Below are 54,741 nucleotides of genomic sequence, written 5' to 3' on the forward strand. Positions count from 1 at the left end.
TGCTGAGTTCTTCTAAGCTGCTATTGCTTGATGAACCTCTATCAGGATTAGATGCGCGTGCTCAGCTAGAAGTAGAACGAATTTTTACAAAGCTAAAAGAACGAGGGATGACCATTGTATTTACGTGTCATGAAGAAAGGCTCATACATGCTGTAGCAGATCGTGTTATCACCATTGGGTCACAGCGCATTTTAAAAAATGAGCGCGTTCAACTCATTGAGCATTTAACGGTTATTGAGGCAAATGTGATTCTTAATAAGCCACTTCGTTTATTAAAAGAAAAGTGCACGAAAATTGAACAGCACGGAAACTACTGGATTTTTTATATAGATAAAAAATATGTAAACGAGTTTCTTGCAGAATTACTTGCTGTTCAAGGTGAAGTTGTAAAGCTATATCATATGGAAAGGGAAGAAATTTAAGATGGGTGCATTGATTCGCTATCATTTTATTACATATATTAAATCGTATCGATATATTCCGCCGCTTGCACTTTATATTATTTCGCTGTGTATGAACTATACATATAGACCGAACCCGGTGCTTGATAGCTTTTTTAATACGGCGCTTTTCCTCTTTTTTCTAACCACTTGGTTTACAATGTCGCTGTTTCACGCGGAAGATTCCAGTCAAGAAGTTATTACAAAACTTCACGTAGGGAAAAAGAATAAGTACTTTACGAGCAAACTTATTAGCTGTGTTCTGCTGTTTACATTTTTATCAGCGGTTTCAATTGCCTATCCCGTGCTGCTTGATATGTTTGAAGTGGATATATCCACTAAGCAAATGGTGTTTGGGTTTATTATTCACTGGACGTTTAGTTTGCTTGGTATGAGCATAGGTCTTGTTTTTACAAGAGATGTTGTAAGAGAAGGCAGCTTATCGTGGTTTGGACCTCTATTTATTTTAATCATTACGCTTGCAGCGGCAGGCGTTTCATTTCCGTATCAAGGAGGGGGACTGCTGCTGTATGTATTGCCACCCGTATCTGCAATCATTCAATTTATTAACGATGGATTAAACAAGTTTTTAGTGTTTGGCTGGGCTTTGCTTTATGCCATAGCATTAATTAGCCTGTACTTGTGGAGAGCGAATAGAAGAGATGTATAAAGCATAAACACTTGCCGCGGCAAGTGTTTATTTATTATGAAGCACGTTATAAAGACGATCCGGGTAATTAGTAAACATGCCGGTTACGCCCCACTCGATAAGTGTTCTCATTTGTTTTTCATCATTTACTGTATACGGATGGACGTCTAAATCATACGAGCGAGCTTTTTGTACATATGGTTTTGTCAGCGTGTTTGCGTTAGGACCGATGCCGTTCGCGTACGTTTTAATTTGTCTGAACTGTTGATCTGTTAACATATTGGTTTGCTTGGAACGAATCAGTTGAATTAGTTTCATAGTAGGTCGGTATCGATGGACGGTTTTTAAGCTTTCAGGACTAAATGATTGTACAATAACATGATCAGTATGAATGTTGTACTTAGCCATCAGCGTTAACAATTCTTTTTCCATACCTGGATATTCATGAGGAGATTTTGTTTCAATATAATAGTTTGTTCGATTGCCAAACGTACGGAATATTTCTTCTAAGGTTGGAATAACGGCTTTTTTAGGACCTTTTCCTGCGTTCAAATGCTGAAGCTGCTTCACTGTATACTGTTTTACATATCCTGTTCCATTTGTCGTGCGGTCAATTTTGTAGTCATGAATGGCTACAAGCTGCTGATCTTTAGACATGTGAAGATCAAGTTCAATGTAATCCGCTTTTTGCTTGACGGCCGTGAGATAAGATTGCGTCGTATGCTCTGGCTCATATCCTGATGCGCCTCGATGAGCAATAATGGCTACTTTTTCTGCTTGAGTAGAAGCTGCCTGCGTATGTATAAACATAAAAATACCGCATAAACAAAAAGTGAGTGAGCTTACAAACCACCATTTTCGTCTCATATCAAAACTCCTTTTTATTGAGGGGTCGTGCATTAGTTTACCAGCGAGATGTTGTGTTCATATTAAGGCTGTGTAAATATTTAAATAAAACAAACCAGTGTGTAATTAAAAGTAATAAAGGCCGATGTTCAGTGAGAAACATCGGCTGTTTTTTCCGGGCGGAGGCTTGTATAAATAACGAGTCTGCGCTCATGAGTTTTCTGTTTATGATCAAATGTTCCCGTACAGGTGATTAAATTAAGCTGGTGTTGAAAAGTTGGACCGAAAATCTCTCTGATAGGAGCAGACTCTCGGGGGTAAGAAGCTTTATTGGTAACAACAAAGGCCAGCTGCTGACCTTGCTGATCGGTTACAAAAATTTCATCTCCTTTTGTGAGCTTGTCGAGATGATAGAAGATAGCGGGTCCTTTTTGGTCATCAACATGTCCTGCAATGACCGCATTTCCTTCCTCTCCGGGTCTTGCTCCAAGCTTAAACCATGCTACATCATGACCATTATCAGGAACGCTCATTTCACCTTGATTAGTAAGGCCCATTCCTTTTATAAAAGCCTTGATATGAAGCTTCGGAATAATAAGCTGAGATGGAAGAGGTGTAGAAGCGGTCCCTGAAGATTTCAAGGATTGAGCCGATTTTGTTTCAGCCATCTTCACAACAAAATCCGTCGAGCTGTTTGCAAATGCTGATTGGGCAAACCAGCTGCTCATGAATAGTATAAAAGAAAAGGTGAAAACCCCTCCTATCCATTTCATTCGCTTTCGTATCCTCTGTGACGACGAACAACAAATATAGCGACCGCTCCAATTCCCAATAAAGTAAGAACCGGCACAATTGAATTATAATTATCCTCTGAAGCACCGCCCATACCGGTTTTTGGCATTTCGGAAGGCATAGCGGTATTATCTTTTAATAACAGTGTTTCAAGGCTGTCGGCTTTGTTAATAGCGAGCACCGTGTAGACCGTGTTGGCTTCTAAATTAAGATTTGGAATTTCCAGTATTTTTTTATTGTCTTGACTAGTTGCAATGGTTAAATCATAAGTTCCGGCATCTACTTCAGAATAATTTGTCATTTGTTTAAAAGAAGTGTCTTTAAACAAAGTAGGGCCGTGATTAATACCTACATTAACAGCGGGAGCATCTGGAGAAAAGTGAGCAATTCGGATTTTACTCTTTCCTTTAGCTACGTTCATATCATCTTGAGCTACTTTTAATTCTAAGTGTGCAACTTGGTTAATAGCAGAAAGGGTATAGGCTTTGTTTGCTTCGACGGTTACATTAGTGGAAATGACAGGTTTTTCTTTTCCTTTTGTACCTATAGCATATACCTCTACTTTATGAGACCCCGCAGGTACCTTAAGGTAATCTGTCACATCTTTAAACGATGCGCCGACTACGATGCTTTGATTGTCCACATATATATCTACTTCAGGTGCATCAGGTGATGCATGCACAACTCGTATCATTGCCTCCTGCACAGCTGCAGAAGTGAAATTATCTGAAAAAGCTAGCAATAAAACTGCGAGTAAAGAAGCAGCAATAATCTTTACACGGTTCATAACGTTTTACTCTCCTTTTAATCTAAGTTTGTCCTGTTAATCTAATCCCGTATGAAAAGTGGTCGGGGTGCATTCACTTTTGAACGTACTCGGGCATTTATTCACTTGTTATCATCTACAATTTTATCCAATATATGCATAATTTATTTCATTAGATGAAATTTTTGTAAAAGAGCAGATGAATAGTTTGAATTTTATGATAATATTAAAATATAGCGTTTAGTTAGTAACTGATGTCTCTATCACAAAAAGGAGGGGAAGTTATGTGCTGCAAACGAATCATGAAATAAAAAAGGTTGTTCATCGTTCGCTATCAGCTAAAATGATTGTAAAGCGTATGCTATTTATTTTAGTGGGGGCCCTTTTAATGGCCGTCGGGCTAGAATTTTTTCTTGTCCCTAATGAGGTTATTGACGGTGGAATTGTAGGTATATCTATTATTTTATCCCACTTAACGGATGTTCAAATCGGCTTTTATATCTTCGTATTAAATCTTCCATTCTTTTTTATTGGATACAAGCAAATTGGAAAAACATTTGCGCTATCTACGCTATTAGGTGTTATCATTCTATCCATTGCTACCTCTATTTTTCACGACTTGCCGGTCTTAACAGGCGACCCTCTTTTAGCAACTGTGTTTGGCGGAATTGTTCTCGGTGTGGGAGTAGGAATTGTTATTCGATACGGAGGTTCTTTAGACGGCACCGAGATATTAGCTATTTTATTTAATAAGCGTACGCCGTTCTCCGTAGGTGAGACGATTATGTTTTTTAATTTATTTATTTTGGGAAGTGCCGGTTTTGTATTTGGCTGGGATCGCGCTATGTATTCTTTAATGGCTTACTTCATTGCTTTTAAAACGATTGACATTGTGATTCAAGGTTTAGATGAGTCCAAGTCAGCTTGGATTATTAGCGAACAATATGAACAAATTGGTGAAGCAATCCTTGCTCGTTTAGGGAGAGGCGTCACGTATTTAAACGGGGAAGGTGCGTATACGGGAGATGATAAAAAAGTGATTTTTTGTGTTATTACCAGGCTTGAAGAAGCAAAGTTAAAAGCGATTATCGATGAGATAGATCCATCTGCTTTTTTTGCTGTAGCAGCTATTGCTGAAGTCAGGGGAGGAAGGTTTAAGAAACGAGATATTCATTAATGAAGGTTGTCTGCTAATGAGACTGCCCCTTATTATAGCTTACAGCCGAATTTTTAGCTTTTTCTGCTTGATTGTTTGTAATGGTTTACGTTACTTTTGCTGCTTCATGCATATTGAGCCCCTCTTTTTTCTTGTATGTCTTTGAAACAAACATGTAAAATGTCTAAAAGATATAAAAAGAGTACATAGTAAAAAAACAGAAAGAGGGAGTGACATGAAAAAAACGTTAAAAATACTAGGAGTCAGTCTTGCCGTTCTTGTTGCAGTAACCGCGGCTTTTTTTGTTATATGGTCGGGTTTTGATTATGAACCTTCAAAACAGCTTCACTCACTGGTAGATGAGAAAAAAGTAGTGAAAAAAGACGATTATTACGTATTTAAGCCTCAAACGAACAAAGAGATAAAGGCCGGCTATATTATTTATCAAGGTGCTAAAGTAGAGCCGTTAGCATATGGCTATTATGCTCAGCAAATTGCAAATGAAGGATATCTTGTTGCTGTTGTAGATTCTCCGTTTAATATGAGCTTCTTTAGTCAAAATAAAGCGACGGATATTGTGAAGAGCTACCCGAAGATTGCCGCATGGTTTATCGGAGGGCATTCCCTTGGAGGAGTGAGTGCAGCGTCTTATGCGTATGATCATCAAAACTCAATAAAAGGCTTAGTTCTTTTAGCATCGTATCCGATGAATAAAAATGATTTTTCAACCTCCACTTACCCTATTTTGTCTTTAACCGGTGAGAAAGATGGTTTGTCGACGCCTGAAAAAATTAAAGAAACCAAGCATTTACTTTCAAAAAATACGGAGCTGGTCCAAGTAAAAGGAGCTAATCACGCACAGTTTGGAATGTACGGGAAACAAAAAGGCGACAACAAAGCCAGTATTTCTCCTAAAGAGCAGCAGGATGAGCTAGTAAAAAGAACGGTCAAGTGGTTAAACAGTCAAATGAAAAAGTCCGTCAGTAACTAACTGACGGACTTTTTTTCTTTTTTTGGAAATAATACTTGAAAAAATAACCAGTTAGTTATATAGTTAGTTACATGAGTAATGAACCACTTAAGTGAGGTAGTCAAAATGAAACAATCATTAGATCATCAGCGACCAATTTTTCAACAAATCAAAGAAACCATCGAAGAGAATATTTTGAATGATGCTTTTCCAGAAGAAGAAAGAGTACCGTCTACGAATGAATTTGCCAAAATGTATCGCATTAACCCTGCAACGGCAGCTAAAGGAATTAATCAGCTAGTTGACCACGGAATATTGTATAAAAAGAGAGGGATCGGGATGTTTGTATGTGCGGGTGCCAAAGAAGTGTTGCTTACACAAAGAAAAGAAGAATTTTATAACCGTTTTATCGTTCCGCTGAAAAAAGAAGCACAGCATTTAGGAATTACGGTAACCGAGTTAAAAGAGCTGTTAGACAAGGGGGAAATAGAATGAATATAGAAGCGCAGCTGTTAAATAAATGCTACGGATCTAAGCAAGTGTTAAAGGATATTTCACTTACGCTAGCACAAAATAAAATATACGGACTGCTAGGTAGAAACGGAGCGGGTAAAACGACTCTGATGCAAATTGTAGCCGGACATATTCCAGTTACAACAGGAGAGGTAAAAGTGGGAAATCAATCTCCGTTTGAAAACCGCTCTGTTCTACAAAACATCTGCTTAATTAACGAAAGCGGAAATTTCAAAAAAACATTAAAAGTCAAAGACGTGCTAAAAATTGCCTCCTTTTTTTATCCTTATTGGAGCCAGGAAGCTGCTGAGAGGCTTATGGAAGAGTTCGATTTAGATTGTAATAGGAAAGTGAAAGCATTGTCTAAAGGTATGGAATCAGCGTTAGGAATTATTGTTGGGTTATCTTCTCGCACAAGCATCACAATTTTTGATGAACCTTATATTGGACTTGATGCTGCGATGCGAGCGCGCTTTTATGAGCTTTTATTGGATGAATATGAAGAATATCCACGCACGTTCATTATTTCAACGCACTTAATTGATGAAGTAAGTAATTTGTTTGAAGAAGTACTTATTATGCAAAAAGGAAAGCTAATTCTTCAGGATACAGCAGAAAATTTGCAACAGCGCTGTGTAAGTGTGAAAGGACCTAAAAGTCAAATTGAAGAATATGAAAAAGGAAAGCAAGTCATCCATGAACAAGTATTCGGGGGAGAGAAAAAAATAGTGCTGTTTAATGAAGATATTTATGCTGAAGAACTTGTCGACAGTTCGTTTCATGTAGAAGCCGTTCACATACAGGATATTATGATTTATCTTACAGCCAATCGTGGAGGTGTAGCGTAATGAAAGGACAGTTTGCAGCCATTAGTTATTCGCTCTACGTTGAACTAAAGTATTTAATGATTCGCTTTTGGACGATTCTGCTAGCTTTTGTTGCAGTAGATATTTTAGTGTTCAGTCAGGTGAATGAGCATCTTCTGTTAGTAACAAGTATGCCGCAGTATATCTTTTCAGGTATTGTAAGTTTTATTATCATTCGAAAAAGTTTTTCCTTTTGCTTAAAGTTAGGAGCTACCCGTAAAGCATATCTTTCAACGATGACCTGTGTTTTTGCTCTATTTGCAATTGTAATGTCTTTTATCAATGTTGTCATCATGAGCATTTCAATGAAGGTGATTAATAGTTTGAATTTAATGAATGTTCAGCTTTATTATGCAAGTGATTTTATCTTCCATGATCCTACTCTCGCTGTTCACTTTTTAACGGACGCTGTCTTTATCTTTTTTATTACAGCAGCCGCGTGTTTGCTTGGCAGCATCGTTTACAAATTCGGGCAAACAGGAGGGATGATCACCGGAGCTGTTTTAATTTTACTATTTACCATTCCAGTGACAAAAGAACCGGTTATTCATTTTATAAAAAGCTTTTCGAGCGGCTCGTTGGTACTTACATTCGGAACAATGGTTATCGTAAGCTTCCTACTCTTTCTTATCAACTGGCTGTTTTTAAAAAAAGCGTCTCCTGTTCATCAAGCCTAATAAAAAAAAGCAATCATTCCTTTACTGAATGATTGCTTTTTTACTGTACTTTTTTTGAACAAGCTGCATCAATATCTAGAATCCAGTCGTGAAACTTTTGCTGAAGCAGTTGAAGAGAAGACTGATTGTTCGATACAATGTCCAGTCCGCGCTCATCGTATAGGTGGAAGATGGTTTCTTTATTCAAATTCACAATGTAACACTCTTCTTCAATAGCAGGATGAATATGAAGATCACGGTTGGCAATTGATTGTAAAAGAAGTTTTTCTTTCACATCATTTGTTTTACAAGCAATAATATACTCAGCGTTATTTAATAATGCTACGGATTGAACTTCCTGCTTCTTCAGGCGAGAGCGAATGAATTTTTTAATAGCTGTTTCTTTTTTCTTTTTTAAGAGTAAATCATCCTGTGCAGCATTCGCTTTGAAAACAAGCAGCAGCTCATCATTTTTTTCATGGAGTGTCTCAAAAATTTCATAAGCGCGTGCGTACACATTTTTCATGTATTCTCGTTCCCATACGCCTTTTTGATTGGTAAGCGTAAAGCGGATACCAGCGGGCGCGTTATAAAAAAGAGGTCTTTTCATTTGAACATTTGGAAACATTGTTGTTAAGTATGATTGAAGCCGCATTGTGGTCATACGCAACACCTCATTTAGTTTAGTCCTGACTTAATATGTTGAATTTAGTCTATCACGTGATTAGCTAAATTTGTAAAGAAGTAATGTTATTTAATCAAAAGGTAACCAAACTGTTATATTTTGTTGATTTTGCATTATTTCTTTACACAACCTTTGCGGATGAACAGGTTTTTTCATACGGCTGTCGTATTACTTAACGTAGTAACGACGTGAAGAAAGGGTGATAGACGGTGAAAAAACAGCTTTTTCTTATTTCAATTGTTACAGCTGCTTTCTTTGTGCTTATTTTTCACAAAACGATCTTTCAAGAAGGTAATCCTCTTCCCATTGCATGGAGTATTGTAAAATTAAAGTCCTCAGGTGAAGATGTTGTTCAAATATCTGATAAGCCTAAGAGGTACCTCATTCATTCAAATGACTATTTAACGTTTATTAAACAAATGAAAAAGAAAAAAGTGAATTTTCAATATCAAGACGATAAAAAGTTTTATTTTAATAACGACGATGAACGCCAGCTGTTCGTCAGCAAAAACTATACCGATAAGTTCACGATTATGGAACTAAAGAAAAAAGAGCTGACTGAAGCTGGCGTTGAGTAATAAGACTAATCTCTGCCCTGTGTCCCAAAATCTTTAATTTGAACATGAACATGATAGTCGATGGTTGACTGGCTAAATATTTCATCCCATTCATGCTGATGTTTTTTCCAAAAATGAGGATAATGAATTCGTACGTAATCATGCAGGTCAATCACATCAGCTTTGTAGTTATTTTGCAGTAAGCCGAGTGTTTTTTTCGCGTCTTTTCGAATGATTTTTTCTATTTTTTTTTCGATCTTTTTTACATTAGAGGCGGCAAGAGACTGTTTTGAAGTCTCCCAATCTTCTGATAGTCTGCCTCTTGTTTGGACGTTGATGTCAAAATGAACGGAGTGATTTGAATCAATGCGGGCCTTCACATCTTGCTGAACATCTCCGATTTCATAGGAAAAGGGATATGGACCGTGTTTGCCGTAAATAATTCCGCCTTTAATATTCCCCGTTAACCACGTTAAAGCCTCTACTTGGTGCTGAGTTAAGATGAATTTTGCTTTTTTATCTTTTATAATTGCCGCACCGTCTAGTTCAACGCTGTTTTTTATTTTAGAAAGCCGCTGTATTAAAAAGCTTTGATCTGTTTTTAACTTAGCCGATAGCTCTCCCATGGTTAAGGGATTTAGAATTTTATTCGTTTTGAATTTATTGTAAACAAGCTCGTAAATTAAGTTGACTGGAGGCACAGACATTCCTTGAATCGTTAAAACGTTTTTAGCATCGCCTTTTGTAACAAACGCAAGGCTGCTGCGCCGTATTTCATTATCACGGACAAACTGATTGATAAGCGCATCCAGAGGGATCGTCTTGCTTGCTTTTTCTCCTATTAAAAGTGCTCGCTGATGCTGGCTGTATATAGGGTCAGATTTCAGCGAAATATTTCGCGTGATTTCATGAATGGTAGGACCAGCTGTTGTAATGTTCTTGTATGGAATGGAAGAAGACATATTTCCGGATTCCGTTTCGGTCAACGTTTGATGAGTCAGCACAAGTTGATTTTTTCCTGTTTTTGGTTCGATTTTTGGTGTAATATCCATTGCCACTCCTATAACAAGAGCAAGTTGTTCAATATTCCGATGGCTCATACAGCCGCATAATAAAAAAACGGTCATCATGACAGGAAGACATTTTTTCGTCATTTGAACACAACCTTTTTTATTTTCATTAACGTGCTGAAAAAAAGAGGGATAACTAAAAATGTCACTAAAAATGCCCAGCCTAATACCGTTGAAAAATGGGACACGTCGCTTGCTGTTTTGGGGGCTAACGAGCTCATAAATAAAATGGGCACAAGAAAGATAATATTGGTAGTTGATCGGTTTTTGAAAATCTTTTTAAATCCTGAAACAGCCAAAAAGAAATACATTACAAAGGTTAAAAAAAACTGAAGAAGCCAGACAATAAGTAAAAATAATTCAAGCCTCTCAAAGAAAATTCCTTTTACTTCATGCGTCTGAACAAATTCAATCGTAGGCCAAACGGTTGTTTTTACTTCCGGAACGGATAAAGCGCCTACAACTAATACGTAAGTGATAATATATAAAAGTAAAGGAATAGAAAATCCGATGATCGAAACTTTTCGTAAGTGATTTTTATTTTTCATATGCTTCGGAAGAAATACAATGGTTTCAATCCCTAAAAAAGAAACAGAGACGGTTGTAAAGGCAGCAAGAAGCGGGCTGAATCCGTCAGCTAATACAGGCTGCAAGTTTTTTAAATCCACCATACCGATGCTAAGAGCGTATAAGGTAAGAAGAATGATGACCGTTACAGGAAAACACAGTGCCATTACTTTTCCAATAGAATCAATACCTCCCGTGATTAAATAAACGCCTGTCAAAATAAACGAAAGAATAATTAATTCAATGGGCATCGTTTCCAGTAAATAAAAATGAATCATTTCTGCCATAGCTCTTACTTCAAAACTTGCTACAGATGTAAAATAAACGACCATAGCAAAGTTGAAGATATTCCCAATTATCTTGCCGGTTACTTCCTGTGTAAAATCAAACATACAGCTGATTGTAAAATACTTAACCATCCAGACTAAAAAAAGAACAATTCCAATAAACAAAAGACCGTCCATAATCAGTACAATCCATCCGTCTGCATTATTTGTCTGGTTTGTAATACTGCTTGGCAGTGTTAATAAACCGACGCCAAGCATAGTTGAAGAAATAATTGAAATGGCGTAAAAATCTGAAAGAAGCTTGCTTGATTGTGATTGTTGCATATGGTCCTCCTTTTGTTAGTTTTGTTTTGATTTATTTTTAGACTGTTTTAGGCTTTTGTTTGGAAGACGAACATAAGAGTCTTTCCACGCTTTTTTATTTAACGCAAAAAACGGTTTAAAGTAGGCTATACCAAAACTTTCGAGTTTGGTTAAATGGATGACGAGCACAAGAAAAAACATGGAAACGCCGTATAATCCAAAAATTGCTGCAATCATCATAGATACGAAACGCAAAATTCGAAACGAAAGGCCAATTCCGTACTGAGGAACGGTAAAGGACGCGATTGCCGACACAGATACAACAATAATCATCACAGAACTAACGATATGTGCTTCTACCGCTGCTTGACCAATCACAACCCCTCCTACAAGTCCAACTGTTTGTCCAACAGGAGTAGGGAGACGCAGCCCGGCTTCGCGCAACAATTCAAGCGTCACTTCCATGACCACTGCTTCGATAAAAGGAGAAAAAGGAACGTTTTCTCGTGTGGCTGCAATAGTAATAGCCAGCTCTGTCGGAAGCAGACCTTGGTTAAACGAAACGAGTGAAATATAAATAGCTGAAAAGAACAACGTAATAAAAATAGACAAGTATCTCAGCAATCTTAGCAATGAACCCGCTATCCATCTTTCGTAATAATCATCGGGTGATTTCATAATCATATCGAAAGTTGTAGGCACTAAAAGAGCAAAAGGAGAGCCATCTACTAAAATGGCTACTCGCCCTTCATTCACCGCGGCGAGAACCCGATCCGGTCTTTCTGTATTTTGCACTTGAGGGAACGGTGAGTAGGGTGCTTCTTCTAAAAATTCTTCAATCATTCCTGAGTCTTGAATGTTATCTAAAGGAATGTCTAATAATTTCTCTCGGACTTGATTCACGATGTGAGTTTGACAGTGTTTATTATGAAAAACGATACTTGTTCGATGTTCCTTTGTATTTCCAATGTAAATGTCTTCAATAACCATTTCTTCTTCGGTAGAACGCTGCCTTAAAAGACCAAGGTTTTCATCTAAGTTTTCGATAAGCGCAATTTTAGGGCCACGCACTACTTTTTCTGTTGTAGGTTCACTTAAAGAGCGCTGTTTGGTCATAGACATATTCAGCGAATATGCCGTGGTGCTTTCGCTAATGAACAGCAAGGGCTGACCTTTAAAAAAACATGAGATCGCTTGCTTGTATGTATAAACTTCTTTGTCTTTAATGACAGAAATAAACGAATCGATGTCATCGAGTGTTTGCGTTTCACTTTTTGCTTTGGTCTCAACAATATGCTGAGTGAGATTATCAAGTTTTTCTCCGTCGACTAATCCTTGGAGATAAATAATGCATATATATTTTGTGGGGGACAGCCATAATTTTTTGGAACCAACATCTGTATTTTGACCCACCAAATCTAGAAACGTTTGAACGGTGTAGTCTGCATTGGGCTGAAATTTTGAATCAAGCATAAATAAACTCACCGCCTGTTGTGTTAATGAGCTTAGTGTTTACGATGTAAAAACGAGTTATGCGAAAAATGTGGAAGAATAGAAAAGATATGTTATGGTAAAGAAAAGAGGTGATGGTATGCTACATTCATTTACGTTAAAAACGAATAAGCGTGACGAAATGATCGACGTTACGAGTCAGGTACAAGCAGTAATAAGAACAAAAGGATTAAAAGAAGGGGCTGTAGTTGTTTACTGTCCTCATACAACCGCTGGTATAACAATTAATGAAAATGCGGATCCCGATGTAAAAACGGATATGATCCGACGCTTCGATGAAGTATATCCTTGGGAACATAAGTTAGATCTTCATATGGAAGGAAATACGGCGGCACATCTCAAAGCGAGCACGGTCGGCCCCTCTCAGCATATAATCATTCACGATGGGCAGCTGCTGCTAGGAACGTGGCAAGGAATTTATTTTTGTGAGTTTGATGGACCGAGGACTCGTACGTATTATGTGAAAATTTTATCCCTACAATAACTTTTTTTCATACGTCATTGTCCAACTTTTTTCTGAAAATTGTTATAAAACAAAGTTAGTTTAATATAAATGTTATATAACAGTTAAAGGGAGAGATTGAACAATGGAAAAGATAGGTGCAGAACAAGAAACAGTAAAAAAAGAAAACGAAAAAACAAATTTTACATGGGTGGAAGAATACCCAACTATTTTAGACATTGTCAACGAGTATTACAGTACGTGTCGGTAAAGTGAAGAGACTGAGACAAAATTATTTTTATTGAAAGAAGATCCGAATGAGTTAGATTCTTGCTGGAGAATCCAACGCATTCGGATTTTTTCATTGATATAGTGAACGTAGATTTTATGTATGTAGACGAGGAGGCTCATCAGCCTCCTGGGGAAAGCGAAGTCTTACAAGGAAATCAACAGCAACATAACAAGCAGTTGAGATCATTTATCTCGTTTGTTCGTCTTTGGATTGGAATAATTTAGTTAGGTCTTAATATCTTTTTTATAAAAAAGATATAATAGTAGCAATTTTTCTAAAAGGTTTAATATAATAAATATTAGGGTACTGAATTGTATGAAATAAAGATAAAACGCATCGTTTCATACTATTTCCTTTTTTACCGCTAGTATAGCCTTGAAGAAAAAGTTTCATTTGATATACTAACTATACGCTTAGTCTTTAAGAGAAAGATGAAGATTCATTGTCATTGTTACACGCAGTGAATGAGCTGCCTTTGCTTGGCGAAAACGTCGTACAAACAAAGACAGATAGCGAATTGTTTTGGGTGCGTTCATTTAGTTCAAAACAGGGAGGCGATTAGTCTATGTTACTTGTACGTATGGCCATGATTGGTTTCTTTTCATTAACAGCCATATCATTGTTTTCTTTTCAGTCCGTTGAAATTATCCATGCCATTATGGACTTTTTTTCATCAGCTGATAAGTACTAAAAAACGATATCTTTTTTAAATAAAAAGCGGATAACCCTTAGGGGGCTATCCGTCAAAAACCGCCCAAAAGGCGGTTTTTTTTATGCTTATAGCTGTGCTCACAAACGCACTGCATTCATTCTCTGATGACAAAGTCTACGTGTTTTTTTGATTAACATTCGTTAAAATAAGTATTTACGTACTGTTCAAACTGAAGCCAATCGTCCACGCGAGGAACATTTACATCTTCGTTATACGGGTAGCTCATGGCAACAGCATGGCGGCCTGTAGCTTGAAAAGCCTTCAAATTATGAGGTGCATCATCAAATAGCAAGTCTCCGTATATTTTATCTTTTTGGTGTGTAAACACGATATTGTACTTTCCGATAAACGGAAGGTGTTTTTCAACCCACTGCTCTTTTTCTGTATAAGCATAGGTACGGCTGCTTGTGACAATTAAAATGGAAAACCTTTCATAAAGTCGTTTAAGAACCTCAACAGCATGAGGCAGAGGTTGTAAATGTAAAAAAAGCCCCGGCTGATCGAGGTAGTCATAAATCTTTGTGCCGCATTCCGGCTTTACATACTTTTCTGATTCCCAGCATTTTAACTTTTCAACCGATAAGCTGTCGCAATAATCTTTGTTATATTGGTTATGCCAATCCGTCATAAGATCACAAATGACAGAATCCATGTCAATTAAAAGGGTGTGCATTTATTCAACTTCCTTTACAGTATTCATCTACACGCTTGGTTTTGCAATGCGCTGCTTCTACTATACCAAATCTTTTACATGCAGAAAAAGAGCAAGCCGCATCAAAATCACACAGCTTGCCCTTTTTATCGAAACTACATTCTTTTAGCACCTAAATAGCGTTTGCTCCAATAGCTCTCTTTTAGAGAAGAGATGCTCACACCTTTAGATGAAGAACAGTGAAGAAACTGGTTGTTTCCTAAATAAATTCCTGCATGGGAAGGCCCTTTTGTATAGGTTTGGAAGAACACAATATCTCCAGCTTTTGGACTTGAGACGCGCGTTCCTTTTTGATAAATCTGAGCTACTGTTCGAGGAAGCTGAACCCCGCCGCCATGTTTGAACGCATAGCCAATAAAACCGCTGCAGTCAAAGCCGCTTGGCGTTGTTCCGCCCCAGCGATAGCGAACGCCCATGTACTGTTTTCCTTTGTTAATCACTGCGTTAGGGTTATAGCGCGCTGAGCTAGAAGGCGATTTGCCCTTTGCTGAAACGCCTAGTTTAGCGTACGTTCCTTTTCCGACAATACCATCTGCTGCTAGTCCATTTTTGCGCTGAAATGATTTTACAGCAGAAGTTGTAACAGTCCCAAAGTATGTAGTTGTATTTCCTTTAAAATAACCTTTATTTTTCAACGTTTGTTGTAGTTGTTTAACATCTTGGTGATTCATGCCTTGGCGAAGCGTTTGGTCGCCTAGAGCCGCTTGGCTGACAATCGGGCTAGTAGAAACAATAACGCCAGCGAGCGTAAGAGCTGCTATTACTTTTTTCATAAAACTAGTACCCCCTGAAAATTTTTCCTAATTTGAGTAAATTCATCATATCATCTTTCGACAGTATTCTACGTTACAATTTCATTACATATATGAAAAAAATGAAATATAACGGTGAATATAGTCGTATAAAAGCTGTAATTAAAAGGGTTCTTTAGATGTGCAATATCACTAGAAAAACTTTGAATATTTGACGGTAAATAACTAAAAGATATGAAAAAGTATGTACATTTAAAATTTAACAAAGAAATATGTTGTGAATTACTACACAAAAAGTTCGAACTCGGGTAAAATGTAGAACTATAATATAGTAGTCATGTATGTGACTTTGATGAGGTGAAAGTAATGAAAAGAATAGGTGTATTAACAAGCGGCGGAGATTCTCCAGGTATGAATCCTGCGGTTCGTGCTGTTGTGCGTAAAGCAATTCATGAAGGTATGGAAGTTTATGGTATCTTCCAAGGGTATCAAGGGTTAATAGAAGGGAATATTAAAAAGCTAGAAGTTGGAGATGTTGGTGACATCATTCAACGCGGCGGAACGATGCTTTATTCTGCAAGATGTCCAGAATTTAAAACAGAAGAAGGGCGTTTAAAAGGTATTGAAAACCTTAAGAAGCACGGTATTGAAGGCTTAGTAGTTATCGGTGGAGACGGATCATATATGGGAGCTGTAAAACTAACAGAGCTTGGTTTCCCATGTATCGGTATTCCAGGAACAATTGATAACGACATTCCAGGAACAGATTTTACACTAGGATTTGATACGGCTCTTCATACGGTTATCGACGCAATTGATAAAATCCGTGATACGGCGACTTCTCATGAACGTACGTTTATTATTGAAGTTATGGGTCGTAATGCAGGAGACATTGCTCTTTGGTCAGGTCTTGCTGGCGGTGCGGAAACAATCCTTATCCCAGAAGCAAAAGATGAGTTCCAAGAAATGGTTGATCGTTTGAGAAAAGGACAAGAGCGCGGTAAAAAGCACAGCATTATCGTGGTAGCTGAAGGTGTAGCCAATGGTAATGAAGTAGCGAAACAGCTTCATGAAGCTGCAGGTATTGAAACGCGTGTAACAGTATTAGGACACATTCAGCGCGGTGGTTCCCCAACTGCTCAAGATCGTGTGCTAGGAAGCCGTTTCGGTGGTCGTGCAGTCGAACTTTTACTAGAAGGTAAAGGCGGCCGTGCAATCGGTATCCGTAAAAATGAAATTGTAGATTATGATATTATGGAAATTTTAGGTGAACCTCACCATATCAATGCTGATATGTACCGTTTATCTAAAGAGCTTTCAATCTAATCACAGTATTACTGAGGCGAAACTTCTTATATTGAAGGAGTTTCGTCTTTTTTTGACTGCATCCCTGTCCCTTCGCAGTGTTTGCATGTTTTCATGTAACCGATACCAGGAATAACAGCTAGCTTTCCGAGCCCTTTGCAAAAAGTGCAAATTAATTCAAAACCAAACATTGGTTCATCCCCTCTGTACACGTTTTCTTTCAGTTTATCATAAAAGTAGACAAATAATTTTAAAAATTATAGAAATAATCAAAAAAATGATTACATTTGAACAGCGAGTGATATAGTAAAGAGAGAAGACCATTTTATAAAAGAGGAGAGGAAGCGTGATGTTTAAACGAATTTTACTTGCCTCAGATGGCTCAGAGCATGCAGCTAAAGCAACAGAAAAAGCCGTTCAGCTGGCTCAGCTTACGGAAAACAGTTTTATTCAAGTTATTTATGCAGTAGAAGGTGATTCAAGATTAAAATCACTTAGCCGCGACGAGGAACGGGAAAGTCGGATACATACAACGGATGAAATTTTAAAGCAAGGAAACGTGGAGTATGAGATTACCTTTATGCACGGAGACGCGGCTAAAACAGTGATTCAATTTGCTAATCAAAATTCATTTGACCTTGTAGTAATAGGAAGCAGAGGGTTAAATCCTGTAAAAGGCATGCTGCTTGGAAGCGTTAGTTCTAAGATAGCACAGCAAGTAACAATTCCTGTGCTAATTGTTAAATAGGAGAGAAATGCAATGTCAAACCAGTACAAAGAATTAAAACAGCTCATTGATGATGCTAAACACATTTGTTTTTTTACGGGAGCAGGAATGAGCACAGAGTCGGGCATACCTGACTTTCGCTCTCAAAATGGCTTATATCGCCAAAACAAAAGCTTTGTGGACATAGTAGCTGCTGACTTCTATGAACAGTATCCTCATGAATTTTGGCCGCTGTTTAAAGGAATTTTTCATATTAAAATGCTGCATCAGTATAAAGCAAATACGGGCCATCGCTTTATTGCTGAACTAGAAGACGCCAAAACCGTGCATGTGATTACGCAAAATATCGATGGGCTGCACCAAGATGCAGGAAGCACGAATGTTTTTGAAATTCATGGGTCCATTAAGAGAGCTCATTGTCCGAGGTGTAAAAAAGAGTATGACTTAGCGTATTTAAATCAGTCAGCTCTCCCACAATGTACAGCGTGTGAGCGCCTTTTAAAGCCAAATGTTGTTCTCTTTGGAGATGCCATTCATCAGTTCGATGAAGCAGTTACAGCAGCGCTGTCATCTGATTTATTCATCGTGCTTGGTTCATCGCTTGAAGTAGCACCGATTAATCAGATTCCGCTGCTTGTGAGCCGGTACAATCGTACAAATATGGTGATTATTAATAAAGAACCTACGCATTACGATTATTTGTTTGATTTGGTTATCTATGATTCCATTGGACAAGTGGTTGCAAATTTATAAGCGTCTATGCATGGACATAGCGCTTTTTTAGCATTTAGTGATAAAGTGTAGGGATGTATCATATGGTGTAGTACATCATCCATTCGCTAATGGATAGAAGGGATGTTTTTGCATATGAGTGGAGGCCTGAGGGTTTGTCTTTTCATTGTTGGTATTGCACTCAAAGTGACAGCTGTTTTGACTTTGATTTTTGAAATGAATCTTGTCCCTATTCACGGAAGGAGTCTCACTTATTATGCTGAAGCGATAGGTATGAAACTCCCCATTATCTGTTTTGTCCTTGGTTTTTTTTGTGTAGCAGCAAGCTTTTATTTGCCTGCTAAAAATCGCCGCACCAGTAAATAGCAAGGGCAGGAGACTAACTAAAACGTTTGACTGCAAAGTTTTTAACATTTAAAATAAAGTCAATAAGTCTAAAAAGAAATAGGATAATTATTCCTGAATCTTTTTAGATATACGGAAATAGAGGTGATTGGATGGGGCAGTGTACCACGTTGGCGAAGTAGCATTATATGCACCAGTGTCAAAGCGTACAATACAGTATTATACAAACCTACATTTGCTTCACGCATATCGCTCTTTATCACATAATCGCTCTTTTAAGACGTTAACAGACTTTAACTTTATAAAGATTGGAAACTACTAAATTTTTTATAAATGAATTGGAAGAGAGAATCAGCGCTGAAGCAACATCATGAAATGAAGCGATGTGAGCCATTGCTTCACATCTAGAACAGCTGAATAAAGAATGACCTGCTAGATTAACGAGTGAAACGTGAGATAAGGAAGAAAGGCTGGCAGTTTTGCTCCATATAAAAATGTTTATACATTTATCATGTGATTCCTCCTTATATGCACTTTTCCAAGTGATCAGTACAGGGATAGAGTTCTTTATCCAAATTTTTTATTTTTTAGGAGGTGAGTCCTTACTCGTTTTTAAACGAGCTAAGGAACTTGATTGGACATATTTAACTTGATTTTACTAGCGGTACTGATTGCATTAACTGCTTTTTTCGTTGCTACCGAGTTTGCGATTATTCGCGTGAGGAGTTCCAAAGTGGATCAGCTTATAGCAGAAGGGAGCAGCAATGCAAAAGCTGCGAAGCAAGTTATTTCAAATTTAGATGAATACTTATCTGCGTGCCAGCTTGGTATTACGATTACTGCGCTGGGAATTGGTTGGTTAGGAGAGCCTACGCTTTCGCATCTCCTGTCACCATTACTTGATCAACTAGGGATAAGCGGAGCGTTAACAAAAGTACTATCTGTTGCGATTTCTTTTGCGGTTGTTACATTTATAAATGTTGTGGTCGGAGAGCTTGCTCCGAAAACATTTGCAATTCAAAAAGCAGAGAAAGTCACTTTATTATTTGTTCGTCCGCTTATACTCTTTTATAAAGTAACCTATCCTTTCATTTGGCTATTAAACAGTTCTTCTCGTTTAATAACAGGGTTATTTGGTCTAAAGCCTGCTTCAGAAAATGAGCTTGCACACAGTGAAGAAGAGCTTCGCATCTTGTTATCAGAAAGCTATAAAAGCGGTGAAATCAATCAATCGGAGTTTAAATATGTAAGTAAAATTTTTGACTTTGATGATCGCGTTGCCAAGGAGATTATGGTGCCGCGTACGGAAGTCGTTTCAATTGACCAGGAAGATACGGTCGAATACATCCTTGAGATGGTCCAAGAAGAACGGTTTACCCGCTATCCGGTCATCGATGGAGATAAAGACCATATTATTGGAATGGTCAATATGAAAGAAATTTTAACCGAGATTGTCATGAACAACAGCAAGGAAAAAATAGATTTAAAACAGTATATCCGTCCTGTTATTGAAGTAATTGAATCGATTCCTATTCATGATTTATTGCTTAAGATGCAGCGTGAACGCATCCATATGGCTATTTTAATTGATGAATACGGTGGAACAGCAGGGATTGTAACAGTAGAGGATATTTTAGAAGAAATTGTCGGTGAAATTCGTGATGAATTTGATGCGGATGAACTTCCATTAATTCAGAAAGTCAAACCCGATCATTATATTGTAGATGGAAAATTATTAGTAAGTGAGCTTAACGAGCTGCTTGGCACGACAATTGATGATACGGATGTTGATACAATTGGAGGCTGGGTCTTAACGGAAAAATATGACGTCAAACAAGGAGAAAGCCTTAGCTTTGATCAGTATGATTTTACCGTTACGAAAATGGAAGGCCATCACATTCAATATATTGATGTGATTAAAAAACGTCAGGTACATCAAAGTACGGATGAAGCGGTTAATGTGTCGGATATGAACCAGTCACAGGCTTTATCTTCATAATAAGAAGGCGCATTGCGAAAGAGCAGTGCGTCTTTTTTAAAAAGAAAGTGTGGAGGGAAGATGACAAAGTCATATGATGGAACTATGGGATAATATTACCGCTATGAATCTTGAAATCAATTTGCTTTAATAAAAGTATGAAAACTCTATCAAAACTTTTATTAGTAACATTGTTGTCTGTCACTCTAGCTTTTGGTCTTAATAACACTGCGCAAGCAGCAACCGTACATACCGTTCAATCGGGAGATACGATGTGGAAAATAGCAGTAAAATATCAGGTGGGCGTTTCCGAGCTGATTGAAGCGAATTCTGCTATTAAAAATCCTAATTCGATCTATCCGGGACAAAAAATTACCATACCAACAGATAAAGCGGGAAGTTCATACGAAGAGCAAGTGGTTCAGCTAGTGAATCAAGAACGTGCTAAAGTAGGGCTTAAGCCTTTAAAGTCTAATTGGGAAGTAGCTCGCGTGGCTCGCTATAAATCGCAGGATATGATTGATAAAAATTATTTCAGTCATACATCGCCTACATATGGAAGTCCGTTCGACATGATGAAAAAATTTGGCATTACATACAGTACAGCAGGTGAAAATATCGCTGCTGGACAAGCAACTCCAAAAGAAGTGGTTAACGCATGGATGAATAGCGAAGGTCACCGTAAAAACATACTATCAAGTCAATTTACCGAAATCGGAGTAGGTTACGCTAAAGGCGGAAGCTACGGTCATTACTGGACTCAAATGTTCATTTCAAACTAAAGAAGAAAGGAAAAAAAGCTGACTACTAAGTCAGCTTTTTTTAGCTTCGAGCACTTTCTAGAAATTCTTTTGGATTGCCAGAAAGCTTTCCGTCCTGCTCAACGATGAGTGTGCGCGTAGGGAAAGCAAATTCTACGCCTTCTTCTTCAAGAATGTCCATAATTTCGAAGTTTATATTTTCTTTTACATCTAAGTAATCAGCAAAAACGGTTGTATTTGTAAAGAAATACAGATAGATATTTAAACTAGATTCATAGAAACCGTCAAAATTTACAAGAATCGTTTCATTGTGAATTTCTTCGTGCTCAGTCAGCATCTTTTTAATTCTTGCCACTACGGTTTCTAACTTTTCTTTTGGTGTATTATAATTCAAGTTTAAATGAAAGGCAATTTGACGTTTCCCCATTTTAGCCCAGTTAATAATAGGTTCATTAGAAAGAGTAGCATTTGGAACCGTTACGACTGCTTGAGCGAACGTTCGAACTTTGGTGCTTCGAAACGTAATATCTTCTACAACGCCTTCAACACTTGGTGTTTTAATCCAATCTCCAATGGTAAAAGGCTTTTCAGTAATAATTACGATTCCGCCGAATAAATTACTAACGGTGTCTTTTGCGGCTAGGGCAAAAGCAAGACCACCTAAGCCAAGACCCGCTACAAAGCCGTTTACGTTAAAACCCCATTCTTCTGCGATGATGGAGATAGAAAGCATAACAACAACGATGCGGATGAACTTTTCAATAAAAGGAATAATGATTCGATCCACTTGGATATCAAAATTTTTGGCAAACGTTGCAAAAAATAAATTGGTAGAAGCAGCTAAATTATACAAGCCCCATCCTGCAAGGCCAACAGAAGCTGAACGAACTAAATGTCTTTCCGTGTCGGCTGTTAAAACATCAAAGGGAAGATAGGGAAGAGCAAGCTTGAAACCAATAATCACAAAAATCCAGCGCAGCGGCTTTTCAAAAGCTTCTAAAACGCTCGTAATTAAATTGATTTTTTTATTTTTGACAAAACCAATAATAAACTTAAACAAATAAGTCGTGAAAAGCTTGCGAAGAATTAAAAAGATCAAAAAGATCCCAATCGCAATCACGATTTTTTTCCAATCATCTAATGATGATAGAGACTTCAAAAAATCCATACAATCCTCCTAGTTACCAAAACTGTGCTACAGTCCATTTATATCCGTCAATTGAAAGCATTCCTATGTAGAGTGTTCTTTACCCTAAATTCATGCTTTTTAAAAGCTTCTTCCCTATTAAAATAGCACAAAAATACCTGTAAATCTATTTAAGTGATAATTATGAATATATCTCTTTTTAGTAAAAGAGACAGACAATAGTCTGAAAATAAGTTGTATAATAAATAGGTGATATTATAAACATTAATTTATCTTATTATTTATTTAAAACGTTCGTTGGAGGGAGAAAGCTTTGTTAAGTCAATTAAATAGAATGCTAGAAAAATTGATGCCATTTATTACGCCGGTCAGCTTGCTCATAGGAGTTCTTATCGGTTCATCATTAAGTCAGTATACCTTCTTAATTCCATGGCTTTTTGCATTAATGACCTTTGCCGGAAGTTTGAATTCAAACTTTCACCAGTTAAATGCCACGATACACCGTCCATTTCCAATCATTATGGCTCTGTTTGTTTTACATATTTTTATGCCAGCATGGGCTTGGAGCGTTGGCCAAGTGATTTTTCCACATGATGTATTTACAAGCACGGGTCTTTTGCTAGCAGCAATTATTCCAACGGGAGTGACTAGTTTTATATGGGTCTCGATTTACAAAGGAAGCATTCCTCTTGCACTATCCATTATTTTAATTGATACTCTTTTAGCACCGCTTATCGTTCCTTATACGCTTTTATTGGTGGTTGGAGACACCGTACATTTGGAAGCGCTAAAGTTAGTCAAAGATTTATGTTTTATGATTGTCCTTCCATCTCTGTTAGGCATGTGCTTAAATCAATATACAAAAGGAACAATTAAGCAGACCTTAGGACCAAAGCTGGCACCTGTTTCGAAAATAGGGTTAAGTGTGATGGTTATGGTAAACGGGGGAGTGATTGCACCTTATTTAAAACATATTGATAAAAAACTGCTGTTTATTATCGTGATTGTCTTTTTAATGAGTTCAGCTGGTTATTTCTTCAGCTGGATGATTGGCAAATGGCTAAGATGGGACCGAGCAAAAGTTGTGACGCTTACGTTTTGCGGAGGCATGAGAAATATTAGCGCCGGAGCCGTATTAGCCGTATCTTATTTTCCAGCTCCCGTTGCTGTACCGGTCGTATTAGGGATGTTATTTCAGCAGGTATTAGCTGCTTTATCAGGGCGTTTAGTTCAAAACTATTACCAGAAAAAAGACGCTGAATTTGCTTCATTAAAATAAATGAAAAAAGCAAGGGACGAACCACAGTAATCATAAAGTAAGCACTCTGGTTTAACGATCAGAGATAAGATACTTTTACACTTGCTGCGTTCAAGATAATGAGATGATTAGAAAAAGGTGCGGTGTGGCATACTAGAAAGAAAAAGGTCGGATATTCTTGCTTATCAATATAGCGCTGGCGTTTGTTTTACCTTGGATTTTTGGCACCCTCTATTTACATCCTAGAAATCGTCGTTTACTGCCTTTAGTAGGAACTGCTTTTTGCATTTTAGCAATCGTTATCAATGAGTTAGGGAGCTATTATGGCTTTTGGAAACTCGGGACTTCTTTAGAAAATGAAGCATTAGAAGCGCTGCCTTTTAATTTAGGTGTTTATCCTGTATTGGCCAGCTATATGATTTTTTTAATCCAGCGAATCGGAAAGCCCCATTTTTTTATTTTTCTTATAGCGCTGTTTACAACATTTTTAGAAGGAACGTATATGTATATGGAAAGAGTTATATACGGAAACGGATGGAATGTCGGCTGGACATTTTTTTCCTATTGGATTCCGTACAGCGTAATTTATTTATACTATAGGTATTTGGTTAGTCTTAGACTGCTTCACTAGAAGAAAAAAAGAAGTAAATTTGCACAGTAAAAAAAGCCGTGAGTATTCACGGCTTTTTTTATTAGATCGCTTCTTTCGAGCTAGATTTATCTTTTGAATGATTCCATGCATCAATATTATCAAGTCCAGAAATGCTGTCTTGATAGAAGACAGGGTCTTTTCCAGCTTTCTTTTGGGCAAGATAATCTTTGAGTGCGGCAAAGGCCACTTTCGAGAGCAAGAGAATTGCGATTAAGTTGACTACTACCATAAAGCCCATAAACAGGTCTGCTAAGTCCCATACAAGCTGAATTTGAGAAATAGAACCGAACACAATCATTGCAAGCACAGCAACACGATAAGTCATCAGCCAAGCTTTATTTGTGTTCAAGAACTCAATATTTGTTTCTCCGTAATAGTAGTTACCAATTAATGTACTAAACGCAAATAGGAAAATCATAATTGCAAGAGCACCTGTTGCCCAAGAACCAATATGAGTGCTTAAAGCAGCTTGTGTTAATTCAATACCGCTTAAATTTTTATTTGTATAAGTACCTGAAAGTAAAATGATAAAAGCAGTACTACTACAAATAATAAGCGTATCTGTCAATACACCAAAGGCTTGAATTAATCCTTGTTTTACCGGGTGGCTTGTTGTTGCAGCTGCGGCTGCATTCGGCGCACTACCCATACCCGCTTCGTTTGAGAATAATCCGCGTTTAATTCCTTGCATAAGAGCTGCTCCAAGAGAACCGCCGGCAATTTGATCGAAACCAAATGCATTTTTAACGATTAACGCAATAAGAGAAGGCATTTCTTGAATGTTCATGATAATAATGAAAAGTGCTACTGCAATATAGGCAACAGCTAGTACCACAACAATGTATTCTGACATTTTTGCAATACGCTTAACTCCGCCAAAAATAATGGCAGCGAAAGCCACTGTCATAATAATTCCTAACACTAAACGATTTGTTCCAAACGCATTTTCAAACGCAAGGGTAATCGTGTTTGATTGTACAGCATTAAAAATTAAGCCGAATGATAAAGTGATTAAGACAGCAAACAGTCCGCCCATCCAGCGCTTCTTTAACCCTTTTTCCATATAGTAAGCCGGTCCGCCTCGGAAGCCGCCGTCTTTGTCTTTTACTTTGTATATTTGTGCTAACGTACTTTCGATAAATGCTGAAGCTGAACCGATAACGGCAAGCACCCACATCCAAAATACAGCACCAGGTCCCCCTAAAGCGATCGCAATCGCAATACCTGTAATGTTCCCCGTACCAACGCGGGCTGCCATACTGATACAAAACGCTTGGAATGGCGAAATTCCGTCTTTAGAAGAGCTATCCGCACCTTCTTTTAATACACGAACCATTTCTTTTAATAACCGAATTTGTAAAAACTTTGACCTGAATGTAAAAAACAAACCAAATGCAATCAGCATCGCAATCAGTAAGTAGGACCAAAGAAATTCGTTGATTGAACTAACAAAACCTTGAACTACTTCTTGCATAGTTTCACCTCTTCATGAATTATAGTAGAATAATAATAAAAAACGTGAATTTATAGAATTTTCCCTCTATTTAGATAGATCTCCCTATTTCCCCGCTGTTTTTCTTCATTATCCTTGTCGAATCTTGTTGCTAAATCTGAACCTTATATATATATAAAATAATAATTTTGGTCTTTTGTCAACTAACCTCACATGGAAAAATAGGGTGATATGACAAATGAAGCGGGTATGAAAAGGTGATAACAGCAGGGATGAAAGAAATTTCATTTTGTTTTACTTAATTGTTGCTAGAAAATAAAAGTTTTAGGCCAAGTACCCCAAAAACGGTTCCTTTTACATATTTTAATGTGTGCTGAAAGATACGGCTTTTTTTGACTTTCTTCCCAAGGCCAGAAGCAAATAGCGCAATAAGTGAAAAGATGATGAGCGTTTCGGCGATAAAGATGATTCCAAACAACATCATCTGCAAACTTACATGTCCAAGAGACGAATTAACAAACTGCGGTAAGAACGTAATGAAGAAAATAGCTACTTTTGGATTGGTTAAGTTGCTAACAAATCCTTTTCTAAAGTGATGGTGGTGCTGAACGTTTTCTGTTAATTCCAACGGACCGCTTTTTTCGCGAAACGATTGGTAGGCTAAAAACAGCAGGTACAGAACACCTACAACCTTTAGAATCGTAAAGGCAATAATTGATTTTTGAAAGATAATAGATAGCCCCACTGCGGCTAAAAGAGTATGTACAAATGTTCCCGTAATAGATCCCAGTACGGTTTTGATGCCTGCTTTGACGCCTGAAGCAATACTTTGTGTCATTACAAAGATCATGTCTTGTCCTGGTATTAAGACAATGATAAGTGACACGGCTATGTAAGGTATAAGCCAAGAAAATGTCATGATAATTCCCTCCCAACAGAATTTTAACCATTTCGACAAAAAGTTCTCAAGAGTGTGTGCTAATGAATTAATGGTTTAATGGAGTAAAGCTAAGAAGGTATAAGAGCGTAAAAAGAGGTTATTCTCCTTAATAAAAATCAATAAAAGGTGTAGGAAAAAAATAGGTGGTGTTGTATAATAATTCGATATACTTAATTTTTATAGAAAGAAGGTAAAATTTATGAACTACTGTTTAGCACAGCCGGAGGACGCTGCTACAGTTCACGATCTTATGCTGCAAGCCTTCTCCGTCTATCGCGATTCTGTCCCACCTTCCAGTGCTCTTGATGAAACAACGGAATCTATTATGCAATCGTTAAAGCATGGAAAAGAAGCTGTCATTTTATACGTCGAAAATAAGCCCGTAGCGATGGCGCGTTTTACGCTAGAAGAAACGAGCTTATATTTTTACCGTCTGTCTGTTATTCCTGCTTTTCAAGGAAAAGGACTGGCTAAACGGCTTATTCAATGGTTAGAAACATACGCCAAAGAGTGTGGTAAGGAAAGTTTATCATGCAAGGTGAGAATGAGTGTTTCTCGTAATATAGCTTTATATGAATCAATCGGCTTTTACATGGAGGAACAAGAAATCGTACATAGAGGGGGAGTGAATATTCCCGTAGTAAATATGAAAAAAGAGATTCTAAAAGGAGTAATGGCATGAATAAATCAACTCTTCCTTTACCGCCTCCTGTCTTTCTTTTAATCGGTGTATTAGCCGTTTCCTTTTCTTCTATTTTAATTAAATGGTCGGATGCGCCTGCTTCTATTTTAGGAATGTATAGACTGCTGTTTACCGTCCTTTTATTTTTACCGTTTTTACCATGGAGAAAAATGAAAATTCTTTTTAAAAACAGCACGGTAAAAGAATGGCTAATGCTAGCTGTATCAGGCGTGTTTTTAGGGCTTCACTTTCTGTTTTGGATGGAATCTTTTTCACATACAACAGTTGCTAGCGCTATGATTTTGACTACGCTCGAGCCGGTCTTCGTAGTGATTGGAGCTTATTTTTTATTTAAAGAAAAAACAAGCAAAGTAGGAGTCATTAGTATTTTAATGGCTGTTAGCGGCTCGGTGATTATCGCATCGGGCGATATCGGAGTATCTAAAACGGCTCTTTACGGAGACTTACTTTCTGTTTTAGGTACAGTGGCCGTTTCTGTTCATATGCTGGCGGGGCAAGATCTATGCAGGAAAATGCCTCCAATCATCTATAGCTTCGCCGTTTTTTTAATCGGTGGACTGGTTCTATTTGTCTACAATATTTGTACAAACGTATCGCTGACTCAGTATGATACAAAGGATTGGTGGATCTTTTTGCTTTTAGCGCTTATTCCTAATATTTTTGGTCACGCCTTATTTAACTGGCTGTTAAAGTATGTAGGTGCTACAACGATTTCGATGGCTATTTTAGGCGAGCTAATTGGTGCCATCATTCTCGCCTATTTCTTGCTTGGAGAAATGACAACCATTTCTCAGCTAGCGGGAGGAATGATTGTGATGATTAGTGTGATGATCTTCTTAAAGTACAAAGCAGCAGAGCCCGAAAAAGTTATAGCTTTTCAAGAAAAGTCGAATATCAGCTAATGGGATAGGCAAGCAGCACCGAGTATGATACAGTTTATTTATCATTATTTACCATTTAGTAAAGAGGTTTTTATTAAACTACATAAAGCAGGTGTAAATATGCTGAAAAAACTAACGGACCACGTTTATTACTTTCCTCATTCTGAAGAAACGGATCGGCCGGTGCTCGGGCTTATATGCGGGGAGAAGTATAGTTTCCTCGTAGATGCTGGGAATTCTCCTGCGCATGCATCATCATTTTTAGAAGAAGTGGAAAAAATGGGAGCCCCTCCAATCAAAGGAGTAGCTATTACGCATTGGCACTGGGATCATACATTTGGCATTCATGCAATGAACAAATATACAATCAGCCATCATTTGACGAAGAAAAAGCTGGCCTATTTAAAGACACTGCGCTGGGACGATGATTCCTTGGATAAACGCGTCCAGGAAGGGGAGGAAATCGAATTTTGCCGGGATATGATAAAGAAAGAAATGCCGTGTCGAGAGACGTTAATTTTACGGGAGCCGGACGTAACGTTTCATCATCATATGGAAGTTGACCTAGGTGGAATCACTTGTTGCATTCAGCATATTGGAGGGGTACACGCGCAGGACTCGTCCGTTGTCTACGTCCCCAAAGAAAAAGTACTGTTTTTAGGTGATTGTCTATGTCCAGATTTTTATAGCGGTGACTGGAGTTATGATAAAGAAGACCTTGAGCGGATTCAGAGAGAACTTAAAAAATATGATGCGCAGTATTATCTTTCATCTCATTTTGACCCTGAAACTTCTGAGGAACTTTGGAGAGATTTAAACCAATTGAGTGCGATTGGAGAAATTGTAGGAAATGAAGTCGATTTAGAAAAAGCATGTTTTCAGTTTGAATGTGAAACGTATAAGAAGCCAACAAATGAGCAAAAAGAGAGAATACAGTATTTTGTTAATGGAAATGTCAAACGTAAAAGCAGAGAACTGTTTTGATAGTTTATGCATAGCCTAATGGTAAGTAAGCCCGCCTGTTCATACTATATTATGAGCAGGCGGGCTTATTGAATTGGTTATGCTGTGATATGAGTTTTAAGTTATGATACTAAAATAAATAACTTGACGAAACAAAGTTATAAAAATATAATAAGTTACATAAAGTAAGTTAATTCAAAAATGATCTATTTAAAAGGAGAAATAACCATGAACTTTCACCGTGCACCCCATGTATTTGTTGGGAAAGTAAATTTAAAAGTAGAAAATTTAGAGCGTTCACTTGCTTTTTATCAGCAAATAATCGGGTTTAAACTTTTAGGGAGAAAAGAGAACAAAGCCTTGTTAACAGCTGATGGACGCACGGCGCTTTTATCGATTGAACAGCCGGAAAACGTTACAGCAAAACAGCCTCGTACAACAGGCTTATATCATTTTGCTCTATTGCTGCCGACTCGTTCTGATTTAGGAAGTATTCTGCAGCATTTGTTAAATAGCGGTTATCCGCTTCAAGGGGCGTCTGATCATCTAGTGAGTGAAGCGCTGTACTTGGCAGATCCAGATGGAAACGGCATAGAGATTTATCGAGATCGTCCGTCAAGTACATGGGAATGGAATGACAGTGAAGTAGTAATGGCTACAAAACCTTTAGACGCAGAAGCGATATTATCTGAAGGAAACGGTAAACCATGGACAGGATTACCTTCAGCTACCTTAATGGGACATATTCACCTTCACGTTTCTGAATTAGAGCAAACGGAAAACTTTTATCGAAATGGATTAGGTTTTGAGGTTGTGAGCAATTACCATAATCAAGCCTTGTTTATTTCAACTGGGCGCTATCATCATCACATCGGACTAAACGTTTGGAATGGAATTGGAGCTCCTAGTCCTCTTGAAAACAGCGTTGGTTTGGACTCATTTACACTTGTTTTTCCAGCTGAAGAAGCAAGGGAACAGGCAATAAATCAGCTTCGTGAAATTGGAGCAGCTGTTTCTAAAGAAAACCAAGATTTTTTCACAAAAGATCCATCAGGCAATATAATTAGATTAGTCCTTTGACATAAAAGCTGCCGCAGTTGGCAGCTTTTATTTATCGCAATGTTCGTCAAAATAGACAAGAAGTGTACACTTTTTTCTCAAATAGTAAGAGGATAATGACGAAAACGGTGTTATTTTCAGGGAAATAAACGAAGAGTCTTACGTTTAAAAAAGTTTGTAAACAAGCGGGCGTGGGAATAAAATACATATCAAGCATCATTTCTTATCGTTATTGAATTTTTATATAAAGTCTTTTCATATAAAACCTTGAAGGAAGGGAGCGGAAACCTGTGAGATATAAAGTGAAACATTGGCTTAGATTAACTTCAGACGAGCGCTATCTTGTATTGTTTGCTACTGCTGCTTTGCAAAAAGAAAAGCGATAAAAGAGTTGTTAATAGTAAGGAAAGTAGCTTTATATGCTAACGAAAAGGTAATAAAAGGCCTGAAAATAATATATTTATTTTCAGGCCTTTTATTGTTTTCAAACCTTGTTCAAGTCAACTGTTGAGAGATAGCTTCGGCCGTTTGTTTGCCGTTTGTTATACAAGCTGCAATGCCTACCCCATAATAAGAACAGCCGGCTAATGTAATAGCGGGGTGCTTGTCATGCAACTTTCGGGTCAAGCTGCGTACGAGTTCACCGTGTTTAAGGTGATAGGTAGGCATCAATTTATCCCAATTTGTTACGTCGCTTTCAATGGGCTGCTCTTTGATTCCTAAGCTGTTTTCAATGTCCTTTTGTGCCACTGCTAGCAGACCTTCTTTTGACATCGTCCGCAGGCTGTCAAAGTGGTGACTTGTGCTTTTATAGAACAGGCGAACTAACAAATTCCCTCGCTTAGAAGTGTGAGCCCATTTTTTGCTTGTCCACGTGCAGGCATTGGCAATTAAGTTGCTTGATTGAGAGGTAATAAACCCGGTGCCTTCAGCGGGAAGGCATTCGTCTGGAACGTCATAGCCGATGTACACGCTAATGAGAGAAGAATCTTTTAACTGCTCAAAGTCTTCGTTTAGTTCGGGATCGTTCAACAGGTGCTGAGCAGCCGTGTGCGGTGTAGCTAACACCACGTAATCCGCTGAATGGGCTTGCCCCGGCGTACTGATTTGGTAGCGCTCACCGTTCCGTTTTATGCTGGTGGTTGGCGTATCTTTTAAAATCGTTACATCAGAAAGCTCTTCTTCTAAGCGGTGAATAATTGTTGATAAACCTTGTTTAAACGAAATGAATTTTTTATTTCCTGCCGTTTTAAATTTTTTTTCATTGGCTCCCATTCCTTTGATGATGCTGCCGTACGTGTTTTTGTAGTCGAGCAGATACGGGAGAGTCGAAGAAATCGTGAGTTTGTCTAAATCGCCAGAGTAGACGCCGGATAAAATAGGTGCAATTTGCTTTTCTACTAGCTCTTCTCCTAAAAAATGTTTTAAAAAGAGTCCAATTGAGCTGTCTTTCGTAAACGTTGTATTTTTAGTAATTAAGTCTTTTAAAGCTGTAATTTTAGCTTTTGAAGAAATCAGCTCGCTTTTAAAAAGGGATTCCACGCTTGTTGGAATACCGAACATGGTATCTTCAGGAATTGGAAGCAGCTCATTAGCAGAGTAAATAAATGATTTGCCCGTTTCGTTATAGACTAAATCGTTTGTTAAGTACAGCTCTTCTAGCAGAGGCATAACGTTTTCTTTTCGAGCCACAATAGAATCCGCCCCTGTTTCCATAATAAATTCCCCAGCTTCACGCGTATTGATTTTTCCTCCTAGATGGGGATGTTTCTCTAGTAATAATAATTTAAGCGGAAGATTACGTTCTCGTTTTAGTTTCTGCAAATAGTACAGAGTGGTTAAGCCCGTAATTCCTCCTCCAATAACAGCGACCGTTTTCAAAATATTCACTCCTACATTTTCAACAATTAGTCTGTAATATACGAAAATCATACCACTATGACTAGGAAAAGTGTAATGAATTGATTGTGAACATAGTGTGTGCAAATACGAAAAGAAATATTGAAACTATACGATTAGATATTTTGAAATTACATAAAATAAAAGCTCATACACGTAGAGAAAATAACTGAGACGCAGCAGTGAAGAAAGGAGGAAGCATCATGCTCGGCGGTTTTATGGAAACGCTGAAAAAAGACTGGCTCGCTTTCGTATTAATAAGTGTTCTTATATGCGGGATTACCTTAAACGTACGAGCTGAAGAGAAGAGCGGACGAAGCGGATACATCGAACCAAAGCTAGTTTTTCCTGTGATCAGTGATGTTCATATTAAGGAAACAGGAACGCTTGATTTGCGTACTTTTCAACATGCATTAACGCAATTAAATGAACAGGCACCGAAACAAGATGCATTTGTAGTAGTAGGAGACTTGGCTGATACAGGTGCGTTAAAAGAATACGACCGTTTTTTTTCTGTTTATAATCAAAATAAACAGTCGCAGGCCGTATCTCTTTTTACAATTGGCAACCATGAATACCGGGACAGCGTAACAAATCAGCAAGCGCAGCAGCGTTTTTTATCTAAAACCAAAATGAAGGCTCTTTACTTTCATCAAGTGATAAAAGGCTATCATTTTATCATGCTTGGAACAGAAAGCCGATTAACCGCCGGTGATTATTCAATCAAGCAAATTAACTGGCTTGCTGAACAGTTGAAGATAGCAAAGCGAGACGATCCTAAAAAACCGATTTTTGTCTTTATTCATCAGCCTATTAACAATACATTGTACGGGAAAAATAGATGGGGAATAGAAGTGAATGAACAGCTTCTTTACAATACGTTAAAACCTTATCCGCAAGTCATTACGTTTTCTGGTCATACCCACCATCCGTTGGACGACCCTCGTACTATTTTCCAAAGAGATTTTACCTCTCTTGCAACGTCTTCCGTTCGGTATATATGGCCTGGTGCTGGATATTTACAAGGTGAACTTCCTCCTGGCTATCGAGACGTGAGTCAAGGCCTTCTTGTAGAGGTTTATAATCGAAAAGTAGTCGTTAAAAGGCGGGATTTTCATGCGAATAAGTGGACGGGAGAAGCGTGGGAAATTGATATACCTGCAGATGCAAAAAAATTTCACTACACGAATGAGCGAGATTTAGTAAAACCGATTTTTCTTCCAAGCTCTACTATTTCTGTTATACAAGAAAAAGCTTCAGCAAATCAGCTTTATATCCAGTTTACGCAAGCGGTGGATAATCTGATGGTTCATTCTTATCGCATTACCGTCAAAAACAAAGAAACTGGAAAAGTGGTCAAAACGTACAATGCATTTTCTCAATATTACAGCGATCCTGTTCCGGATGTTTTAAGTCTTCCGTTATCAGGTTTGCAGCCTCATACTGCGTATCAAATAGAAGTGGCAGCAGTGGATGCGTTTGACAATCAAAGCGATCAAAAATTAATCATTGAAGGCTCTACTAAATAGCTGAAAGAATCCTGGTTTTTATTGATTCTTTTAGCTTTTTTTCATCTGTTTTTAATGTTATTTTCATTAGATTTTTAAGTGGAGTTGCTACACTGAAACTGTATTTAAAGTCATAATATGTAATTTTAATGAAAGTATCAAAAGGAGTTTGTATGAAGGGATCTTTTATACGTTTTTTAGTAGTAGGGCTGGTCAATACAGCAGTAGGCCTCTCCATTATGTATGTGCTGCTTCATATTTTTCATCACTACTGGGTGGCGACATTTGTCGGCAACGCAGCGGGGGCAGTCGTCAGCTACGTGTTAAATCGAATATTTACGTTTAAAAGCGGAGTTCATTTATCCAAAAGCATACTGCGGTTTATTTTAGTTATTGGCATTTGCTACGGTTTGTCTTACTATATTGGACTGCAGTTCTCCAGCTGGTTATTGCACCAACTTCCTGCTGCTGTGCGTCCGTTCAAAAAAGACGTCGGTATATTAATTGGAACAGGTCTGTATACGCTTTTAAATTATACGGGTCAAAAATACTTTGTATTCAATGCAAAAAAAGAAGCAGTCGTCATACACGATTAGCTTTTAGTAATTATGAAATGGAAATAGGTGTTAACAGATGAAGAAAGAAACAGCTATGAACAAAGAAAAAACATTGCTTATTATCGCTTTCCTTTTGCTGCTTGCGTATGTATCCCCTATGTTTTTGCTCGGGGAAAATTCACATATACGCGTGCATGATAATTTAGACTCAAATATTACGTGGTATAAAGTTCTGCATCAAAGCGGAGAGCTGTTTGGCTCCAGTCATGCCGTATTACCTCAAATTATTAACGGATTGCCGAGAAACACGTTTGGAACAGAATTTAGCGGTATTCAGTGGCTGTATGGCTTATTTCCTACCATGCTTGCGTACAGCTTCAGCCAAACGATTACGCGCGTATTTGCTTTAATTGGAATGTATTTATTATTAAAAAAGCATTTTATTAAAAGCGAGGATGCTTATGCGATTCGAGTGCTTGTATCACTTGCTTTTGCACTTACGCCATTTTGGCCTTCGGGCATGCTGAGTACATTAGGACAGCCGTTGGCGCTGTGGGCGTTTTTAACCATTCGAAACCGCGAAGGAACGTGGAAGGAATGGCTTACACTTTTATTGCTTCCGTTTTACGCAAGCTTTGTGCTAGGCTTTTTCTTCTTTTTAACGGCGATGGGGCTGCTATGGCTAAGAGACGTAGTAAAAAAACGAGCGTGGAATATTCCTTTTTTAAGCAGTATTGCAGCGATGACTGCTGTCTTTCTGATCATTGAATACCGGCTTGTTGATTCGCTTTTATTTCCGGAGGCCCCGACGAGTCGAAATGAATTTTTAAGCTCTACTCTAAGCTTTGGACATTCCGTTCGCCTTGCTTTGAAGAACTATACGCTCGGGCATACGCATGTAATGACGCTTCATACTTTTGTCATTTTACCGCTTTCTTTTGTCGTATTGTGGTTTGTTGCTCGAAATCGCAAGGAAAAGCTTGACAAAACGTTTTTGCAGTTATTTATTCTTAATCTACTACTGTCGATTTGGTATGCGTTTTGGTTTTATAAAGGTTGGGAGCCGCTAAAAGAAAAATATCAGCTTTTTAATACGTTCAACTTTGCTAGATTTCACTTTTTACGCCCGCTCATTATTTATTTGATGTTTGCCGTTGGCAGCTATGTTTTATGGAAAAGGAGCAAGGCGTGGAAAAAGTTTGTGTGGGTATGTTTGATTTTACAGCTGCTTGTGTTATTTATAGCAAATCCTGAACTTTACTATCGCTACAATCACGAGCCTTCAGTCAAAGAATTTTATGCTGTGCATCAGTTTGATGAAATAAGCAGATATATTGGAAAACCTAAATCATCTTATCGCGTAGCGAGCATAGGGCTTCATCCATCAATTGCTCAGTATAACGGCTTTTATACGCTAGATACGTATAACAACTTCTATCCGTTAACATATAAACATGAGTTTCGCAAAATTATTGCCAAAGAGCTTGATAAAAATAAAAAACTAGAAAGCTACTATGATCACTGGGGCAATCGCTGCTATGTGTTTGTTAGCGAGCTAGGTAAAAAATATGATTACCGAAAAGACTCAACGAAAAAAATTCGTCATTTGCAGCTTAATATCAGCCAATTTAAAAAAATGGGCGGTCGCTATATTTTTTCAGCTGTGCCAATTGAAAATGCTGAAAGCGACGGTTTGCACTTTTTAAAAGCATTTAACGATAAACAGTCCGCTTGGAAAGTGTATGTATATGAAGCAAAGTAAGGGGGCAATAACATGAACAGACCTATTTTAACGATCGTGGTTCCATGCTACAACGAAGAAGAAGTATTCACAGAGACGTCTTTTCAATTAACTACTGTAGTAAAAGAACTGATTAATGAACGACTTGTATCAAGTGAAAGCACTATTTTATTTGTAGACGATGGAAGTAAAGACAGCACGTGGTCGCTTATTGAAAAAGAAAGCTGCAGCAATTTGTTTGTAAAAGGGTTAAAGTTAGCGCGAAATGTAGGACATCAAAATGCTTTGCTTGCAGGACTAGAAGTAGCTCATAAGCAATCTGACTGCGTCATTTCCATTGACGCGGATTTGCAAGATGATATCAGCGTCATTCGTACTTTTGTAGAGAAATATTGGCTTGGGTATGAAGTTGTATATGGCGTTCGAGACAGCAGAGAAACCGATACATTTTTCAAACGAACCACGGCAGTAGGGTTTTATCGTTTTATGAACAAGCTAGGAATTCAGCTCGTTCAAAATCACGCTGATTTTCGCCTTATGAGCAAACGTGCTCTTGGTGAACTCATGAAATATAAAGAAGGAAACGTCTTTTTGCGGGGCCTTGTACCATTAGTAGGATTTCGCTCCACGGAAGTCACATATGACCGCAAAGAACGGACGGCGGGTGAGTCAAAATATCCGCTAAAGAAAATGCTCGCTTTTGCATTTGACGGGATTACGTCTTTTAGCGTAGCACCTATACGCTTACTGACGCTGCTTGGAGGAGCTTCGTTTCTCTTTAGTATTTTGTTTGGCATTTATGCGCTGATTCAAAAATATTTAGATCATACGCAAATTGGCTGGACGTCTCTTATTTTATCAATTTGGCTTGTAGGCGGCCTGCAGCTAATGGGAATAGGTCTTGTCGGAGAATACATTGGCAAGATTTTCAACGAAGTGAAACAGCGTCCTAAATATGCGATTGAAAGAGATTTATATACAAAACACTCGTTAGACAAACAAAAAGATTTGCTGATGCATTAATTAAGAAGCTTCTCCTGAATGGAGAGGCTTTTTTGTTAAAGTGTTTATCATAATTTTTAAGGTAATAGGAGATGCTACTACTAAAATTTCTAAGGAGATCAAAATCTATGAAAAGACTACTTTATACAGTCAGCACTTTTTGTTTTGTTTGGCTTGCTTTTGCAACCATTCATGTCAGCGCTCTTTCGATTGAGAAACTTCCAATGAAGAAATCATCTGAACAATGGTCGGTCGAACTGACAAAAGCGAGCATGACGGGAGATAATCAGCTAAAGTGGAAAAATAACGTCTATCATACATATGGATTAACCGTTGAAAACATTGGAAAAGACGTAGAGCGTGTGCAGGTCCAAGCTTTTCGGCACGAAGGAAAAAATAAGGCGAAATACAGCTTGTTTTCTCCTATTGAAAGGTCTAACTTAAGCAAAAGCGGTCAGCGTTTTCGCTATGCCAATTTTGCTGTTCCTGGAAAAGCGGCAGGCTTAGACATCATGATTAACTGGACGGATGAACAAGGCAACCATCAAGAACATTTTGAATTTTAAAAAAAGTCTTCGCTTAGGCGAAGACTTTTTTTTGCAGGAATTTATCTCTGTATGTGGAAAACGAACACGAAAGGAGAGATTGTGATGATTGCAAAAGCTACTGAAGAAGAAATACAGGAAATTCGGACGAAATCTGCTGATGCGCTGTTTGAAGGAACAACGCATCAGTTTCAACCGTCAACTGAACGCGTAAATGAACTAATTGATAATGCCCTTGAAAAAGGGTGTTATTATTTAGTATCTAGACAAGAAAATAAACTTGCAGGCTGGGTTTTTGTCGGTCCATCTGCCGACTTCTTTTCAAAAGCAGAAATTGGCTTTATCTACGAGTTATATGTTTTACCAGAATACCGCGGGCAAGGTCTAGCCAAGCCGTTAATGCAAAAAGCAATTGATGAATTGTCTATCAAAGGATACCCTGAAATCAGACTCAGCGTTCATGCTGGGAATTTTGCACAGCATGTGTACCGTGAACTTGGATTTGTAGATAAACAAATATCAATGAGCCTACAGGTGGCAAAACGTCCGTAATGTTGGTGAATGTCAGCGAGTCCATAAAACATAAGATGTTATACATGCGATGAGGTTCGGTAATGAAAGTAAAAGTAAATAAGTAGCCCAAACGGCGCCTTTATCTAGTACTTCAACAGCTCCTCTACCTGTATGATCTGAGGAGGGGGGATCTTCAAGTGCGTTCATAATCAAAGCCGCTGCTGCTAAAATAATCCCTCCAATGCTTCCGGTTGTTTTGACAATTGCAATATGGAAAGTAGATGAAAAAGCAATGCTGAGAAGCAGCAGCAAGCTTCCCAAAAAAGCAGATAACATATATCGTTTCATGTGCTCACCATCCTTTATGAAAGCATACCATATTTTACTTCTTTTTTCTTTTTATTGAAAAGCTATTGACATAACATATAAAACATATTAGAATAGTCAGAAATAATTTAAAAACGAAATATTCTTATCTAGAGAGGTGGAGGGACTGGCCCTTTGAAGCCTCAGCAACCACAATTATTGAATGGTGCTAATTCCAGCATAGCCTAGCTCTGACAGATAAGAAGAGGAATCTTTTTCTATGATGAAATCCTCTTCTTAGGAAGAAACATTTCGTATAGAAAAGGTGATGACATTGAAAAATACACAACAGGCGCTAAGCGTTGATGATTATTTAGATCTATACTTGTTAGCAAAAGAACTAAAAGACGAAACGTGGCAGCAGGAAATTTTAGCCGCGCTAAAAACGAAGCAAAATCGTTCATTTGAAGACAAACAATCCGCACTCGTTCAAGAAATATGGGAAGATTTTAAACAGTTAAATGAAGATATTTCTTTTACGTATCGCTTAATTCAAGAAGAGCCAACTAATGAACAGTTTCAAGTTAAATTAAGGAACTTGAGAGAACGGCGGATCACGCTGAGTCGTGAATTATATTTAGCTAAAAAACAGTATGTTGAACACACGCAGTAAAAGGATCCGCTTGATAAACAAGCGGTTTTTTTGCATGTAAATGTTAGAAGCGTTCTATTTCGGGTAGTAAATAGATAAGACAAAAAAAGGAGGGATAACAGTGGCCCAAGGTGTATTATGTGAAGTGAATGAGTGCATGTATTGGAAATCGGGAAATAAATGCAGTGCAGAGTCCATTTACGTTGTGAGTCCTGAAAGTAGTCACCATGTTTCTGAAACGGAAGAACCTGGCTGTAAAACTTTTGAACCCGCGAGATAAATGCTAGTTTTATAAAAAAGCATAAAATGAACGATGCGCTGACGGAGTTGAGTCGGCGTTTTTCTATTTTTTAAAAAATACTATTACTTAGGTGCGATAATAAATACATAGTAAAAAAGCAGTGTCTACGTCTAATTGTGCGTTTAAACAAAATGATACGATAATTTTTTTGTTTTTCGACAAAAGAAAAACGAGAGAAAGGTGATAGAATAAAAATATACAGCCTAGCTGACTTTTAGCATAAATTTATATGAAAGCGCTAACAAAAAAGCTGTATTCATCTCGTTTTGACAGATTGGAAAAAGGGGAGACGTTTATGCAGGGGAAAACTCAGGGGAAAGAATTGAAACGCGGGTTAGAAGAAAGACATGTGACGCTGATGTCCTTAGGAGCAGCCATAGGGGTAGGGCTGTTTCTTGGATCTGCATCTGCTATTAAATTAGCAGGGCCGGGAATATTATTGGCGTATGGATTTAGCGGAATGATTATGTTTTTTATTATGAGAGCACTTGGAGAAATGGCGATTCAAAAACCTGTTGCAGGTTCATTCAGCAAGTACGCGCGCGACTATTTAGGGCCCCTTGCTGGTTATCTAACAGGTTGGAACTACTGGTTTTTATGGGTTGTAACATGTATGGCTGAAATTACAGCCGTTGGTATTTATATGGGATATTGGTATCCGGATGTACCAAACTGGATTTGGGCGTTATCGGCGCTTGTCATCATGACAACAGTTAACTTCTTAGCTGTTAAGGCATATGGTGAACTGGAATTTTGGTTTGCACTTATTAAAATTTTAGCGATTGTGTTAATGATTGCCGTTGGATTATTAATGATTGTGTTTGGAATCGGGAACAGCGGCGTTGCGACGGGTATTAAAAACTTATGGGACAACGGCGGGCTGTTCCCGAACGGATTCAAAGGTATTTTACTGTCGCTGCAAATGGTTATGTTTGCATATTTAGGAATTGAAATGATCGGCGTTACCGCGGGAGAAGTGAAAAATCCAGAAAAATCTCTAGCAAGAGCGATTGATTCGGTCTTTTGGCGTATTCTTATTTTCTACGTTGGTGCATTATTTGTCATTATGTCGATTTATCCTTGGCAAGAAATTGGTTCACAGGGAAGCCCGTTTGTATTAACATTTGAAAAAATCGGGATTCCAGCAGCGGCAGGCATTATTAACTTTGTGGTGCTAACAGCAGCTCTTTCTTCTTGTAACAGCGGTATTTTTAGTACAGGCCGTATGCTGTTTAACTTAGCAGAGCACGGAGAAGCTCCAAAAGGATACGGTCAGCTGACAAAAGGCGGCGTACCTGGAAAAGCTGTTTTAGCATCAGCGGGTGCGTTATTAGTCGGAGTAGCGTTAAACTACATTGTGCCTGCCAAAGTATTTACGTGGGTAACAAGCATTGCAACATTCGGCGCGATTTGGACTTGGGGAATTATTTTGCTTTCTCAAATTAAGTATCGCAAAACGCTAAAAAAAGGTGAAGAGGCAAAGTTAAAATACAAAATGCCTTTATTTCCGTTAACGTCTTATGTGTCACTTGCGTTCCTAGCGCTGGTGGTTGTTCTTATGGCGTACAATCCAGATACAAGAATTGCAGTTGTTATCGGACCACTATGGTTTATCGGTCTTATTATCGCGTACTACGCAAAAGGATTTCATAAACGAAGTCAAGGTTCAGCTGGGACTGAGCAAAAGTTAGTGAAATAAACGAAAAGACCTCTTTCTTGGAAAGAGGTCTTTTTTCATTAGTTTATGTGCGAATGATTAGTTTTTTTGAAGGGATTATTGATACGTATGAATAATGTAGAAAATATTCTATTTATTCTGTACTATTTAGTTAGAGAATTCATTAATGATTAAATGGTAATTGGAAGTGGATAAGTATGGTAGTTTTACGTTTTTTAACGCCACACAGTGCATCGAAAAGTTGGGAGGAAATAGGCAGAAATGATAGAAAGATTTAGTGAAAAAGACATAAAGGGTTTGCTAGTGCTATCTAAGTTGGAAAAATGGGATTATAGCGAAGCGGATTTACATACGATTTTTTCAACTCGAGACGTATTTGGACATAGAAATGAGAAAGGTGACATTGTATCAAGCGTAGCAGTAGTTTTATATGAAAATCAGTCAGCTTTTATAGGAATGGTAATTGTGAGAAAAGATTATCGAAAACAAGGGTTAGCCGGGCAGCTCATGAAGCACTGTTTGCAAATTCTTTCTCCTGAGGTGAATGCCTACTTAATTGCGACAAAAGAAGGTGAGCACTTATATAAAAAAGCAGGGTTCAAAACCGTGGACTATGTAAGTAAATATATAAGCAGTGAATACATACCAAGAGCATTTAAAGCTTCAGGGTTTTATACACGATCCTTAACGAGAAGGGACTTCAAAGAGGTTTTAAAGCTTGATGAAGCAGCATTTGGAGATAATAGAAAGCTATTTTTAAAAAGTAGAATTCAGCAAGCTGAAAAAGCAGTTGTCTTACAAAACGAACAAAATAAAATAATGGGTTATGGTTTAGCGGTTCGTACCCCGAGCAATATCGTGATTGGTCCCGTAGTTGCTCCACACGCTGAAGCAGCAATGCTAGTCATTGATGAACTAGCGAAGAGTTACAAAGAAAAGCTGAGAATTGACCTGTCTTCTCATGAGGAAACGTTAAAGAAACTTGTGGAAAACCACGGATTTCAGCTTCAAAATGAGCCTCCTGTTATGGCGTATGGCGTCAATTCCCTATCTGCTAGACAGGGCAACCTTTTTGCTATAGCAGCTCAGGCGTTTGGATAAAAAGAAAGGAGAAGCTCCTTTCTTCGCGTCTACCGAATTCTCCCAATTTTAAACCCATTATCAATCTGATGAAAGCCGACTTTTGGATAGTAGTTCATTGCAGAAGGAGCGGAAAGTAAAATGAGCGCGGCTTCTTCACCGATTTCTGATTGAACGTGCTTGATGAGCTGTGTGCCGATTCCTTGATTTTGATAGTCTTTTACGACAGCTAAATCCGATAAATAGCAGCAGTAGCTAAAATCTGTTAACGCTCTGGCTATGCCAATGAGTTCGCTGTCTTTCCAAGCGGTAATGGTAAGGGAAGCATGATCAAGCATTCTTTGAATCCGATCAAGATCTTGTGCCGGACGTTTAATACCTGAATGTACAAACACTTCAGCAGCTTGTTCGGAACGGATTGAGACGTTGGTTTTGTAAGTAATGGTCATTGTGTCATCTCCTTGATTTATAAGATATAGTCCAGTATATGAAGAATCTGAACTGAGAATAAGTGTCAGAAACAGTAAATTTAATAGGGTCAGTTAGAAAGGAAAGAACATCATGTTAGAGTTAATGCCTTTGCTCGATAAAAGAAAAGCAGATCCCTTATACATGCAGCTTTATACTTACATAAAAAAACAAATTCAAAAAGGCACCATTCCGCCTCATGAAAAACTGCCTTCTAAACGAAAGCTAGCTCTTCATTTAAGCATTAGCCAAAATACGGTTGAAGCGGCTTATGTACAGTTAGAAGCTGAAGGCTATATCGAGATACTAGCCAGGAAAGGAGCATTTGTAAAAGAGATAAAAAATGAAGTCGTGCTTCAAAAACAGCCTCTCGCCTATGTCTCTTTACCGCAAGAAGAAGGGAAATCAACTGTCATTGACTTTAGCCATGGAAAGGTAGACGTAGAAAAATTTCCGTATAACACGTGGAAAAAGCTAACGGTTCAAACAATTTATCATGATGAAAGCCAGCTTTTTTATAGCGGACATCCACAGGGCGAACTGCTTCTTCGTCAAGAAATTGCAGCGTATCTTTATCATTCAAGAGGAGTGCGCTGCACAGCGGAGCAAATTGTGATAGGTGCAGGTACACAGTACCTCATGTGGCTGCTTTCTATCATTCTAGGAAAAGAAAAGATAATTGGGTTCGAAAACCCAGGCTTTCACCGAACGAGGCACGTTTTTCAAGAACAAGGCATGTCGGTCGTCCCTATTTCTCTTGATAGTTCTGGCTTGAAAGTGAAGGAACTGAAAGAAAGCGGAGCGGATGCGGTGTACATTACGCCGTCTCATCAATTTCCTGTTGGGATGGTCATGCCGATAGCAAGAAGACTTGAACTATTAGAGTGGGCGGCAGAAACGAATGGCTATATCATAGAGGATGACTATGACGGAGAATTTCGCTATAAAGGAAAACCGATTCCGGCCCTTCAAGGATTAGATCAAGGCGATCGCGTTATTTATACGGGTACGTTTTCAAAATCGTTGATGCCTTCTCTTCGAATAAGTTATGCCGTGCTGCCACACCGGCTTCTTACAAGTTATATGAAACACTGTGGACTTTTTAAACAGCCTGTTTCAAGGCTTCATCAGCATACGCTTTTTCTGTTTATGAAAGAAGGGCACTGGGAACGTCACTTGAATAAAATGAGAACAGCATACCGTAAAAAACAAGCGCTGCTGCTAGATTGTTTGACTACTATTATGGGAGAACGTGTAGATGTTATTGGAGAACATTCTGGCTTGCATATTCTTCTTAAGGTAAAAAACGGAATGAGTGAACAGAAACTAATTGAAGCAGCTGCCAAACAAGGGGTAACGATTTATCCAACATCTATTTATTATCATAGTGCGGGTGAAAACAACACGCCCTATGTATTGCTTGGATTTGCAGGACTGTCTGATGGAGAAATAAAAACAGGTGTAAACCTGCTGTTTAAAGCTTGGTTTGAACAGAAGGATTGAGATGTACGCTGGGGGGATTTCTATGAAAGTAAAGCGGAAATTGTTTGGTTTATGGACAGGAGAGCTTACGGCAGCTTTACTGTTTACTGCGCTGTGGATAGGGTACTTAAATGAGTTTTCTCATCTGGCTTTTTATTTAACAACGTTTTCAAGTGTGTATGCTTTTATTATACTTGAGTTTATCCTGTTTCAAGGAAGCTTGTACTGGTTTATGAAATGGAGGCGGGTGAGCCGAAAAGAAGATTCTCATTTGCCCTCCAGCTACATTCAGTTGTTTCTGCTTTTTAAAAAAATGAATAAAATTCTTCTTACGTTAGGTTTAGGTGTACTCATTTACCACTATATGCAGTTAGGGGTTAAGGGACTTGCTTTTTTTCTAGGCCTTTACGCGTTTGCTTGGATTGAATATATTAACTACTATGTGATTAGACTTTCTTATCAAAGTCCAAGTGAAATCAAAGAGTTTTTTGAGCAAAAAGGCTTTAAACGATCTATTTTAGCGAGAGAAATAGATAAAAACCAGCGCGTTTGATTACACAGACTGCGCTGGTTTTTTTGTCTGGAAACCAAGGAATAAGGCAAGAGTCGATAAATTAGTGAACTTGAAGGTAAAGGAAAGTTTGATAGGAAGAAGATGCTTCTTGTAAGGAAGTAACAAATGTATAAAAAAGCGGTGTTACATTCATGCGGTTGTTTCTCGACCAGTCATGGTTTGCGAAAAATGATTTTCTTAGTTCGGCTGTGAGTTCAAGCTGCACTCCGGCTTTTAGCAGATTATCGTTCACAATGTTTTGTTCGCTTGTTCCCGCTATGTTAGAAGGAGCGTCACGGACGGTAAAGCCGTTTTTGCGCAGTGATTGCTTCATCAGCTCTTTATAAAGCTGATTTTTTCCACCTACATACACGATAGGCTGACTGCCGCTGTAGCCGTGAATCGTCAAAACGGACATGCTTTGCTGAGCCATTCCTCTAGCCGTCGGTTCATCAAAGTTTTCTGAGGTTATGTGCAGAACTCCATTGTTAGTGGACTTGATGCCTTCAAATAAATAATAAGAAGCGGAAAAGCGATCGGCGAGTTCTTTGGCAACTTCTGATGTACCTGGTTCAATTCCGCCGCCGTGAATGGCCATAATGGATAAATAGCTAAAGCGCTGCTCGTAGCGAATGTCGTAGTCTTGGTGAAAAGTTTCGTGCTGCTGCAGTTCTGCATAGGAAGAGTAATAGTCACCGCTTGCATAAGAAGGAGGGGGAATCAAAAAGCAGTACATCAAACATAGCAAAATGCTTGTACTCCATTTGAATAAACGGTTCATTAATAATCACCTCTATTTATTCTATGATAAATAGAGGCGATTATTAGTGTTTTCGCCCGATATAAAGTAAGTGAGAAGACAGTCCAAGGTGATAAGGGTTCGATGCTTGTTGAATAAGGAGCTGAACGATGTTGTTCATTTCTTCAGAAGAAGTTTCCTGCCAGTACGTCCACTCTTTTGAATTAACTGACGAGGCAACGTTAGAGGCAATCAGCTCGATGCATCGAAATCCATGCTTCTTTAAAAACGGAATAATATCCTCAATTTTAGTGTAATAAGCGTGAGTAAATCGCCTTTCTTCTGCATGATTAAAGCAGCCTGATTCATAAAAATCATGAAGCGCTTTTGCCGTGTTGTTTGGTTTTAAACGCTCCGGCGATGTTAAAGAAGAAATGACGTGCTGAACGCGCGGCATAAATGAAATAAAAACAGTTCCGCCTGGCTTTGTTACCCGATACAGCTCTCGAACGGCTTGAATACGGTCTTGTTTCTTCTGTAAATGATACATTGGTCCAAGCATTAATGCCGCATGAAATTGTTCATCTGAACAATAGTGAAGGTTTCGTGCATCTGCCACGTGAAAATTACGAAATACATTATATACTTGCTGTTCTAAAGCTTTTTCTTTGGCTTTTTCAACCAACTGCGGTGTCAAATCAGTTAAAGTTACTTCATAGCCGTTTTCTGCTAGTTTCAAGGCATATCTTCCCGGTCCGGCACCGTTATCTAAAATATGGCCTCTAGGAGGAAGGTGTTTTTTTATAAAATGCCAGTTTACTTGAAACTCAATAGGTTCTCGTTCTAACCGTCCCCACTCATCAAATCTGCTGTAATAATCGATAACTTTATCCACTTTGATTAGCCTCCACTTTAAAAAATAGTTATAGTAAATTATAACAAAAATAGAAATAGTTAATAGGTGCATTTGTGAAAAAGTGAAGAGAAAGGAGGAGAAAGAATGACCGCAGCTTTTATTAGTCGTCTAGCCCTATCAGGTTTGTTAGGAGCTTTGGTTGGCTTAGAAAGAGAGTTTAGAGCTAAAGAAGCAGGGTTTCGCACTCATTTTTTAGTTGCTGTCGGTAGCACGCTGATTATGCTAATTTCGAAATATGGCTTTTCAGATGTGCTTCATCAAGATCATATGGCTCTTGATCCGAGCCGGGTGGCCGCACAGGTAGTAAGCGGTATTGGTTTTTTAGGAGCAGGTATGATTATTATTCAAAAGCAGCATATTAGAGGACTCACAACAGCCGCAGGCGTATGGGCAACGTCGGGAATTGGTTTAACCATTGGGGCCGGTATGTATACAGTCGGCATTAGCGCAACTATATTAGTGCTGATTGGCTTAGAAATATTGAACGTAATGTTTACATCTCTTTCTACTCATTCCATTTTAATTAAGTTTCGTGCAGCAAATCAAGAGGATATTTATGAGCTGCTTGATAAGATTGAAAAAGAAAATATTATGATTTCGTCTTACGAAATTCACCAAGATCATCATCAAGGTGAGCTGCTCTATTTTGTTGAAATAAAAGGAAAGGCAAAAAAGAAAGGGAATAAAGTAGAATTGATTAAATCGATTCACTCTATGGCTCACGTGTTATTTATTGAAATTGAATAAGCACTCATTTATTTTTTTAAAAGAGACTGGAAGAAACGTATTTTAGTTGGCGGAACAGGTGAGACCCCGCAGGAGCGTAAGCGACGAAGAGGCTCAGCGGCCGCCCGCGGAAAGCGAAGCCTTGCACGGGAATTAACCGCGGTGTTAAAAGTAATCCATACTAACTCATTTATCCAATTTGTTCTCTCTATCTTGCTTAAAGCGTTTTGCTGTGTTTTATCATAGCAAAAAAAGGCTATTACCTAAATATAGAGAATTTTACTGGAGGTTATAAAATGAAAATTGGAGTTGTAGGTGCTACAGGAAAAGCAGGAAGTTTTATCGTGAAAGAAGCTTTAAATCGCGGACATGATGTAACGGCAATTGTACGTGATGCGAGCAAAGTAGAGGAACGAGATGTTCGTACACTTGAAAAAGACATTTTTGATATCACGGCAAAAGATATCGAAGGTTTCGATGCGGTAGTGAATGCGTTTGGAGCTCCCGAAGGAAAAGAACATCTACATGTAGAAGCGGGGCAATCGTTAATTCATGTATTTAAACAAGCTCCGGACGTTCGTCTTCTTGTTGTAGGAGGAGCAGGAAGTTTGTTTGTAGATGAAGAGAAAACGACGCGTCTAGCAGATACGCCTGATTTTCCAAAAGAGTACAAAGCGACAGCTGACAACCAAGCCCAAAATTTAAAAGACTTAGAAAGTACAAGCGATATTAATTGGACGTTCATTAGCCCAGCAGCATTTTTTAATCCTTCAGGAAAACGAACGGATGCTTATAAAACAGGGAAAGATCATGTTATTTTAAACTCAGAAGGAAACAGCCATGTCAGCTATGCGGATTACGCCATTGCAGTTATTGATGAAATTGAGCGAGGAGAGCATGTAAACGAACGCTTTACCGTTGTATCCGACGCTAGATAAAGGAAAAGCCGCTTTATGCGGCTTTTTTTGTGCATGTTATACTATGGAAAAAGAAAAGGAGTCCAGCAGAAAATGGAGAATAAAGAAAACGTAGCCTTAACGTTTTATAGTGAAGCCTACCAGTCATCTATACATAGCTATACGCTGCCTGAAGAGCAGCTTATTTACACGGCACTTCCCGCTGAAGCTATAGCTAAGTGTAAGCAGGAAAGAGATAGAACGCCCGTTTTGATTTTGGCGGAAAACAAACTAGCCGGCTTTTTCGTGCTCGACGCAGGGGAAGCCGTTAAAGAATATACCGAGGGATCCGGCGCGCTTTTAATACGATCTTATTCCATTCATCCTGATTATCAAGGAAAGGGAGTTGGCAAAAAGTCATTGAAACTTCTTCCTTCTTTTATCAATAATTACTTTCGCACTAAAAATAAAGTGGTGCTAGGCGTGAACCATAAAAACACGGCGGCGCAGCACCTATACAAACGATGCGGCTTTGTCGATACAGACCGGCATGTTTTTGGAAGCCAAGGAAAGCAGTTTGTTTATCAGATGAACATAAAAAAAGCTTGAACAAGAGTTCAAGCTTTTTTCTTATATAACAAGGAGAAAGCTAGAGCAAATAGGCAGCGCTACAAGGGACGTTTTTAATACGGGAGCAGGTACACGATTTGTAAATTTTGCTCCAATATATGAACCGACCATTGTGCCGACAACTACTTGAATCAACAGCGGGATATCTAAAAAGCCCTGCTGATAATAGCCCATTCCTCCGCCAATTGCAATCGGAATAATAACGAGCATCGTTGTTCCGGCCGACTGGCGAATAGACAAGCCTAACACCATCATAAGGCCAAGCTGGATAAATGGAGTTGAGCCAATTCCAAACATTCCGGACAGAGCGCCCGTAATTAAGCCGATTAGTAAAGAGTAGACGACAAATTTAGCTCCTGTTGGAACAGTACGTTCTTTTTGCTGACGGGAAAATAAAAACATTCGCAGCCAAAGTAAAACACCAGATAATAAAAGCATGCCGGCTGTGAGCCATTTTAGCTCGCCTTCTGGGATAAAGGATGAAAGGTTAGACCCAATCCAAGCGCCTAATGCACCGAGGATACCAACAGAGATACCGGATTTTAAAGATACGTTACCTTCGCGGTAATGACTGACGGCGCCAGATAAAGAAGAGAAAATCATTGCGGTAAGAGCCGTTGCGAGTGCAACGTGTACAGATACGCCGTACAGCAGCGTTAAAATTGAAATAATAAAACCTGATCCGCCTGCTCCGACAAATCCTAAGATCAGTCCGACGGCTAACATTGTTAAAATAATTGAAACATCCATAAACGAATTCCTTCTTTCAACACTTATTCTATGCAGACACATAACATTTTCGGCAAGTGCTACGTTCTTCATTTAAACATGAATTTTTTATGACGTCCAATGTATAATTTATATGAAATCGATAGTATTATGTAATAAGTAAAGGATGTGAAAAAAATGGAATGGCAGCAGCTCGAATATTTTAATGTTGTAGCTCAAACGGAACATTTCACAAAGGCAGCGGAACAATTATCAATTGCGCAGCCTACGCTCAGCCGCTCAATTTCTAAATTAGAATCAGAGCTTGGCGTACCGCTATTTGAACGAAAAGGAAGGCAAGTTATTTTAAATCGATACGGAAGGCTTTTTTATGAACGAACGGCTAAAGTATTAAACGAAATGGAAGAAGCGAAACGTGAGCTTTCAGATTTGATTCATCCTCATCGCGGCAGCATTTCGTTTGCTTTTTTAAAATCATTAGGCGCTTCGTCCGTCCCGAAACTAGTTCATGCTTTTTTACAAGAGTATCCGAACGTTCAATTTCAAATTTTTGAGAACGCGACGAACATCATGCTCGATCAGCTTCAAACGGGAGAAATTGATTTTTGTATGTCTTCCGTAACGGAATCTAGGGCAGGAATTCAGTGGGAATATTTATGGAAAGACGAGCTGTACGCGTATGTCCCTGATACGCATTCTTTTGCCTCAAGACAAGTGCTTTCGATTTCAGAGTTGGCTCATGAATCGTTTATCGCGTTAAAAAAAGGATACGGAAGCCGAACAATTTTTGATCAGCTGTTCGAAGAAGCTGAAATTGTCCCAAATATTACGTTTGAAGGAGAAGAATTTTTGACGGTGATTGGTTTTGTAGCGGCTCATTTAGGGGTTGCCTTGCTTCCTGAAATAAAGGGAGTGGACTTGCGAGGCATTAAAAAAATAAAGCTCAAAGAAGACACAGCTTCAAGGGTAATTGGGATTGCGTGGAACAAGGATAAATACTTAACTCCTGTTGCGAAAAAGTTCCAGGAATTTTTAATTCAGTATTTCAAAGACCATCATACAGGAGGAAAACGATGAAGAAAATTGCTTGCCTGCACGCTCATCATTCGAACATCTCTTATATAGAAAAAGCGCTGCCGTTTGCGAGCTGTATGCATTTCGTAGACCCTGGACTTGTACATCGGATAAAAACCGATCCTAAATTTGCAGCGGAGTCAGCAGGTGCAAAAGTAGAGAAGCAGTTAAAGTGGATGGAAGAATGTTCAGCGGATGCCATTTTACTTACGTGTACGAATTACATTGCTCTTTTACCAGAAGCATTTACAAGTGATGTTCCAATTATTAAAATCGATGAGCCTTATTTTCGCCGAATATGTGAAATAGAAGAACCGCAGCTTATCGTGTTTACAAATCCGGAGACCGTAGAAGGAACGATGAAGCGTCTAGACGAATTTGCATTTTATCAAAATGTAAAGATAAAAGTTCACCCTGTTGTGATAGAAGGTGCTTTTGAACTAGTAATGACTGGAAACCTAGAGAAGTATAAACAGAAGGTGAAACATGTCTTAGATGAGCTAATAAAAGAGCATAACACTGTTGTTTCAGTGGCGCAGCTCTCGATGGTAGAAGCGGCGGAGGAGGTAAGCGACCGTATTATTACGCCTCTTCAACCGTTAGCGGAAGAAGTAAGAAAAACAATTATTAGGTCATAAGAAATGAAAATAAGGAAAAATAAATGGTAAAATATTCACTTTATTTTGACAAAAATTTCATTTACTTATATGATAAGTAGTGTTATAGAAACCACTTATTATATAGGGGAGGCATCGTTTTGTGAAGAAAGCAAATGCACGCGATAAGATTTTAGAAACAGCATCGCGGCTTTTTCAGCTGCAAGGCTATCATGCAACGGGATTAAATCAAATTATTAAAGAGAGCGGATCACCAAAAGGATCTCTTTATTATTATTTTCCAAAAGGGAAAGAAGAACTGGCGATTCACGCTGTTCAATATACGAATAAATACGTCCAAGTTCAAATTAAAGAAAGTTTAAATAAATCTTCTGACGCGGCACAGGCTATTCAGTATTTTATTGAAGAATTGTCCAAGCAGTTTGAACACGAAGAAAGTATTGCTGGTATGCCTGTTGGGCTGATGGCTGGAGAAACGGCGCTTATTAATGAACCGCTTCGCGAAGTCTGCTATGCAGCGTTTCAAGATTGGGAAAAACTTTTTAGAGAAAAAATGATAGAGAGCGGATTTCAAGATAAGCAGGCAGGAGAGCTTGCAGTTGTGATTAACTGTATGATCGAAGGAGGAATCTTGCGTTCGTTAACAGAGAAAACAGGTGCTCCTTTGCAGCAGATTCAGCAGCAAATTCCGGTTTTGATTCGCAAATGAAAAAAAGCTTTTCACTTTTAGAGTGGAAAGCTTTTTTTATGAGTAATTTAATAGTGGGGCTGCTTTTAGGAAAATTATTTAAAATTGAGTTAGAACATATTTTACTGGCGAGCAATGCAACGGTAGGGGGACCTACGACAGCAAGCGCGATGGCGATTGCTAAAGGATGGGGAAGTTTGGTTAGTCCTATCTTGGTAGTAGGAACGCTTGGCTATATTATTGGTAACTATATCGGCTTTGCACTTGGCTATTGGTACTTAACATTTTAAATAAAAAAACGCCTCCTCTGATGACTCAAAGGAGGCGTTTTTTTATTTAGCGTGCTTGACTGCTGAAGATTGATAAAAGCGACCTTTAAAGATATACGTAGCTGTAATAAATAAATAGATAGCTAATGTAATAGTCGTAATAACAACGGATGTTGTGCAGATAACACCAATTAAAATAGCGCTTAGTGCAATAAGGGCAGCCCACGTTGTATAAGGAAACCATTTAACAGAGTAGCTGCTCGATGCTCCTGGCTGAACTTTGCGGGACTTTAAGTGTGCAATCGCAATAATCAACCAAATAAACAATACCGTATACCCTAAAGATCCCATCAAATAATCAAATGTCTTACTTCCTGCAAATAAGGAAATCAACACGCCCACATAAAGGGATGATGTACACATTAAGATTGCATAGACAGGAACTTTGTTAACAGAAAGTTTCGAAAATATCTTCGGCACTCGACCGTCTACTGCTTGCGTATACAAAATACGTGATGAACCGTAAAGTCCTGAGTTCATAGAAGAAATAACTGCCAACAAGATCACGGCATTCATAATATGATCTGCTCCGGGAATGCCAATCATTTTAAATACCATTACAAAAGGACTTTGAGAAACGCCGTTCACTTCATTCCAAGGAATCAAGCTCACGATGATAAAAAACGGGAACAGATAAAAAGCAATGATACGCGTTAATGTACTGCGCACAGCCTTAGGTACTACTTTTTCAGGGTTTTTTGTTTCAGCTAGCGTTACTCCGATGATTTCAGTTCCACCGTATGAGTAGATGACAACTAACATCGCCGTAATTAGCCCGGTTGGTCCCTTTGGGAAAAAACCGCCGTGATCGCTTAAATTTGAAAAACCCGCTGCGGTATGATGACCGAATGATACAAACAATAATAAAAGTCCAGCGATAATAAAGATCACAATGACCGTGATTTTAATTAAAGCTAACCAGTATTCCGTTTCAGCAAATGCTTTAACTGAAAGCAAGTTAATGGCTGTAACAATAACGGATACGCCTAAAGCAAGCATCCAAATTGGGTAATCAGGAAGCCAGTACTGAATAAAAATAGCGGCTACAACGGCTTCAGCTGCAATGTTTAACACCCACATTTTCCAGTAAATCCAGTCCAAAAAGTAAGCGGGATAGCTTCCTAAAATCGACTGAACTAAATCACGAAACGTTCGTGCTTCACTATTTCGAACCGCCATTTCAGCAAGACCTTGCATGATGAATAGTAAAATAATTCCGCCAATTAAATAGGCAATAATAACTGATGGTCCTGCCATATCAATAGCCGAGCTGCTTCCTTTAAATAAACCAGCGCCAATTGCTCCACCTAGCGCCATCATCATAATGTGACGTGAAGTCATTGTTCGCTGCAAACCTTGGTTGTCCTTCTTCATGACTTTTCCCTCCACTTTTTTATAAAATAAAAAAAGCTTATCGTCTCCTACCTCATTATCAAATGAGAGAAGAGACGATAAGCTTTAGCTAACCGCGGTACCACTCTTGTTGGCTCTTAAAGAACCCTGCTTAAAACCTGATAACGAAGGTTAGACGTTAAAACTTAGAGAACACTTCTGCATTCTTTCTGAATTACCACTCCTGGGCGAGTTCAAAGTATTATTGGACTACGTCACACCAACCCGTAGCTCTCTTGACCGAATAATAAGCTTTTACTACTCCCAATCGCTGTGTTTTTGATTAAAATCTGAAAGTTCTTGATGAATAACCATTACTATACGTGCTTCTTTTTTCTTTGTCAACAGCTATTTTCGAAAAAGTAAAAATGATTCCATTCTACTTTTATAGAACTCAGGACTGGTTATTTTGGTAAAAAAATCAGTCGTTTCACCTAATTTTCACCACCTCTGCTTACATTAAGAAATATAAAAAAGGAGTTGTTTTGACAAATACATAGGTGAGGAGAATGAATAGAGTGAAAAAGATGATGTACGTCCGGTTTGGACTGGATCTTTTAATGGCCGTTACGTTTGTTTTGTTTTTTAACAAGCAAGTATTGGGAGGGTTAACATTTCATGAAATTGCGGGGTTGGCGATTGCCGTCGCCTTTTTTACCCACGTGCTGCTAAACTGGCAGTGGGTAAAGAAAGTTACGGTTAAATTATTTGACCGCAGGCTTCCGCGCAGAACAAAGTTCGGTTACTTTTTAAATATCATGCTGTTGATTACGATGTCATTTATTATGATTAGCGGTATTTTTATTTCAAGAGTAGTATTTCCAAATATTAATGTTGGGAACGAACAGTGGTTTAAGGTTTCGCATATTTCCGTATCATTTTTAGTGTTAATTTTAGTAGCCGCTCACATAGGTCTTCATTGGCAATGGGTTATAAATGTATGTAAAAATATGACGAAATTCAAAAAATCAAAGAAAAGCTTGAGCATAGCAGCTAAGCTCACAACCGCTGCGCTGTTAGTCATTGGCATATACGAAATAAATGAAACGGGTTTTCTTGGAAAACTTGGAGGAGTAGCGAGAGTACTGAATGTAAGTTCCTCAGATATGCCGCAAAAAGGCGGTGGGAAGCCGAATTTTGATCGCCATTCATTTAGCGAGAACAAATCTTCTACGACGGCATCTGCTGGTCACGAACGTCCAAACTTTGATCACGATGGCGGAGGTCCGGAAAGAGGAATGAAAGGAAAAGAAAGCGGCTTTGAACGTCCA

At 38.4% G+C, this 54,741-nt stretch carries 63 protein-coding genes, 1 pseudogene, 1 riboswitch and 1 other annotated feature (2 of these 66 only partly in view); of the genes and pseudogenes, 44 read left to right on the forward strand and 20 right to left on the reverse strand.

All coding sequences use genetic code 11. The features are described 5' to 3' along the window. Together ACH0CI_RS04485 and ACH0CI_RS04490 are read left to right on the forward strand one after the other, a co-directional pair. Positions 1 to 422 carry the 3' portion of an ATP-binding cassette domain-containing protein gene (locus ACH0CI_RS04485; protein ID WP_335707715.1) on the forward strand. It extends 421 nt beyond the left edge of the window, so only the last 422 of its 843 coding nucleotides appear in the window; the start codon falls outside the window, past its left edge; it ends in the stop codon at positions 420 to 422. A gap of 1 nt (position 423) precedes the next feature. Next, positions 424 to 1,110, forward strand: coding sequence for an ABC transporter permease (locus ACH0CI_RS04490; RefSeq protein WP_335707714.1), 687 nt, complete (start codon positions 424 to 426; stop codon positions 1,108 to 1,110). A 27-nt stretch (positions 1,111 to 1,137) separates the two neighbouring features. Here ACH0CI_RS04490 and ACH0CI_RS04495 read toward each other — a convergent pair whose 3' ends face one another. The 3 genes from ACH0CI_RS04495 to ACH0CI_RS04505 all read right to left on the reverse strand — a co-directional run bounded on the left by ACH0CI_RS04495 (position 1,138) and on the right by ACH0CI_RS04505 (position 3,514). Next, positions 1,138 to 1,956 carry a glycerophosphodiester phosphodiesterase family protein gene (locus tag ACH0CI_RS04495; RefSeq protein ID WP_406900921.1) on the reverse strand — a complete coding sequence of 273 codons (819 nt, stop codon included), beginning with the start codon at positions 1,954 to 1,956 and terminating at the stop codon, positions 1,138 to 1,140. A gap of 128 nt (positions 1,957 to 2,084) precedes the next feature. Next, positions 2,085 to 2,708: a class F sortase gene (locus ACH0CI_RS04500; protein WP_028415098.1), complete on the reverse strand. Its 624-nt coding sequence runs from the start codon at positions 2,706 to 2,708 to the stop codon at positions 2,085 to 2,087. Next, positions 2,705 to 3,514, reverse strand: a complete 810-nt coding sequence (locus ACH0CI_RS04505; RefSeq protein WP_335707712.1) for a DUF4397 domain-containing protein — start codon at positions 3,512 to 3,514, stop codon at positions 2,705 to 2,707. The genes ACH0CI_RS04500 and ACH0CI_RS04505 overlap by 4 nt, the downstream gene beginning before the upstream one ends. Before the next feature lie 265 nt (positions 3,515 to 3,779). Between ACH0CI_RS04505 and ACH0CI_RS04510 the strand changes: the two genes are divergently transcribed. From ACH0CI_RS04510 to ACH0CI_RS04530, 5 genes are all read left to right on the forward strand, one after another. Then, entirely contained in the window at positions 3,780 to 4,670 is an 891-nt protein-coding gene (locus tag ACH0CI_RS04510; RefSeq protein WP_013058693.1) for a YitT family protein, read from the forward strand. A gap of 214 nt (positions 4,671 to 4,884) precedes the next feature. Beyond that, a complete protein-coding gene (locus ACH0CI_RS04515) occupies positions 4,885 to 5,640 on the forward strand; it encodes an alpha/beta family hydrolase (RefSeq protein ID WP_033579868.1) in 756 nt (251 codons plus the stop codon). A 105-nt stretch (positions 5,641 to 5,745) separates the two neighbouring features. Further along, entirely contained in the window at positions 5,746 to 6,114 is a 369-nt protein-coding gene (locus ACH0CI_RS04520) for a GntR family transcriptional regulator (RefSeq protein ID WP_028415095.1), read from the forward strand. Beyond that, positions 6,111 to 6,980 (forward strand): ABC transporter ATP-binding protein, encoded by an 870-nt coding sequence (locus ACH0CI_RS04525; protein ID WP_028415094.1) that lies wholly within the window; start codon positions 6,111 to 6,113, stop codon positions 6,978 to 6,980. Before ACH0CI_RS04520 ends, ACH0CI_RS04525 begins: the two co-directional genes overlap by 4 nt. Next, positions 6,980 to 7,675: a hypothetical protein gene (locus ACH0CI_RS04530; protein ID WP_335707710.1), complete on the forward strand. Its 696-nt coding sequence runs from the start codon at positions 6,980 to 6,982 to the stop codon at positions 7,673 to 7,675. The genes ACH0CI_RS04525 and ACH0CI_RS04530 overlap by 1 nt, the downstream gene beginning before the upstream one ends. Before the next feature lie 40 nt (positions 7,676 to 7,715). On the opposite strand, the gene ACH0CI_RS04535 is transcribed toward ACH0CI_RS04530, so the two are convergent. Beyond that, positions 7,716 to 8,318: a DUF3885 domain-containing protein gene (locus tag ACH0CI_RS04535; RefSeq protein ID WP_013058688.1), complete on the reverse strand. Its 603-nt coding sequence runs from the start codon at positions 8,316 to 8,318 to the stop codon at positions 7,716 to 7,718. Between the two features lie 230 nt (positions 8,319 to 8,548). Here ACH0CI_RS04535 and ACH0CI_RS04540 point away from each other — a divergent pair, with 230 nt between their 5' ends. Then, on the forward strand, positions 8,549 to 8,917 hold the full coding sequence (locus tag ACH0CI_RS04540) for a hypothetical protein (protein ID WP_335707709.1): 369 nt from the start codon (positions 8,549 to 8,551) through the stop codon (positions 8,915 to 8,917). Between the two features lie 5 nt (positions 8,918 to 8,922). Here the strand turns inward: ACH0CI_RS04540 and ACH0CI_RS04545 are convergent, their stop codons facing one another. The 3 genes from ACH0CI_RS04545 to ACH0CI_RS04555 are packed head-to-tail and all read right to left on the reverse strand — an operon-like array spanning position 8,923 to position 12,596. Beyond that, positions 8,923 to 10,050, reverse strand: coding sequence for a Ger(x)C family spore germination protein (locus tag ACH0CI_RS04545; RefSeq protein WP_274862905.1), 1,128 nt, complete (start codon positions 10,048 to 10,050; stop codon positions 8,923 to 8,925). Next, entirely contained in the window at positions 10,047 to 11,144 is a 1,098-nt protein-coding gene (locus tag ACH0CI_RS04550) for a GerAB/ArcD/ProY family transporter (protein WP_098113576.1), read from the reverse strand. Before ACH0CI_RS04550 ends, ACH0CI_RS04545 begins: the two co-directional genes overlap by 4 nt. Positions 11,145 to 11,159: 15 nt before the next feature. Further along, positions 11,160 to 12,596 carry a spore germination protein gene (locus ACH0CI_RS04555; RefSeq protein WP_335707707.1) on the reverse strand — a complete coding sequence of 479 codons (1,437 nt, stop codon included), beginning with the start codon at positions 12,594 to 12,596 and terminating at the stop codon, positions 11,160 to 11,162. 118 nt (positions 12,597 to 12,714) lie between these two features. Here ACH0CI_RS04555 and ACH0CI_RS04560 point away from each other — a divergent pair, with 118 nt between their 5' ends. From ACH0CI_RS04560 to ACH0CI_RS04575, 4 genes are all read left to right on the forward strand, one after another. Continuing rightward, on the forward strand, positions 12,715 to 13,119 hold the full coding sequence (locus tag ACH0CI_RS04560) for a secondary thiamine-phosphate synthase enzyme YjbQ (RefSeq protein WP_033579874.1): 405 nt from the start codon (positions 12,715 to 12,717) through the stop codon (positions 13,117 to 13,119). Between the two features lie 103 nt (positions 13,120 to 13,222). Next, positions 13,223 to 13,348: a hypothetical protein gene (locus ACH0CI_RS04565; RefSeq protein WP_016765283.1), complete on the forward strand. Its 126-nt coding sequence runs from the start codon at positions 13,223 to 13,225 to the stop codon at positions 13,346 to 13,348. 59 nt (positions 13,349 to 13,407) lie between these two features. After that, positions 13,408 to 13,593: a hypothetical protein gene (locus tag ACH0CI_RS04570; protein ID WP_335707705.1), complete on the forward strand. Its 186-nt coding sequence runs from the start codon at positions 13,408 to 13,410 to the stop codon at positions 13,591 to 13,593. A 341-nt stretch (positions 13,594 to 13,934) separates the two neighbouring features. Continuing rightward, positions 13,935 to 14,060: a hypothetical protein gene (locus ACH0CI_RS04575; RefSeq protein WP_013058681.1), complete on the forward strand. Its 126-nt coding sequence runs from the start codon at positions 13,935 to 13,937 to the stop codon at positions 14,058 to 14,060. Positions 14,061 to 14,211: 151 nt separating this feature from the next. Here the strand turns inward: ACH0CI_RS04575 and ACH0CI_RS04580 are convergent, their stop codons facing one another. Together ACH0CI_RS04580 and ACH0CI_RS04585 are read right to left on the reverse strand one after the other, a co-directional pair. Next, the gene (locus ACH0CI_RS04580; RefSeq protein WP_335707704.1) at positions 14,212 to 14,754 is read right to left on the reverse strand and encodes a 5' nucleotidase, NT5C type; all 543 of its coding nucleotides are present in this window, start codon (positions 14,752 to 14,754) and stop codon (positions 14,212 to 14,214) included. A gap of 134 nt (positions 14,755 to 14,888) precedes the next feature. Beyond that, the gene (locus ACH0CI_RS04585) at positions 14,889 to 15,566 is read right to left on the reverse strand and encodes a C40 family peptidase (RefSeq protein WP_016765281.1); all 678 of its coding nucleotides are present in this window, start codon (positions 15,564 to 15,566) and stop codon (positions 14,889 to 14,891) included. 345 nt (positions 15,567 to 15,911) lie between these two features. Between ACH0CI_RS04585 and pfkA the strand changes: the two genes are divergently transcribed. Continuing rightward, a complete protein-coding gene (pfkA, locus tag ACH0CI_RS04590) occupies positions 15,912 to 16,871 on the forward strand; it encodes a 6-phosphofructokinase (protein ID WP_028415086.1) in 960 nt (319 codons plus the stop codon). Between the two features lie 26 nt (positions 16,872 to 16,897). On the opposite strand, the gene ACH0CI_RS04595 is transcribed toward pfkA, so the two are convergent. After that, positions 16,898 to 17,041 (reverse strand): hypothetical protein, encoded by a 144-nt coding sequence (locus ACH0CI_RS04595; RefSeq protein WP_013058677.1) that lies wholly within the window; start codon positions 17,039 to 17,041, stop codon positions 16,898 to 16,900. A 158-nt stretch (positions 17,042 to 17,199) separates the two neighbouring features. On the opposite strand from ACH0CI_RS04595, the gene ACH0CI_RS04600 reads away from it, so the two are divergent. The 5 genes from ACH0CI_RS04600 to safA all read left to right on the forward strand — a co-directional run bounded on the left by ACH0CI_RS04600 (position 17,200) and on the right by safA (position 21,414). Continuing rightward, positions 17,200 to 17,598, forward strand: a complete 399-nt coding sequence (locus ACH0CI_RS04600; protein WP_013058676.1) for a universal stress protein — start codon at positions 17,200 to 17,202, stop codon at positions 17,596 to 17,598. Positions 17,599 to 17,610: 12 nt separating this feature from the next. Further along, positions 17,611 to 18,330, forward strand: coding sequence for an NAD-dependent protein deacylase (locus ACH0CI_RS04605; RefSeq protein WP_335707703.1), 720 nt, complete (start codon positions 17,611 to 17,613; stop codon positions 18,328 to 18,330). A gap of 114 nt (positions 18,331 to 18,444) precedes the next feature. Then, positions 18,445 to 18,675: a YuzI family membrane protein gene (locus ACH0CI_RS04610; protein WP_016765278.1), complete on the forward strand. Its 231-nt coding sequence runs from the start codon at positions 18,445 to 18,447 to the stop codon at positions 18,673 to 18,675. A gap of 613 nt (positions 18,676 to 19,288) precedes the next feature. Then, entirely contained in the window at positions 19,289 to 20,653 is a 1,365-nt protein-coding gene (locus tag ACH0CI_RS04615) for a hemolysin family protein (protein WP_028415084.1), read from the forward strand. A gap of 137 nt (positions 20,654 to 20,790) precedes the next feature. Beyond that, positions 20,791 to 21,414: a SafA/ExsA family spore coat assembly protein gene (gene safA / locus ACH0CI_RS04620; RefSeq protein ID WP_074677042.1), complete on the forward strand. Its 624-nt coding sequence runs from the start codon at positions 20,791 to 20,793 to the stop codon at positions 21,412 to 21,414. Positions 21,415 to 21,454: 40 nt separating this feature from the next. On the opposite strand, the gene ACH0CI_RS04625 is transcribed toward safA, so the two are convergent. Continuing rightward, positions 21,455 to 22,561 (reverse strand): mechanosensitive ion channel family protein, encoded by a 1,107-nt coding sequence (locus tag ACH0CI_RS04625; RefSeq protein ID WP_025750169.1) that lies wholly within the window; start codon positions 22,559 to 22,561, stop codon positions 21,455 to 21,457. 292 nt (positions 22,562 to 22,853) lie between these two features. Between ACH0CI_RS04625 and ACH0CI_RS04630 the strand changes: the two genes are divergently transcribed. Beyond that, positions 22,854 to 23,819: a bile acid:sodium symporter family protein gene (locus tag ACH0CI_RS04630; protein WP_048019912.1), complete on the forward strand. Its 966-nt coding sequence runs from the start codon at positions 22,854 to 22,856 to the stop codon at positions 23,817 to 23,819. Positions 23,820 to 23,976: 157 nt separating this feature from the next. Further along, positions 23,977 to 24,429, forward strand: a complete 453-nt coding sequence (locus tag ACH0CI_RS04635) for a CBO0543 family protein (protein WP_335707155.1) — start codon at positions 23,977 to 23,979, stop codon at positions 24,427 to 24,429. Positions 24,430 to 24,490: 61 nt separating this feature from the next. Here the strand turns inward: ACH0CI_RS04635 and ACH0CI_RS04640 are convergent, their stop codons facing one another. Then, positions 24,491 to 25,924, reverse strand: coding sequence for an alanine/glycine:cation symporter family protein (locus tag ACH0CI_RS04640; protein ID WP_406900922.1), 1,434 nt, complete (start codon positions 25,922 to 25,924; stop codon positions 24,491 to 24,493). A gap of 277 nt (positions 25,925 to 26,201) precedes the next feature. Beyond that, positions 26,202 to 26,822 carry a LysE family translocator gene (locus tag ACH0CI_RS04645; protein WP_406900923.1) on the reverse strand — a complete coding sequence of 207 codons (621 nt, stop codon included), beginning with the start codon at positions 26,820 to 26,822 and terminating at the stop codon, positions 26,202 to 26,204. Between the two features lie 220 nt (positions 26,823 to 27,042). Between ACH0CI_RS04645 and ACH0CI_RS04650 the strand changes: the two genes are divergently transcribed. The 4 genes from ACH0CI_RS04650 to ACH0CI_RS04665 all read left to right on the forward strand — a co-directional run bounded on the left by ACH0CI_RS04650 (position 27,043) and on the right by ACH0CI_RS04665 (position 30,470). Further along, on the forward strand, positions 27,043 to 27,525 hold the full coding sequence (locus ACH0CI_RS04650; protein ID WP_406900924.1) for a GNAT family N-acetyltransferase: 483 nt from the start codon (positions 27,043 to 27,045) through the stop codon (positions 27,523 to 27,525). Then, positions 27,522 to 28,448 carry a DMT family transporter gene (locus tag ACH0CI_RS04655; RefSeq protein ID WP_406900926.1) on the forward strand — a complete coding sequence of 309 codons (927 nt, stop codon included), beginning with the start codon at positions 27,522 to 27,524 and terminating at the stop codon, positions 28,446 to 28,448. Before ACH0CI_RS04650 ends, ACH0CI_RS04655 begins: the two co-directional genes overlap by 4 nt. 24 nt (positions 28,449 to 28,472) lie before the next feature. After that, a complete protein-coding gene (locus ACH0CI_RS04660; RefSeq protein ID WP_028415077.1) occupies positions 28,473 to 29,411 on the forward strand; it encodes an MBL fold metallo-hydrolase in 939 nt (312 codons plus the stop codon). Between the two features lie 207 nt (positions 29,412 to 29,618). Then, a complete protein-coding gene (locus ACH0CI_RS04665) occupies positions 29,619 to 30,470 on the forward strand; it encodes a VOC family protein (protein ID WP_335707459.1) in 852 nt (283 codons plus the stop codon). A gap of 474 nt (positions 30,471 to 30,944) precedes the next feature. Here ACH0CI_RS04665 and ACH0CI_RS04670 read toward each other — a convergent pair whose 3' ends face one another. After that, entirely contained in the window at positions 30,945 to 32,330 is a 1,386-nt protein-coding gene (locus ACH0CI_RS04670) for a protoporphyrinogen oxidase (RefSeq protein ID WP_406900927.1), read from the reverse strand. 221 nt (positions 32,331 to 32,551) lie between these two features. On the opposite strand from ACH0CI_RS04670, the gene ACH0CI_RS04675 reads away from it, so the two are divergent. The 6 genes from ACH0CI_RS04675 to ACH0CI_RS04700 all read left to right on the forward strand — a co-directional run bounded on the left by ACH0CI_RS04675 (position 32,552) and on the right by ACH0CI_RS04700 (position 38,253). After that, positions 32,552 to 33,877, forward strand: a complete 1,326-nt coding sequence (locus tag ACH0CI_RS04675) for a metallophosphoesterase (RefSeq protein ID WP_114896523.1) — start codon at positions 32,552 to 32,554, stop codon at positions 33,875 to 33,877. A gap of 152 nt (positions 33,878 to 34,029) precedes the next feature. After that, entirely contained in the window at positions 34,030 to 34,452 is a 423-nt protein-coding gene (locus tag ACH0CI_RS04680) for a GtrA family protein (RefSeq protein WP_221778207.1), read from the forward strand. 37 nt (positions 34,453 to 34,489) lie between these two features. Next, on the forward strand, positions 34,490 to 36,175 hold the full coding sequence (locus ACH0CI_RS04685) for a DUF6044 family protein (RefSeq protein WP_406900928.1): 1,686 nt from the start codon (positions 34,490 to 34,492) through the stop codon (positions 36,173 to 36,175). Between the two features lie 12 nt (positions 36,176 to 36,187). Beyond that, positions 36,188 to 37,177 (forward strand): glycosyltransferase family 2 protein, encoded by a 990-nt coding sequence (locus ACH0CI_RS04690; RefSeq protein WP_034270670.1) that lies wholly within the window; start codon positions 36,188 to 36,190, stop codon positions 37,175 to 37,177. Positions 37,178 to 37,284: 107 nt separating this feature from the next. Further along, entirely contained in the window at positions 37,285 to 37,722 is a 438-nt protein-coding gene (locus ACH0CI_RS04695; RefSeq protein WP_406900929.1) for a hypothetical protein, read from the forward strand. Between the two features lie 84 nt (positions 37,723 to 37,806). Further along, the gene (locus tag ACH0CI_RS04700) at positions 37,807 to 38,253 is read left to right on the forward strand and encodes a GNAT family N-acetyltransferase (protein WP_028415070.1); all 447 of its coding nucleotides are present in this window, start codon (positions 37,807 to 37,809) and stop codon (positions 38,251 to 38,253) included. 12 nt (positions 38,254 to 38,265) lie between these two features. On the opposite strand, the gene ACH0CI_RS04705 is transcribed toward ACH0CI_RS04700, so the two are convergent. Next, complete coding sequence (locus tag ACH0CI_RS04705; protein WP_033579886.1) at positions 38,266 to 38,562, reverse strand: hypothetical protein; 297 nt, start codon at positions 38,560 to 38,562, stop codon at positions 38,266 to 38,268. Positions 38,563 to 38,683: 121 nt separating this feature from the next. Beyond that, positions 38,684 to 38,785, forward strand: a riboswitch (SAM riboswitch). 63 nt (positions 38,786 to 38,848) lie between these two features. Between ACH0CI_RS04705 and ACH0CI_RS04710 the strand changes: the two genes are divergently transcribed. The 4 genes from ACH0CI_RS04710 (at position 38,849) to ACH0CI_RS04725 (ending at position 42,252) form a co-directional block, all read left to right on the forward strand. After that, positions 38,849 to 39,193, forward strand: coding sequence for a hypothetical protein (locus ACH0CI_RS04710; protein WP_230624677.1), 345 nt, complete (start codon positions 38,849 to 38,851; stop codon positions 39,191 to 39,193). 100 nt (positions 39,194 to 39,293) lie between these two features. Then, positions 39,294 to 39,452 carry a DUF1540 domain-containing protein gene (locus tag ACH0CI_RS04715; protein ID WP_016765258.1) on the forward strand — a complete coding sequence of 53 codons (159 nt, stop codon included), beginning with the start codon at positions 39,294 to 39,296 and terminating at the stop codon, positions 39,450 to 39,452. Between the two features lie 316 nt (positions 39,453 to 39,768). Next, entirely contained in the window at positions 39,769 to 41,172 is a 1,404-nt protein-coding gene (gene alaP, locus ACH0CI_RS04720; protein ID WP_406900930.1) for an alanine permease AlaP, read from the forward strand. A gap of 240 nt (positions 41,173 to 41,412) precedes the next feature. Beyond that, complete coding sequence (locus tag ACH0CI_RS04725) at positions 41,413 to 42,252, forward strand: GNAT family N-acetyltransferase (protein WP_406900931.1); 840 nt, start codon at positions 41,413 to 41,415, stop codon at positions 42,250 to 42,252. A gap of 29 nt (positions 42,253 to 42,281) precedes the next feature. Here ACH0CI_RS04725 and ACH0CI_RS04730 read toward each other — a convergent pair whose 3' ends face one another. After that, the gene (locus ACH0CI_RS04730; RefSeq protein ID WP_406900932.1) at positions 42,282 to 42,680 is read right to left on the reverse strand and encodes a GNAT family N-acetyltransferase; all 399 of its coding nucleotides are present in this window, start codon (positions 42,678 to 42,680) and stop codon (positions 42,282 to 42,284) included. A 112-nt stretch (positions 42,681 to 42,792) separates the two neighbouring features. On the opposite strand from ACH0CI_RS04730, the gene pdxR reads away from it, so the two are divergent. Together pdxR and ACH0CI_RS04740 are read left to right on the forward strand one after the other, a co-directional pair. Further along, on the forward strand, positions 42,793 to 44,202 hold the full coding sequence (gene pdxR, locus ACH0CI_RS04735; protein ID WP_406900933.1) for a MocR-like pyridoxine biosynthesis transcription factor PdxR: 1,410 nt from the start codon (positions 42,793 to 42,795) through the stop codon (positions 44,200 to 44,202). 22 nt (positions 44,203 to 44,224) lie between these two features. Then, positions 44,225 to 44,734 carry a hypothetical protein gene (locus ACH0CI_RS04740; RefSeq protein ID WP_406900934.1) on the forward strand — a complete coding sequence of 170 codons (510 nt, stop codon included), beginning with the start codon at positions 44,225 to 44,227 and terminating at the stop codon, positions 44,732 to 44,734. Positions 44,735 to 44,795: 61 nt separating this feature from the next. Here ACH0CI_RS04740 and ACH0CI_RS04745 read toward each other — a convergent pair whose 3' ends face one another. After that, entirely contained in the window at positions 44,796 to 45,515 is a 720-nt protein-coding gene (locus ACH0CI_RS04745; protein WP_406900935.1) for a poly-gamma-glutamate hydrolase family protein, read from the reverse strand. A gap of 43 nt (positions 45,516 to 45,558) precedes the next feature. Beyond that, on the reverse strand, positions 45,559 to 46,368 hold the full coding sequence (locus ACH0CI_RS04750) for a methyltransferase domain-containing protein (protein ID WP_406900936.1): 810 nt from the start codon (positions 46,366 to 46,368) through the stop codon (positions 45,559 to 45,561). A gap of 105 nt (positions 46,369 to 46,473) precedes the next feature. On the opposite strand from ACH0CI_RS04750, the gene ACH0CI_RS04755 reads away from it, so the two are divergent. The 3 genes from ACH0CI_RS04755 (at position 46,474) to ACH0CI_RS04765 (ending at position 48,620) form a co-directional block, all read left to right on the forward strand. Beyond that, on the forward strand, positions 46,474 to 47,136 hold the full coding sequence (locus ACH0CI_RS04755; protein ID WP_028415061.1) for an MgtC/SapB family protein: 663 nt from the start codon (positions 46,474 to 46,476) through the stop codon (positions 47,134 to 47,136). A gap of 275 nt (positions 47,137 to 47,411) precedes the next feature. Further along, positions 47,412 to 48,053, forward strand: coding sequence for an NAD(P)-dependent oxidoreductase (locus ACH0CI_RS04760; RefSeq protein WP_224980515.1), 642 nt, complete (start codon positions 47,412 to 47,414; stop codon positions 48,051 to 48,053). A gap of 72 nt (positions 48,054 to 48,125) precedes the next feature. Next, positions 48,126 to 48,620: a GNAT family N-acetyltransferase gene (locus ACH0CI_RS04765; protein ID WP_406900937.1), complete on the forward strand. Its 495-nt coding sequence runs from the start codon at positions 48,126 to 48,128 to the stop codon at positions 48,618 to 48,620. A 21-nt stretch (positions 48,621 to 48,641) separates the two neighbouring features. On the opposite strand, the gene ACH0CI_RS04770 is transcribed toward ACH0CI_RS04765, so the two are convergent. After that, entirely contained in the window at positions 48,642 to 49,391 is a 750-nt protein-coding gene (locus ACH0CI_RS04770; RefSeq protein WP_028415058.1) for a sulfite exporter TauE/SafE family protein, read from the reverse strand. A gap of 156 nt (positions 49,392 to 49,547) precedes the next feature. Between ACH0CI_RS04770 and ACH0CI_RS04775 the strand changes: the two genes are divergently transcribed. The 4 genes and pseudogenes from ACH0CI_RS04775 to ACH0CI_RS04790 all read left to right on the forward strand — a co-directional run. Next, positions 49,548 to 50,447, forward strand: a complete 900-nt coding sequence (locus ACH0CI_RS04775) for a LysR family transcriptional regulator (protein WP_033579892.1) — start codon at positions 49,548 to 49,550, stop codon at positions 50,445 to 50,447. Continuing rightward, positions 50,444 to 51,082: a hypothetical protein gene (locus ACH0CI_RS04780; protein ID WP_406900939.1), complete on the forward strand. Its 639-nt coding sequence runs from the start codon at positions 50,444 to 50,446 to the stop codon at positions 51,080 to 51,082. The genes ACH0CI_RS04775 and ACH0CI_RS04780 overlap by 4 nt, the downstream gene beginning before the upstream one ends. 121 nt (positions 51,083 to 51,203) lie before the next feature. Beyond that, complete coding sequence (locus ACH0CI_RS04785; protein WP_033579894.1) at positions 51,204 to 51,770, forward strand: TetR/AcrR family transcriptional regulator; 567 nt, start codon at positions 51,204 to 51,206, stop codon at positions 51,768 to 51,770. A 38-nt stretch (positions 51,771 to 51,808) separates the two neighbouring features. Further along, a pseudogene (locus ACH0CI_RS04790) lies at positions 51,809 to 52,039 on the forward strand (DUF819 family protein); the annotation flags it as partial. Between the two features lie 42 nt (positions 52,040 to 52,081). Here ACH0CI_RS04790 and ACH0CI_RS04795 read toward each other — a convergent pair. Beyond that, on the reverse strand, positions 52,082 to 53,452 hold the full coding sequence (locus tag ACH0CI_RS04795) for an amino acid permease (RefSeq protein ID WP_406900940.1): 1,371 nt from the start codon (positions 53,450 to 53,452) through the stop codon (positions 52,082 to 52,084). Positions 53,453 to 53,519: 67 nt separating this feature from the next. Further along, positions 53,520 to 53,751: a binding site (T-box leader), on the reverse strand. Between the two features lie 246 nt (positions 53,752 to 53,997). Between ACH0CI_RS04795 and ACH0CI_RS04800 the strand changes: the two genes are divergently transcribed. Next, positions 53,998 to 54,741: the 5' portion of a DUF4405 domain-containing protein gene (locus ACH0CI_RS04800; protein ID WP_335706783.1), read on the forward strand. The gene runs 132 nt beyond the window's last position; only the first 744 of its 876 coding nucleotides appear in the window; it begins with the start codon at positions 53,998 to 54,000; the stop codon falls past the right edge of the window.

It is taken from the genome of Priestia sp. 179-F W1.4 NHS (assembly GCF_045369295.1).
Lineage (GTDB): Bacteria > Bacillota > Bacilli > Bacillales > Bacillaceae_H > Priestia > Priestia zanthoxyli.

Excerpts from the sequence above, each read along its gene's own strand:
- ACH0CI_RS04490 (WP_335707714.1), top strand. The coding sequence starts at position 424 with ATGGGTGCATTGATTCGCTATCATTTTATTACATATATTAAATCGTAT.
- ACH0CI_RS04495 (WP_406900921.1), bottom strand. The coding sequence starts at position 1,956 with ATGAGACGAAAATGGTGGTTTGTAAGCTCACTCACTTTTTGTTTATGC.
- ACH0CI_RS04500 (WP_028415098.1), bottom strand. The coding sequence starts at position 2,708 with ATGAAATGGATAGGAGGGGTTTTCACCTTTTCTTTTATACTATTCATG.
- ACH0CI_RS04505 (WP_335707712.1), bottom strand. The coding sequence starts at position 3,514 with ATGAACCGTGTAAAGATTATTGCTGCTTCTTTACTCGCAGTTTTATTG.
- ACH0CI_RS04515 (WP_033579868.1), top strand. The coding sequence starts at position 4,885 with ATGAAAAAAACGTTAAAAATACTAGGAGTCAGTCTTGCCGTTCTTGTT.
- ACH0CI_RS04520 (WP_028415095.1), top strand. The coding sequence starts at position 5,746 with ATGAAACAATCATTAGATCATCAGCGACCAATTTTTCAACAAATCAAA.
- ACH0CI_RS04525 (WP_028415094.1), top strand. The coding sequence starts at position 6,111 with ATGAATATAGAAGCGCAGCTGTTAAATAAATGCTACGGATCTAAGCAA.
- ACH0CI_RS04530 (WP_335707710.1), top strand. The coding sequence starts at position 6,980 with ATGAAAGGACAGTTTGCAGCCATTAGTTATTCGCTCTACGTTGAACTA.
- ACH0CI_RS04535 (WP_013058688.1), bottom strand. The coding sequence starts at position 8,318 with ATGACCACAATGCGGCTTCAATCATACTTAACAACAATGTTTCCAAAT.
- ACH0CI_RS04545 (WP_274862905.1), bottom strand. The coding sequence starts at position 10,050 with ATGACGAAAAAATGTCTTCCTGTCATGATGACCGTTTTTTTATTATGC.
- ACH0CI_RS04550 (WP_098113576.1), bottom strand. The coding sequence starts at position 11,144 with ATGCAACAATCACAATCAAGCAAGCTTCTTTCAGATTTTTACGCCATT.
- ACH0CI_RS04555 (WP_335707707.1), bottom strand. The coding sequence starts at position 12,596 with ATGCTTGATTCAAAATTTCAGCCCAATGCAGACTACACCGTTCAAACG.
- ACH0CI_RS04560 (WP_033579874.1), top strand. The coding sequence starts at position 12,715 with ATGCTACATTCATTTACGTTAAAAACGAATAAGCGTGACGAAATGATC.
- ACH0CI_RS04565 (WP_016765283.1), top strand. The coding sequence starts at position 13,223 with ATGGAAAAGATAGGTGCAGAACAAGAAACAGTAAAAAAAGAAAACGAA.
- ACH0CI_RS04575 (WP_013058681.1), top strand. The coding sequence starts at position 13,935 with ATGTTACTTGTACGTATGGCCATGATTGGTTTCTTTTCATTAACAGCC.
- ACH0CI_RS04580 (WP_335707704.1), bottom strand. The coding sequence starts at position 14,754 with ATGCACACCCTTTTAATTGACATGGATTCTGTCATTTGTGATCTTATG.
- ACH0CI_RS04585 (WP_016765281.1), bottom strand. The coding sequence starts at position 15,566 with ATGAAAAAAGTAATAGCAGCTCTTACGCTCGCTGGCGTTATTGTTTCT.
- pfkA (WP_028415086.1), top strand. The coding sequence starts at position 15,912 with ATGAAAAGAATAGGTGTATTAACAAGCGGCGGAGATTCTCCAGGTATG.
- ACH0CI_RS04595 (WP_013058677.1), bottom strand. The coding sequence starts at position 17,041 with ATGTTTGGTTTTGAATTAATTTGCACTTTTTGCAAAGGGCTCGGAAAG.
- ACH0CI_RS04600 (WP_013058676.1), top strand. The coding sequence starts at position 17,200 with ATGTTTAAACGAATTTTACTTGCCTCAGATGGCTCAGAGCATGCAGCT.
- ACH0CI_RS04605 (WP_335707703.1), top strand. The coding sequence starts at position 17,611 with ATGTCAAACCAGTACAAAGAATTAAAACAGCTCATTGATGATGCTAAA.
- ACH0CI_RS04610 (WP_016765278.1), top strand. The coding sequence starts at position 18,445 with ATGAGTGGAGGCCTGAGGGTTTGTCTTTTCATTGTTGGTATTGCACTC.
- safA (WP_074677042.1), top strand. The coding sequence starts at position 20,791 with ATGAAAACTCTATCAAAACTTTTATTAGTAACATTGTTGTCTGTCACT.
- ACH0CI_RS04625 (WP_025750169.1), bottom strand. The coding sequence starts at position 22,561 with ATGGATTTTTTGAAGTCTCTATCATCATTAGATGATTGGAAAAAAATC.
- ACH0CI_RS04640 (WP_406900922.1), bottom strand. The coding sequence starts at position 25,924 with ATGCAAGAAGTAGTTCAAGGTTTTGTTAGTTCAATCAACGAATTTCTT.
- ACH0CI_RS04645 (WP_406900923.1), bottom strand. The coding sequence starts at position 26,822 with ATGACATTTTCTTGGCTTATACCTTACATAGCCGTGTCACTTATCATT.
- ACH0CI_RS04650 (WP_406900924.1), top strand. The coding sequence starts at position 27,043 with ATGAACTACTGTTTAGCACAGCCGGAGGACGCTGCTACAGTTCACGAT.
- ACH0CI_RS04655 (WP_406900926.1), top strand. The coding sequence starts at position 27,522 with ATGAATAAATCAACTCTTCCTTTACCGCCTCCTGTCTTTCTTTTAATC.
- ACH0CI_RS04660 (WP_028415077.1), top strand. The coding sequence starts at position 28,473 with ATGATACAGTTTATTTATCATTATTTACCATTTAGTAAAGAGGTTTTT.
- ACH0CI_RS04665 (WP_335707459.1), top strand. The coding sequence starts at position 29,619 with ATGAACTTTCACCGTGCACCCCATGTATTTGTTGGGAAAGTAAATTTA.
- ACH0CI_RS04675 (WP_114896523.1), top strand. The coding sequence starts at position 32,552 with ATGCTCGGCGGTTTTATGGAAACGCTGAAAAAAGACTGGCTCGCTTTC.
- ACH0CI_RS04680 (WP_221778207.1), top strand. The coding sequence starts at position 34,030 with ATGAAGGGATCTTTTATACGTTTTTTAGTAGTAGGGCTGGTCAATACA.
- ACH0CI_RS04685 (WP_406900928.1), top strand. The coding sequence starts at position 34,490 with ATGAAGAAAGAAACAGCTATGAACAAAGAAAAAACATTGCTTATTATC.
- ACH0CI_RS04690 (WP_034270670.1), top strand. The coding sequence starts at position 36,188 with ATGAACAGACCTATTTTAACGATCGTGGTTCCATGCTACAACGAAGAA.
- ACH0CI_RS04695 (WP_406900929.1), top strand. The coding sequence starts at position 37,285 with ATGAAAAGACTACTTTATACAGTCAGCACTTTTTGTTTTGTTTGGCTT.
- ACH0CI_RS04700 (WP_028415070.1), top strand. The coding sequence starts at position 37,807 with ATGATTGCAAAAGCTACTGAAGAAGAAATACAGGAAATTCGGACGAAA.
- ACH0CI_RS04705 (WP_033579886.1), bottom strand. The coding sequence starts at position 38,562 with ATGAAACGATATATGTTATCTGCTTTTTTGGGAAGCTTGCTGCTGCTT.
- ACH0CI_RS04710 (WP_230624677.1), top strand. The coding sequence starts at position 38,849 with ATGACATTGAAAAATACACAACAGGCGCTAAGCGTTGATGATTATTTA.
- alaP (WP_406900930.1), top strand. The coding sequence starts at position 39,769 with ATGCAGGGGAAAACTCAGGGGAAAGAATTGAAACGCGGGTTAGAAGAA.
- ACH0CI_RS04725 (WP_406900931.1), top strand. The coding sequence starts at position 41,413 with ATGATAGAAAGATTTAGTGAAAAAGACATAAAGGGTTTGCTAGTGCTA.
- ACH0CI_RS04730 (WP_406900932.1), bottom strand. The coding sequence starts at position 42,680 with ATGACCATTACTTACAAAACCAACGTCTCAATCCGTTCCGAACAAGCT.
- pdxR (WP_406900933.1), top strand. The coding sequence starts at position 42,793 with ATGTTAGAGTTAATGCCTTTGCTCGATAAAAGAAAAGCAGATCCCTTA.
- ACH0CI_RS04740 (WP_406900934.1), top strand. The coding sequence starts at position 44,225 with ATGAAAGTAAAGCGGAAATTGTTTGGTTTATGGACAGGAGAGCTTACG.
- ACH0CI_RS04745 (WP_406900935.1), bottom strand. The coding sequence starts at position 45,515 with ATGAACCGTTTATTCAAATGGAGTACAAGCATTTTGCTATGTTTGATG.
- ACH0CI_RS04755 (WP_028415061.1), top strand. The coding sequence starts at position 46,474 with ATGACCGCAGCTTTTATTAGTCGTCTAGCCCTATCAGGTTTGTTAGGA.
- ACH0CI_RS04760 (WP_224980515.1), top strand. The coding sequence starts at position 47,412 with ATGAAAATTGGAGTTGTAGGTGCTACAGGAAAAGCAGGAAGTTTTATC.
- ACH0CI_RS04765 (WP_406900937.1), top strand. The coding sequence starts at position 48,126 with ATGGAGAATAAAGAAAACGTAGCCTTAACGTTTTATAGTGAAGCCTAC.
- ACH0CI_RS04770 (WP_028415058.1), bottom strand. The coding sequence starts at position 49,391 with ATGGATGTTTCAATTATTTTAACAATGTTAGCCGTCGGACTGATCTTA.
- ACH0CI_RS04775 (WP_033579892.1), top strand. The coding sequence starts at position 49,548 with ATGGAATGGCAGCAGCTCGAATATTTTAATGTTGTAGCTCAAACGGAA.
- ACH0CI_RS04780 (WP_406900939.1), top strand. The coding sequence starts at position 50,444 with ATGAAGAAAATTGCTTGCCTGCACGCTCATCATTCGAACATCTCTTAT.
- ACH0CI_RS04795 (WP_406900940.1), bottom strand. The coding sequence starts at position 53,452 with ATGAAGAAGGACAACCAAGGTTTGCAGCGAACAATGACTTCACGTCAC.